The sequence below is a fragment of the Mesobacterium pallidum genome, from assembly GCF_019966535.1.
GTDB lineage: Bacteria > Pseudomonadota > Alphaproteobacteria > Rhodobacterales > Rhodobacteraceae > Mesobacterium > Mesobacterium pallidum.
Map to the genome: position 1 here is coordinate 56992 of NZ_JAIMID010000017.1, position 57513 is coordinate 114504.

The 57513-nt window shown below is 67.1% G+C and carries 49 protein-coding genes, 1 tRNA gene and 1 pseudogene (2 of these 51 cut by a window edge); 31 read left to right on the plus strand and 20 right to left on the minus strand.

What is annotated here, in order from left to right:
* The 5 genes and pseudogenes from MF270_RS20810 to MF270_RS20830 form a co-directional block, all read left to right on the plus strand.
* Positions 1-147 carry the 3' portion of an ABC transporter permease gene (locus tag MF270_RS20810; protein WP_238367716.1) on the plus strand. The gene continues 849 nt to the left of window position 1, outside the view, so only the last 147 of its 996 coding nucleotides appear in the window; its start codon lies off the left edge, out of view; the stop codon is at positions 145-147.
* Entirely contained in the window at positions 144-1136 is a 993-nt protein-coding gene (locus tag MF270_RS20815) for an ABC transporter permease (protein ID WP_238367717.1), read from the plus strand. The genes MF270_RS20810 and MF270_RS20815 overlap by 4 nt, the downstream gene beginning before the upstream one ends.
* Positions 1136-1450 carry an L-rhamnose mutarotase gene (gene rhaM / locus MF270_RS20820; protein WP_238367718.1) on the plus strand — a complete coding sequence of 105 codons (315 nt, stop codon included), beginning with the start codon at positions 1136-1138 and terminating at the stop codon, positions 1448-1450. The genes MF270_RS20815 and rhaM overlap by 1 nt, the downstream gene beginning before the upstream one ends.
* Positions 1447-2835: an FGGY-family carbohydrate kinase gene (locus MF270_RS20825; RefSeq protein WP_238367719.1), complete on the plus strand. Its 1389-nt coding sequence runs from the start codon at positions 1447-1449 to the stop codon at positions 2833-2835. The genes rhaM and MF270_RS20825 overlap by 4 nt, the downstream gene beginning before the upstream one ends.
* Positions 2836-3084: 249 nt before the next feature.
* Positions 3085-3700 (plus strand): annotated as a pseudogene (locus MF270_RS20830) (tyrosine-type recombinase/integrase); the annotation flags it as partial.
* A gap of 59 nt (positions 3701-3759) precedes the next feature.
* On the opposite strand, the gene MF270_RS20835 reads toward MF270_RS20830, so the two are convergent.
* Positions 3760-5052: a PQQ-dependent sugar dehydrogenase gene (locus MF270_RS20835; RefSeq protein WP_238367720.1), complete on the minus strand. Its 1293-nt coding sequence runs from the start codon at positions 5050-5052 to the stop codon at positions 3760-3762.
* Between the two features lie 456 nt (positions 5053-5508).
* Here MF270_RS20835 and MF270_RS20840 point away from each other — a divergent pair, with 456 nt between their 5' ends.
* On the plus strand, positions 5509-6516 hold the full coding sequence (locus MF270_RS20840; RefSeq protein WP_238367721.1) for a LysR substrate-binding domain-containing protein: 1008 nt from the start codon (positions 5509-5511) through the stop codon (positions 6514-6516).
* Here MF270_RS20840 and MF270_RS20845 read toward each other — a convergent pair.
* From MF270_RS20845 to MF270_RS20870, 5 genes are all read right to left on the minus strand, one after another.
* Positions 6462-7325, minus strand: coding sequence for an alpha/beta hydrolase (locus MF270_RS20845; protein WP_238367722.1), 864 nt, complete (start codon positions 7323-7325; stop codon positions 6462-6464). The two genes, MF270_RS20840 and MF270_RS20845, sit on opposite strands and share 55 nt — an antisense overlap.
* A gap of 49 nt (positions 7326-7374) precedes the next feature.
* Positions 7375-7785 (minus strand): type 2 periplasmic-binding domain-containing protein, encoded by a 411-nt coding sequence (locus MF270_RS20850; protein ID WP_238367723.1) that lies wholly within the window; start codon positions 7783-7785, stop codon positions 7375-7377.
* Positions 7785-8438: a hypothetical protein gene (locus MF270_RS20855; RefSeq protein ID WP_238367724.1), complete on the minus strand. Its 654-nt coding sequence runs from the start codon at positions 8436-8438 to the stop codon at positions 7785-7787. Before MF270_RS20855 ends, MF270_RS20850 begins: the two co-directional genes overlap by 1 nt.
* A 16-nt stretch (positions 8439-8454) precedes the next feature.
* Positions 8455-10401 carry a tripartite tricarboxylate transporter permease gene (locus MF270_RS20860; protein ID WP_238367725.1) on the minus strand — a complete coding sequence of 649 codons (1947 nt, stop codon included), beginning with the start codon at positions 10399-10401 and terminating at the stop codon, positions 8455-8457.
* A 975-nt stretch (positions 10402-11376) separates the two neighbouring features.
* Positions 11377-12045 (minus strand): GntR family transcriptional regulator, encoded by a 669-nt coding sequence (locus tag MF270_RS20870; RefSeq protein WP_238367726.1) that lies wholly within the window; start codon positions 12043-12045, stop codon positions 11377-11379.
* Positions 12046-12227: 182 nt separating this feature from the next.
* Here MF270_RS20870 and MF270_RS20875 point away from each other — a divergent pair, with 182 nt between their 5' ends.
* From MF270_RS20875 to MF270_RS20905, 7 genes are all read left to right on the plus strand, one after another.
* Positions 12228-13643, plus strand: coding sequence for an FAD-binding oxidoreductase (locus MF270_RS20875; RefSeq protein WP_238367727.1), 1416 nt, complete (start codon positions 12228-12230; stop codon positions 13641-13643).
* 3 nt (positions 13644-13646) lie between these two features.
* Positions 13647-14633 carry a TRAP transporter substrate-binding protein DctP gene (gene dctP, locus MF270_RS20880; protein WP_238367728.1) on the plus strand — a complete coding sequence of 329 codons (987 nt, stop codon included), beginning with the start codon at positions 13647-13649 and terminating at the stop codon, positions 14631-14633.
* A 68-nt stretch (positions 14634-14701) separates the two neighbouring features.
* Positions 14702-15220, plus strand: a complete 519-nt coding sequence (locus MF270_RS20885) for a TRAP transporter small permease (protein ID WP_238367729.1) — start codon at positions 14702-14704, stop codon at positions 15218-15220.
* Complete coding sequence (locus tag MF270_RS20890) at positions 15217-16506, plus strand: TRAP transporter large permease (protein ID WP_238367730.1); 1290 nt, start codon at positions 15217-15219, stop codon at positions 16504-16506. Before MF270_RS20885 ends, MF270_RS20890 begins: the two co-directional genes overlap by 4 nt.
* A 16-nt stretch (positions 16507-16522) precedes the next feature.
* The gene (locus MF270_RS20895) at positions 16523-17254 is read left to right on the plus strand and encodes an SDR family NAD(P)-dependent oxidoreductase (protein WP_238367731.1); all 732 of its coding nucleotides are present in this window, start codon (positions 16523-16525) and stop codon (positions 17252-17254) included.
* An 11-nt stretch (positions 17255-17265) separates the two neighbouring features.
* Positions 17266-18129, plus strand: coding sequence for an alpha/beta hydrolase (locus MF270_RS20900; protein ID WP_238367732.1), 864 nt, complete (start codon positions 17266-17268; stop codon positions 18127-18129).
* Positions 18126-18518 carry a RidA family protein gene (locus MF270_RS20905; protein ID WP_238367733.1) on the plus strand — a complete coding sequence of 131 codons (393 nt, stop codon included), beginning with the start codon at positions 18126-18128 and terminating at the stop codon, positions 18516-18518. The genes MF270_RS20900 and MF270_RS20905 overlap by 4 nt, the downstream gene beginning before the upstream one ends.
* Positions 18519-19030: 512 nt before the next feature.
* Here the strand turns inward: MF270_RS20905 and MF270_RS20910 are convergent.
* A tRNA-Thr gene (locus MF270_RS20910) sits at positions 19031-19105 on the minus strand.
* 100 nt (positions 19106-19205) lie between these two features.
* On the opposite strand from MF270_RS20910, the gene MF270_RS20915 reads away from it, so the two are divergent.
* The 4 genes from MF270_RS20915 to hisD all read left to right on the plus strand — a co-directional run bounded on the left by MF270_RS20915 (position 19206) and on the right by hisD (position 22479).
* Positions 19206-19367, plus strand: a complete 162-nt coding sequence (locus MF270_RS20915; protein WP_238367734.1) for a hypothetical protein — start codon at positions 19206-19208, stop codon at positions 19365-19367.
* Positions 19368-19373: 6 nt separating this feature from the next.
* Complete coding sequence (gene murA / locus MF270_RS20920) at positions 19374-20642, plus strand: UDP-N-acetylglucosamine 1-carboxyvinyltransferase (protein ID WP_238367735.1); 1269 nt, start codon at positions 19374-19376, stop codon at positions 20640-20642.
* Entirely contained in the window at positions 20639-21115 is a 477-nt protein-coding gene (locus MF270_RS20925) for a DUF2948 family protein (RefSeq protein WP_238367736.1), read from the plus strand. The genes murA and MF270_RS20925 overlap by 4 nt, the downstream gene beginning before the upstream one ends.
* A 62-nt stretch (positions 21116-21177) precedes the next feature.
* Positions 21178-22479: a histidinol dehydrogenase gene (gene hisD / locus MF270_RS20930; RefSeq protein WP_238367737.1), complete on the plus strand. Its 1302-nt coding sequence runs from the start codon at positions 21178-21180 to the stop codon at positions 22477-22479.
* 310 nt (positions 22480-22789) lie between these two features.
* On the opposite strand, the gene MF270_RS20935 is transcribed toward hisD, so the two are convergent.
* A complete protein-coding gene (locus MF270_RS20935) occupies positions 22790-23584 on the minus strand; it encodes an IclR family transcriptional regulator (RefSeq protein WP_238367738.1) in 795 nt (264 codons plus the stop codon).
* Between the two features lie 260 nt (positions 23585-23844).
* Here MF270_RS20935 and MF270_RS28255 point away from each other — a divergent pair, with 260 nt between their 5' ends.
* The 5 genes from MF270_RS28255 (at position 23845) to MF270_RS20965 (ending at position 29219) form a co-directional block, all read left to right on the plus strand.
* Entirely contained in the window at positions 23845-26592 is a 2748-nt protein-coding gene (locus tag MF270_RS28255) for a benzoate-CoA ligase family protein (RefSeq protein ID WP_272490837.1), read from the plus strand.
* A 107-nt stretch (positions 26593-26699) separates the two neighbouring features.
* Complete coding sequence (locus MF270_RS20950; protein WP_238367739.1) at positions 26700-27395, plus strand: fumarylacetoacetate hydrolase family protein; 696 nt, start codon at positions 26700-26702, stop codon at positions 27393-27395.
* Positions 27392-27637: a hypothetical protein gene (locus MF270_RS20955; protein WP_238367740.1), complete on the plus strand. Its 246-nt coding sequence runs from the start codon at positions 27392-27394 to the stop codon at positions 27635-27637. Before MF270_RS20950 ends, MF270_RS20955 begins: the two co-directional genes overlap by 4 nt.
* A 27-nt stretch (positions 27638-27664) precedes the next feature.
* Positions 27665-28744, plus strand: a complete 1080-nt coding sequence (locus MF270_RS20960) for a cupin domain-containing protein (RefSeq protein ID WP_238367741.1) — start codon at positions 27665-27667, stop codon at positions 28742-28744.
* A complete protein-coding gene (locus MF270_RS20965; protein ID WP_238367742.1) occupies positions 28734-29219 on the plus strand; it encodes a DinB family protein in 486 nt (161 codons plus the stop codon). Before MF270_RS20960 ends, MF270_RS20965 begins: the two co-directional genes overlap by 11 nt.
* 93 nt (positions 29220-29312) lie before the next feature.
* Here the strand turns inward: MF270_RS20965 and MF270_RS20970 are convergent, their stop codons facing one another.
* From MF270_RS20970 to MF270_RS21005, 8 genes are all read right to left on the minus strand, one after another.
* The gene (locus MF270_RS20970; protein ID WP_238367743.1) at positions 29313-29801 is read right to left on the minus strand and encodes a nucleoside deaminase; all 489 of its coding nucleotides are present in this window, start codon (positions 29799-29801) and stop codon (positions 29313-29315) included.
* Positions 29794-30768, minus strand: a complete 975-nt coding sequence (locus tag MF270_RS20975) for an ABC transporter ATP-binding protein (RefSeq protein WP_238367744.1) — start codon at positions 30766-30768, stop codon at positions 29794-29796. Before MF270_RS20975 ends, MF270_RS20970 begins: the two co-directional genes overlap by 8 nt.
* Complete coding sequence (locus MF270_RS20980; protein ID WP_238367745.1) at positions 30765-31760, minus strand: ABC transporter ATP-binding protein; 996 nt, start codon at positions 31758-31760, stop codon at positions 30765-30767. Before MF270_RS20980 ends, MF270_RS20975 begins: the two co-directional genes overlap by 4 nt.
* Positions 31760-33184 (minus strand): amidohydrolase family protein, encoded by a 1425-nt coding sequence (locus MF270_RS20985; protein ID WP_238367746.1) that lies wholly within the window; start codon positions 33182-33184, stop codon positions 31760-31762. Before MF270_RS20985 ends, MF270_RS20980 begins: the two co-directional genes overlap by 1 nt.
* 94 nt (positions 33185-33278) lie before the next feature.
* Positions 33279-34454 carry an amidohydrolase family protein gene (locus MF270_RS20990; RefSeq protein ID WP_238367747.1) on the minus strand — a complete coding sequence of 392 codons (1176 nt, stop codon included), beginning with the start codon at positions 34452-34454 and terminating at the stop codon, positions 33279-33281.
* A gap of 5 nt (positions 34455-34459) precedes the next feature.
* Positions 34460-35431: an ABC transporter permease gene (locus MF270_RS20995; RefSeq protein WP_238367748.1), complete on the minus strand. Its 972-nt coding sequence runs from the start codon at positions 35429-35431 to the stop codon at positions 34460-34462.
* Positions 35424-36416, minus strand: coding sequence for an ABC transporter permease (locus MF270_RS21000; RefSeq protein ID WP_238367749.1), 993 nt, complete (start codon positions 36414-36416; stop codon positions 35424-35426). Before MF270_RS21000 ends, MF270_RS20995 begins: the two co-directional genes overlap by 8 nt.
* Before the next feature lie 133 nt (positions 36417-36549).
* Positions 36550-38121: an ABC transporter substrate-binding protein gene (locus MF270_RS21005; protein ID WP_238367750.1), complete on the minus strand. Its 1572-nt coding sequence runs from the start codon at positions 38119-38121 to the stop codon at positions 36550-36552.
* Between the two features lie 162 nt (positions 38122-38283).
* Between MF270_RS21005 and MF270_RS21010 the strand changes: the two genes are divergently transcribed.
* Both MF270_RS21010 and MF270_RS21015 read left to right on the plus strand, forming a co-directional pair.
* Positions 38284-38970, plus strand: a complete 687-nt coding sequence (locus tag MF270_RS21010; RefSeq protein WP_238367751.1) for a GntR family transcriptional regulator — start codon at positions 38284-38286, stop codon at positions 38968-38970.
* A complete protein-coding gene (locus MF270_RS21015; RefSeq protein ID WP_238367752.1) occupies positions 38967-39614 on the plus strand; it encodes a flavin reductase family protein in 648 nt (215 codons plus the stop codon). Before MF270_RS21010 ends, MF270_RS21015 begins: the two co-directional genes overlap by 4 nt.
* A 52-nt stretch (positions 39615-39666) precedes the next feature.
* Here MF270_RS21015 and MF270_RS21020 read toward each other — a convergent pair whose 3' ends face one another.
* The 3 genes from MF270_RS21020 to MF270_RS21030 are packed head-to-tail and all read right to left on the minus strand — an operon-like array spanning position 39667 to position 42882.
* Positions 39667-41181 (minus strand): amidohydrolase family protein, encoded by a 1515-nt coding sequence (locus MF270_RS21020; protein WP_238367753.1) that lies wholly within the window; start codon positions 41179-41181, stop codon positions 39667-39669.
* Between the two features lie 28 nt (positions 41182-41209).
* On the minus strand, positions 41210-42013 hold the full coding sequence (locus MF270_RS21025) for an IclR family transcriptional regulator domain-containing protein (protein ID WP_238367754.1): 804 nt from the start codon (positions 42011-42013) through the stop codon (positions 41210-41212).
* Positions 42010-42882, minus strand: coding sequence for a dioxygenase family protein (locus tag MF270_RS21030; RefSeq protein ID WP_238367755.1), 873 nt, complete (start codon positions 42880-42882; stop codon positions 42010-42012). The genes MF270_RS21025 and MF270_RS21030 overlap by 4 nt, the downstream gene beginning before the upstream one ends.
* A 126-nt stretch (positions 42883-43008) precedes the next feature.
* Here MF270_RS21030 and MF270_RS21035 point away from each other — a divergent pair, with 126 nt between their 5' ends.
* The 7 genes from MF270_RS21035 to MF270_RS21065 are packed head-to-tail and all read left to right on the plus strand — an operon-like array spanning position 43009 to position 48895.
* Positions 43009-43818, plus strand: coding sequence for a citryl-CoA lyase (locus tag MF270_RS21035; protein WP_238367756.1), 810 nt, complete (start codon positions 43009-43011; stop codon positions 43816-43818).
* Positions 43815-44957, plus strand: a complete 1143-nt coding sequence (locus MF270_RS21040; protein ID WP_238367757.1) for a CaiB/BaiF CoA transferase family protein — start codon at positions 43815-43817, stop codon at positions 44955-44957. Before MF270_RS21035 ends, MF270_RS21040 begins: the two co-directional genes overlap by 4 nt.
* Before the next feature lie 24 nt (positions 44958-44981).
* On the plus strand, positions 44982-45386 hold the full coding sequence (locus MF270_RS21045; protein WP_238367758.1) for a YciI family protein: 405 nt from the start codon (positions 44982-44984) through the stop codon (positions 45384-45386).
* Between the two features lie 27 nt (positions 45387-45413).
* Complete coding sequence (locus MF270_RS21050; protein ID WP_238367759.1) at positions 45414-46493, plus strand: C4-dicarboxylate TRAP transporter substrate-binding protein; 1080 nt, start codon at positions 45414-45416, stop codon at positions 46491-46493.
* Between the two features lie 6 nt (positions 46494-46499).
* Positions 46500-47039: a TRAP transporter small permease subunit gene (locus tag MF270_RS21055; RefSeq protein WP_238367760.1), complete on the plus strand. Its 540-nt coding sequence runs from the start codon at positions 46500-46502 to the stop codon at positions 47037-47039.
* The gene (locus MF270_RS21060; RefSeq protein WP_238367761.1) at positions 47036-48349 is read left to right on the plus strand and encodes a TRAP transporter large permease; all 1314 of its coding nucleotides are present in this window, start codon (positions 47036-47038) and stop codon (positions 48347-48349) included. Before MF270_RS21055 ends, MF270_RS21060 begins: the two co-directional genes overlap by 4 nt.
* Before the next feature lie 18 nt (positions 48350-48367).
* Entirely contained in the window at positions 48368-48895 is a 528-nt protein-coding gene (locus tag MF270_RS21065) for an NADPH-dependent FMN reductase (protein WP_238367762.1), read from the plus strand.
* A gap of 18 nt (positions 48896-48913) precedes the next feature.
* Here the strand turns inward: MF270_RS21065 and MF270_RS21070 are convergent, their stop codons facing one another.
* Positions 48914-57513: the 3' portion of a choice-of-anchor Q domain-containing protein gene (locus MF270_RS21070; RefSeq protein WP_238367763.1), read on the minus strand. It continues 1054 nt past the right edge of the window; the window shows 8600 of its 9654 coding nt (coding positions 1055-9654); the start codon falls outside the window, past its right edge; the stop codon is at positions 48914-48916.

The window sequence follows — 57513 nt, forward strand, 5'->3', positions numbered from 1 at the left end:
ATCGACATCTCACCCTTCTGGCAGATGGCCATCTCGGGGACCGCGATCATCGTCGCCGTCACGCTGAACAATCGAAACGCCAAGGGCAAGGGCCGGATCATCCTGCGCCGCGCGCAGGAGCAGACCACCGAAGGAGCAACCGCATGAGTGACGCAAGCCTCACCCCGCGCAGCATCCCCGACCGCCTGCACAGCCCCTTCTCGCGGCTTCTGGCAAGCTGGGACTTGCTGCTTCTGCTGGTCGCGGTGGCGATCTTCATCGCCAATTCACTCGCCAGCCCGTATTTCCTGAACGCCTGGAACCTCAGCGACGCCACGTTCAACTTCACCGAAAAGGCGATGATCGCCTTTGCCATGGCGCTGCTCATCATCGCCGGAGAGATTGACCTGAGCGTTGCCGCGATCATCGCGCTGGTCTCCACCGCGATGGGTGCTGCGGCATCCGTCGGTGTCGGCACACCTGGCCTGGTGGCCATCGCGCTTGCGACGGGCATCGCCTGCGGGGCGTTCAACGGGTTGTTGGTGACGCGGATGGGCCTTCCGTCCATCGTCGTCACCATCGGGACCATGAGCCTGTTCCGAGGCATTTCCTACATCGTGCTGGGCGACGGGGCCTATCGTGACTACCCGTCGGACTTCTCCTATTTCGGGCAGGGGTACGTGTTCTGGGTGATCTCCTTCGAATTCGTCCTCTTCGCCTTGCTGGCCGTCGCCTATTACGTGCTTCTGCACCGCACCAACTTCGGGCGCACCGTCTTTGCCATCGGCAACAACCCGACGGCGGCGCAATTCTCGGGCATCCGGGTGGCGCGGGTGAAATTCATCCTTTTCCTGCTCACCGGGGTCATGTCCGCCGTGGCCGCGATCTGCCTGACCTCCCGGCTCGGCTCCACGCGGCCCTCGATCGGCATGGGATGGGAGCTCGAAGTGGTGACGATGGTCGTCCTGGGTGGTGTCTCCATCCTCGGCGGCGCAGGCTCGATCCCCGGCGTCGTCATCGCGGCCTTCGTCATGGGGTTGCTTACCTTCGGCCTTGGCCTGCTGAACGTGCCCGGCATCGTCATGTCGATCTTCATCGGCCTGATGCTGATCGGGGTGATCGCCCTGCCGCGCCTGTGGAAGATGTGGAGGAAGTGATGCAGAAGCACGCCTTTACCATGCAGCTCCACCCCGGTCAGGCGGCTGAATACAAGCGCCGCCACGACAAGATCTGGCCGGAACTGGTCGCCTTGCTGAAACAGGCGGGCGTGTCGGACTACTCGATCCACTTCGACCCGGACACGCATGTGCTGTTCGGCGTGCTCTGGCGCACCGACGATCACACCATGGACGCCCTGCCCGGCACCGAGATCATGCAGCGTTGGTGGGCGCATATGGCCGACATCATGGAAACGCACGCGGATAACGAGCCCGTCGCCAAGACCCTTCAGCCGATGTTCCATCTGCCATGAAGGTCGCCGTCCTCGACATCGGCAAGACCAACGCCAAGGTTGCGCTGGTCGACACCGACAGCATGACCGAAATCGCCGTGCTGACACGACCCAACCGGGTGCTGCCCGGCCCGCCCTATCCGCATTTCGACATTGACGGTATCTGGGCCTTCTGTCTCGACGGTCTGTGCAGGATGCAGGCCGACCACGGCGTTGACGAGGTCAGCGTCACCACCCACGGTGCCTGCTTTGTCCTGTTGGATGCCCAAGGGGCGTTGACCTGCCCGGTGCTCGACTACGAATACGACGGGCCGGACGCCATGGCTGGGGAGTATGACGCGCTCCGGCCTGCCTTTGCGGACACCGGGTCCCCGCGACTGCCAAAGGGGCTGAATGCCGGGGCGCAGCTACACTGGCTGGTGAAGACCCTGCCCGATCTCGGCGCGCGCACGGCGCAGGTGGTCAGCTACCCGCAATACTGGTCCGGGCGACTGACCGGGACTTTCGCGACGGAACCTACATCGCTGGGTTGTCACACGGACCTCTGGCTGCCGCAGGAAGGCCGTTTCTCGGATCTGCCCGATCACCTCGGGCTGACCATGGCCCCGCTGGCTGCCGCAAGCGACGAGGCCGGGACGATCCTCCGAGAGATCGCATCGGTCACGGGGCTGCGCTACGGTACCCCGGTCCGCTCCGGCATCCACGACAGCAACGCCTCCCTGTTGCCTTACCTGCATCGGACCGAGGGCGCGTTTTCCGTCGTATCCACGGGAACCTGGGTGATCTGCATGAGCATGGATGGCGACAGGGTCGCCCTGGATCCGACACGCGACACGCTGGTGAACGTGAACGCACTCGGCAATCCGGTGCCCTCCGCGCGCTTCATGGGCGGGCGCGAGTACGAACGCATCAAGCCTGAAACCTCCGACCCCACGCCGGAAGACATTCGCCTTGTCCTGGCCGAGGGCAAGGCTCTCCACCCCGCAGTGGAAACCGGCTCCGGGCCATTCCCCGGTCGCACCGGCGGCTGGAGTGACAGCGCGATGAGCCCAGGAGAAAAGGGCGCCGCCCTGTCGCTGTACCTCGCCTTGATGACTTCGACCTGCCTCGACCTGATCGGTGCGCGCGGGCCGATCATCGTCGAAGGTCCTTTCGCCCGCAACGAACTCTACCTCGATATGCTGAGGGTTCGCACGGGACGCGCGGTCTTGGTGTCGAACACAGCCACCGGAACCAGCCTTGGGGCCGCCCTGCTGTGCGTGCCTGGCGAAAGTGTCGGAGCCGCGCTTTCCGAGCGGCGTGACCGAACGAGTGATGTAGAAGGCCTTTCCGACTACGGCAGGCGTTGGCACCGGATTAGTACCGCGGCGCACAACCGGATGGCCGGAGACCCGGAACGTGCATGACGCTGGCGTGTCCACGTCCTTGCTGCGCCCGGCATGTGTCAGACGCTTTTCGTTCCGCTCCGGTAGGCGAAGATGCCCCCGACACCAAGGACTTCCAACTGCGCCTTCCTGACCTTCCTTTCCGGGCTGGGACCGAGGCCGCCGCCCCGAAGTCGCCGTTCAGACCTGACCGCAGCATGTTTGTGCCATGCTTGCGCGCCAGCAGGACGGTGGCGATGCGGTAGGGCGTGGCGGATCGGAGGAACTGCCATGCCTGCTGCAAACCTGCCCGCCATCCGTGCCTGCCGCCCAGCATGGAACAGGCGACGTATCCTTGGTCAGAAACGCCCCCTCCTGCCGAAACAGGTCTGGGCCATCAGGGTTCGGCTGGGATCGCGGAACGCCGCCGCGATCTTGCGCTGTTCAACCTGCCATCGACAGCAAGCTGGGAGGCTGTGACCTGGTCAAGCTGCGGGTCGTCGACGTCTTCGCGGCGACCCAGGTCAAGGAACGCGCTTCGATCATCCAGAACAAGACGGGGCGCCCCGTCCGCTTCGAGATCACCAAGGGCACGCGACGTTCATTGGCCCGCTGGAGGGCGGAGCCCCTCATGATCGGATCCGAGCGTCTTTGGCCGGGGCGTATCCGTGAACCTGTTCACATCTCGACACGACAGTCCGCCCGTCTCTGGCGCAGCCGGGTCTCGTCCATCGGGCTGGAACCGTCGTCGTATGGCACGCACTCCATGCGGAGGACCAAGGTGGCGCAGATCTACCGGAACACGGGGAACCTGCGGGCTGTCCAGCGCCTTCTCGGCCACACCAAGTTGGACAGCACGGTCCGGAATCTGGGTGTGGGCCTGGAAAATGAAAAGCACGTTGGCGAGATTGAATCTGCCTCTTCGGAATGTGACGCCCGCGCCCAGCTCGCGCAAACCGGCATACCTCAGGTCGCGCCCGAAACGCGCCAGATCACATCGCCAACGTCATCCGCCATCAGCAGCGATTTTCCATCAGGCCCCAGTGTCACGCCAACGGGCCGCCCGTAAGCCAGCTTCTCGTCCTCGGACAAGAAGCCGGTGAGAATGTCCCGCGCCGGGCCGCTCGGGGCTCCGTTGGCGAAGGGCACGAAGATCAATTTATAACCGCTGAGCTTCGAGCGATTCCAGGATCCATGCTGGCCGATCACCATGCCGGACCCGAAACCGGGCAGAGTCCCTTCCGGCATCCAGCACAGACCAAGCGAGGCCGTGTGGCCGCCGAGCGCAAAGTCAGGCGTGATCGCCTTGGCGACCATGTCCGGGTCCTGGGGGACGCGATCGTCCACCGTCTTTCCCCAGTAGCAATAGGGCCAACCGTAGAAGCCTCCGTCCTCGACAGACGTCAGATAGTCAGGCGGCGTTTCGTCGCCCAGACCGTCACGCTCGTTGACGACGGTCCAGAGCTTGCCCGTGACGGGTTCCCAGGCCATGCCGACGGCATTGCGCAGGCCGGACGCAAAGATGCGGGCCGTCCCGGACGCCAGATCCAACTCCCAGATCGCGGCACGGCCCTCCTCAACCTCCATGCCCTGATCACCGATGTTCGACAGGGATCCGACACCGGCATAAATCTTCGTGCCATCGGGCGACACGATCAGGCTACGCGTCCAATGGCCGTGCGGCTTGAACTCGACCAGAGTCTGTCCGCTGCCAGACAGTGACACGTCGCCCGGTCGGTAGTCGAAAACCTTGATCCCGTCGGTATTGCCGAGATAGAAGCGGGTCCCGACCAGTGCCATGCCGAAAGGCTGGTTCTGGTTCTCCACGAAAACTTCCCGGATTTCCGCCCTGCCGTCCCCGTCGGCATCCCGCCACAGGGTCACCCGGTTCGCGCTTTCTCCGATTGCCTTGACGCGCCGCATCGTCGCTTGCGCGGCGTGATCCATCAGGGTCCTTGGCGGCCCGGCCTGCTCCTTGGATTCAGCCACCAGAACGTCACCGTTCGGAAGGACCTCGATCCAGCGCGGGTGGTCGAGGCCCGTGGCAAAGGCGTTGACGGTCAGGCCGGGCGCACACGTGGGCACGCGGCCCTGTTTCCAGCCTTCCGCAGCGGGCATCTTCAGGGTCATGATCCCCTGTTTGCGCGCCTCGGGAATTTCAGGATCGCGACCGAAGGCTTGACGCGCGGGAGATCCCCTGCGCCGCACATAAGCGATTGTGCCGCCCACCAATGCGGTTGCCTTGGCGATAAGATCCATGTTCGCACCTCTCCATTTTTCAGGAACAGCCTATCGGACAACTTGATGCTGTGACAGGTGCTTCACCCGCTTGAGGGATCGCAAGCCGTTCGTGCCCGGGACGCGCTGGAAAGGGTCGGAAGAAATCGCGTTGCGGACGATAACGGCCCAAAACGGGCCTTCGTACAAGACGCAGCTGATGGCCGATCGCAGCCCATTCCGCGCCATCTACGATCCATGACAGTGGCCTCCTGGCATGAATCGTGGCCGTACACATCGGTTTTGGCAAGGCCGTGGTCGCGCCATCTACTCAAGTCTGCCGCCCGCTTTGCCCAGGAATGGCCTGCACCGGAGTGGCCGTGACGGGAATAACGCCGCTGTCCCGTCAGGACCGGTTGAGGGGGTCATTCCAGTTGGGTTGCGCTGATCGCCTCCTCGACGACCTGTACGAACATCGATCCCGACTGTATTGATAACATGATCCCAGTTGCGACCAAGAGCATGCCCGCCAGAGCCAGCATATTGTCCCGCCTGCATCTCCATGGGCTGCGCCATCTCGAAGCGGTGGTGCGGCTCGGGACGTTCGAGGCGGCCGCGCGCGAGTTGAACGTGACATCGGGCGCGGTCAGCCAGCAGATCCGTCGGCTCGAAGAAGGACTGGGCGTGTCGTTGTTCCAACGATTCGGCAACCGTTCCGAGCCCACGGACGCCGCGCGACAAATCGCGCAGACCCTGTCCGAAGCCTTTTGTCAGATCGAGCAGGCGCTCGAAATCGGCACTGGAAAATCCGGTTCGGCCTCCGTCAAGATCAAGCTTTATCAGACATGGGCGAACCGCTGGCTCATCCCGAGGCTCGAGGCCTTCTCGCATATGTATCCGGACATTTCCGTAGAATTCGAGACCGGGATCGAGAGTGTCAACGCGGGATGGGCGGACCTCGACATGGCGCTCAGCATGCGGGCCGAGGACTCGCCCGACTACACCCGCGTGCCTCTGTTCACGCCGCACCTTGTGGTGGTCTCGACGCCGGCCGTTGCCGAGCGGCTTGGCCCGGAGGTGAATCTGTCGCGGACGGCGCGGATTGCATCGCGCAATCGGATGGAGGACTGGCCCAACTGGATGGCAGCGGCCGGCCTGTCCGCGGATGACAAGAAGCCCCTGATGGTGTTCTCGAACTCGACGCTGCTCTACGAGGCTGCTCTGGCCGGCAACGGGGTGGCCATCGCGCAGCTGGAACTGGTTCTGCAGGACCTCGCCGACGGACGGCTGGTCCGGCCTGCGCCGACGATCATCGAGGCGGCATCGCCCATCGTCCTGCTGCGACCGGTGTCACGGGTCCGGCGCACGGCCGCCAGCGTGTTCCACGACTGGCTGGTCGCCGAAGCTGCCGTGCTGCGCGCGCGTACGCAAGCCTACCTTGCCGCGTCGTCTCAAGATGAGCCGGTGACCCGTTTGACGAAGGCGGTAATCTCGTCGGCGACGTGACCTGTGCGGAAGGCCTCGGCGCCGTGACCGACATTCGGGACGACTTGCAGCGTTGTGTTCACCCCGGCGTCGATCAGGCGGGTGGCGAAATCCGCGCTTTGTCGCCACGGCAGGACGTGGTCCTCGCGCCCATGCAGGATCAGAAAGGGCGGCGCATCGGACTGGATAAAGCTGGCCGGGCTGATCTCGCGCAGCAGGTCCGTGCGGTTCAACGGCGGTTCGCCGAACATCAGTCCGAGCGGGCTGTCGGCGCTCACATGGTCGACCTCGATCTCATCCGCGCCGTCCAGCAATTGGACCATGTCATACGCCCCGTAAACGGCGACGATCCCGCGCGGAGAAAGGTCCTCGACCGGGCGGAACGCCGCGTGATCCTTGGCGAGCACCGCCAGCGAGGCCAGATGCGCCCCCGCCGAGGTGCCTGCCAGGACCATGCGGTCGGGGTCGATGCCGTAGTCTGCAGCATGCGCGATCAGGTGGCGCAGCCCGTCACTGACGTCCTGCACCTGCGCCGGAAAGCGCGCGTGCTGGGCCAGCCGGTAGCCGATGCTGACAAGCGCAAAGCCGTGTTCGAGCACGAACATCGTGCGCACTGCGCGCCTGTCGCGGCGCTGCCAGGCGCCCGGGTGAAAGAACACCACGACCGGCAGGGGCCGCTTTGCGTCCCGTGGCAGATAGACGTCATAGGATTGCCGTTCGTGCGGGCCGAATGAGACGTCCCGGATCACCTCCACACCCGGAGGCACCTCGGGCAATGGGATGACGGTCCCGGTGTGCTTCGGTTTGGCTGTGGTCTGTTGCTCGGTCATTGATGGCCCTCTTGGAAGGCCCGGACCTTTCGGTCCGGGCGTGTCGTGATCATTCGGCAAGTTTGAAGCCGACCTTTTCGGAGTACCAATCCGCCAGCCATGTCCGCGCCTCGGGCGACAGGGTCGTCACCGTGCCCCAAAGCGCCCGAGCGTCCGCGCCGGTGTAGAGCTCGTACCCGCCAAGCGCCTTTTCGTTGGCGGCGCGGAACTCGGGGTTGGCGATGACCTTCTCGAAGGCGGCGCTGTAGGCATCGACCACCTCGGTCGGAGCCGACGACGGCAGGACGACCGCCTTGCCAACGGTGATGGCGGCGCTGGTCAGGGCGTAATATGCCTCGTAGGCCGGACCGGAGAGCGGCTCGCCATGAACCTGTTCGTAAAGCTCGATGAAGGTCGGAACGTCGGGGAAGTTCGGGTCACGCACGATCTCGCCCGACGGTGCGATGACGCCGCCCGACATCAGGGTGATCGCCTTACCAGCGGCTGGACGCTGCGCAGATAGGCGGCGGTTGTCTGGTGATCGACGTTGAATTCGCCGCGCTCGAAACCGATCCGGCCGCCGCCACGCTCAAGACCCCAGATGGATTTCACGTCGAAGCCCAGCAGGTCAAAGGACAAGACGGTCAGGATGTCGGCCGAATCCTGCCGCCCGCCGCCGAACACGAGGCTCGCGCCCTTCATGCCGGCGACGTCACCGGTGGCCGTGGCCCCGGTCGAGGGCGACACGCAATAGAGCGGCCCCATCGGCGCTATGAACACCGGCACGAACGCATCGAGCGTGAAGTCGATCTGCGGTGATCCCAGCGTGTTGGCGATGAAGATCGACGAGGACATGGCGAGGATGTCGGACCCGTCGGGATTGGCCCGCTTGGCAAAGCGGTTGGTCGACGGAATGCCGCCGCCGCCCGGCTCGTTGCGGACAAGGATCGTCGGCTCGTTTTCGAAGGCGCCGGACAGGTAGGGCGCGACGGCCCGCACCAGCGTATCGCTGCCGCCGCCTTCGCCGAATGGCACGGTGGCGTTGATCCGATCCAGGCCCAGATCCTGCGCGGCGGCAGGCAGGGACGTCGTCAGGGCCACGGCCCCGGCCAGCAAGATGGTCGAGAGTTTCATGGTTCATTTCTCCTCCTCAGAAGTAATCCCACGGGTTCAGCGAAAGGACCCAGCCGTCTGGCAGGAAGGTCCCCGATTGATAGGTCAGGAACAGGTAGACCCCGACGATGCCCACCACGCCTGCGACCACGGCGAGTGGCTTGGCGCGGGCCTCGACCGTCAGGAAGGCGGCGATGAACAGCGCGGCACCGGCGAAGAACCCGAAACAGGCCATGGACAGCACGGCGGCGACCAGCCAGGCGGCGGTATGCGCAAACGACACCGAGTAGCGGGGGCCGGTCACATGGCTGTCCTCAAGCGCCGAAGGGGCGCCGCGTCCCAGTTGCAGCAGGACCACCGCAGAGGCCGCGAGACCAAAGCCCCCCGCCACCATCGGGAACATGCGCCCGAGCGGCTGAAGGTCCTTCACCATCCAGAGGGCGGCGGCAAAGAACACCGCCAACAGCGCAGGCAGGACCAGCTGCGCGGGCCGGGTCTGGCGGATGCGGTCGATCTCCTCGGACGGTTCGGCCGATTTCGCCAACTGCTGCTTGATCGAGTTGCCGAGGATCGCCAGGACCACGACCAGCAGGACCAGAACGATGGGCCGGGACAGGAACTCGGTCAGGCTGTAAAGCTGGGCGGTCTGGTACAGTGACTTTTCAAGATTCTGCTGAAGCACGAAGCCGATCAGGAAGGCCGGGCGCGAGAACCCGAACCGCCGCATCGCCACGCCGATGACCCCGAACAGCAGGATCAGGAACAGATCGCGCGGGTCTCGATTGATTTGCAGCGTGGCAAAGCTGATGGCCACGATCAGGAAGGGCGCGATCCAGGCAAAAGGGATCAGCGTCAGCTTGGCCAGGTGGCGGGCGAACAGGAAACAGGCCCCTGCCCCGAGGATATTGGCCAGAGCCAGGCTCCAGATCATCAGGTAGGTCAGGTCGATATCCTGCGTCAGCATCCCCGGACCCGGCTGGATGCCAATGAGGATCAGCGCCGACAGAAGCAGTGCGGTCGACCCCGAGCCCGGCACGCCGAACAGCAGCGTCGGCACCAGCGCCCCGCCGAGAACCGCATTGTTCGAGCTTTCGACGCCGATCACGCCACGCACGTCGCCCTTGCCGAATTTGCTCTTGTCCTTGGCCGAGCGCACGGTCTGGCCGTAGACGATCCAGTCCACCACGGCGCCGCCGACCCCCGGCATCGCACCGATCAGGCAGCCCACCGTGGCCGAGCGCAGCACGATCCACTTGTTGCGCAGGACGTCGATCACGCCCTGCCGCGTGCCGTTGCCAAGGCTGGGCCGGTCCGAGATCGAGCGGTTCTGCTGGATCAGGTCGACGATCTCGGGGACGACGAAGACGCCGATCACGCAGGCGATCAGCGGCAGCCCATCGCCCAGATAGAACAGGCCCAGATCCAGCCGCTGCTCGCCGCTCGCCGGCGCGAAGCCGACCGAGGCGACGACCATCCCGAAGGCACAGATCGCAACGCCCTTGGCAAGGCTCTTGCCAGAGAGTGCGGCGACGCTGGCCACTCCGAAGAGGATCATCATCAGGATTTCCGGGATGCCGAACCACAGGATCACCTGCTTGGCCGATTGCAGGGTCAGTGTCAGGACGATCGCCCCGAACAGCCCGCCGATGACGGAGCTCAGAAACCCCGCTGAAAGCGCCCGCGCCGCCTGTCCCTGCTTGGCCATGGGAAAGCCGTCCAGCACCGTGGCCTGGGACGAGGCCGAGCCCGGCACCCCCAACAGGACAGAGGTGATCGTGTCGCCGGTGCTGACGGTCGCAAGCATGCCAATGACCATCGCCATCGCCGCGCTCGGATCCATACCGTAGATGAAAGGGATAAGCAGAGAAAGTCCCGCGGCCCCGCCAAGCGCCGGCAGGATCCCCACCACGAGGCCCAGCAAGGCGCCGAACACCAGGTCGAGTATCGCCGACGTACCTGTCAGCGTCTGGAATGCCTCGAACATGTATCCTCCCGTATCGGCTCTCCTGACCGATGAGGATCACTGTGGCATCTGGTCAGGGTTAGTTAAAATGATAGTTTCTATTCATGGCATTAGATTTTCTAACCCATGAAGCCGTGACCATGATCTGCGGTCGTATTTGGGTTCGGGTGAATCCACGATACGTCAGAGGCCGGCAGCCTTCTGCGCGTTGCTGCCGTTTGCGTCTGTCGCCGCGGACCTCCGCTGCCATCGCCGTCTCGAGTGTCGGCGCTCCGATCTGGAGTTTCTTGCCAGCTCCCCTGCCCCATTCCAACGCAAGCCCCATGGCCGTTTGGCGTGCAGCGTCAGAAGAAATGGTGCGAAACCGCCCGATCAGGACCCGATGTGTTTGCCCGCCAATGTCCTTCGGGAAGAACCAGGTCTTCGAGCGTTTGCCGACGTGGAGCACGAGGCCCTTCACCTCGCTGTCCCAATGCTTGTCGGTCCCGGAATTTGTCTGTGGAACCTTGCGGGCGAAGGTCTCCGCAAGCTTCGGTGTTTTGTCTGAATTCTGTCGTAAAGGGCACGATACTCGACGCTAGCCACGCAATACAAATTCGAACAAAATTAGATAGTTAGAAACCCAACGCCAGCGTACGAAACTCACAACGCCTCGTTGGAAGGTTGAGTCTTGCCGCTACACAACGCCCACTCGGTGCCGAAGGTGTTATGACATGCCGTTTTTGGGACCAAAGGCGAATTCATCGGACCATGCCGCCAGCGCTGTGAGGACTTGGGGACATCCCTCGCAATGCGCACTTGGGAAGGCAGATGGCGTTGGGCGCAGAGCACGCGTACCAGGGAGGGAACCGGGACAACACCGGTCGAATCTCCGCACTCTCCTCCAGAATGAGGTACCGGCGCCGTGCTCGACGCGTCCCGCCGAGCCCGGTACGACGCATGACCCAGCGTTTGAGCCGTTTCACCCGCGCGGGTCAGGCCGGACGCGCGAAGACATCACTCGGTGTGGGTGGACAGGAGTTCCTCGACCGCGGTCGCCGTGTTCTGCAGATGGGCCGACATGAGCGACAGCGCCGTTTCGACATCCCGCCGGATCACCGCCTGGGCGATGGTTTCATGCTCGTTGATCATCTTCTCGACACGGCTCCGCGACGTGCGGAAGGACAGCAGGCGCAGGTTGCGGTAACGCTCGGAATGGTCCGCCAGCATGTTCCAGATGTGCAGCGACCAGTCCGACCCGCAGGGCTGCACCAGCGCAAAATGGAAGGCGCGGTGCAGTCGTTCCCACTCGGCCTCGCGCTCACGATCCTCGGGGCCGGTCGGCAGGTCCGCGTGGTTGAGCAGGTAGAGATGGCGCAGCACGTCCGCCTCCCAGACCTTGGTTCCGTTCTCCATGGCCCGCTCAAGGCACCAGGCCTCGATCTTCTGGCGCGTGTCCGTCAGGTCCCGCAGCTCGGCCACAGAGGTTTCACGCACGCGCGCCCCACGATTGGCTTCGGTCACGACCAACCCTTCCGAGCTGAGCCGCATGAGCGCCTCGCGGATCGGGGTCAGTCCCAGCTGGAACTTTCCGTTCAGTTCGGCCACGCGCAAACGCTGCCCCGGCTGCAGACCGCCCCGCAGGATTTCGGTGCGCAATTTTTCATAGGCCGAAGCTGGTTCCATCTAAACATCCATATTTAATGTTGACTTTCATATTTTATAAAACTTGAGTGATGTCATGTCAAACGCCAAGAATCGTAAAACGGCCTGGAGGACACGATGACACTGCAAGCTGGGCCGGTCATACAGGCCACCAAGGCCAATCGTCGCGCCATGACGCGCCGTCGTCGCCGGTCGGTGGCGTCATGACGGCCGTCATGGAACGCAGCCTTGGGGCCCGGCGCGATGCCGCGCTGGCCGCGGCGGTAGAACAGGGTCCGCTGCGGGCCGGCTTCCTGCCGGCCGGTCCCGGGCTCGACCGCTATCACACCGATTGGTACGGCACGGCGGATGTCACGGCGCCGGTACTGCGCCCATCCGATACCGAGGCCGTGCGCGCCGCCCTGCTGCTGTGCCGCGAACACGGGATAAGGCTGGTGGTCCAGGGCGGCATGACCGGGCTCGTACGGGCCTGCCTGCCCCAGTCCGGAGAGGTCATCCTGTCCAGCGAACGCCTGCAGGGGGTCGAGATCGACGCCCGCCAATCGACCGCGCTGGTCGGGGCGGGGGTGACGCTGGCCGCGCTCGATGCGGCGGCGCGGAGCCACGGGCTGATGTTCCCGGTCGACATGGGCAGCCGCGGCTCGGCGACGCTGGGCGGCATGATCGCCACCAATGCCGGAGGCAACCGGGTGCTGCGCTACGGCATGACCCGCGCCTCGGTGCTGGGGCTCGAGGCGGTGCTGCCGGACGGGACGATCCTGTCCAACCTGTCGCCTCTCTTCAAGAACAACACCGGCTACGATCTCAAGCAGTTGCTCGTCGGCAGCGAAGGGACGCTCGGGATCGTCACCCGCGCCCTGGTGCAGCTGGTCCCGGTGCCGCAGGCGCGCCGCGTGGCGCTGGTCTCGGCCCGGACCCTGGCCGATGCGATGGCGTTCCTGGTGCACGCCCGCGCCACGCTCGGGCCGATGCTCAGCGGGTTCGAGATCATGTGGCGCGACTACACCGACGTGGCGCTGGCGCTGCCTGCGGCCTCCCCTGTCAAGGGCTTCGCCTTCGACGCGCTGACCGTTCTGCTCGAGGTCACCGGCGCCAGCGAGGATGCCGTGACCGAGGCCCTCGAGACATGTGTCGGGGATCACCTGGAACGGCACCCGGACACGGATGCCATCGTCGCGCAATCCGAGGCGCAGGCCGATACGCTCTGGACCCTGCGCGACCTCAGCGGAGAGGCGGCCACCGCCTTCGCCCCCTTCGCCGGCTTCGACGTGAGCCTGCCGCTGGACGAGATGGAGGGCTGGGTCGCCGAGGCGCGGGGCGGCCTTGCCGCGGCCGGCTTCGACCGGGTCCAGTTCTACGGCCACCTCGGCGACGGCAACCTGCACGTGGTCGTCGCCCTTGGTGACAAGGCCCGAAAGGATGCAGCCGAAGAGATCGTCTACGGCGCGCTTGCCGGTCGTCGCGGCTCGGTGTCGGCCGAGCATGGCATCGGCATGTCCAAGCGGCGCTGGCTGCCGCTGTCCCGGACACCCGAGGAGCTTTCGGTGATGCGCCGGCTCAAGTCGGCCTTCGACCCGGACGGAATTCTCAACAACAACAGACTGTTCAACAAGGAGTAACCCATGAAACACGCAAGATACATGACCTCGCTGGCCCTGGCCTGCGCCTTGGGCCTCGCTGGCGCGGCCAGCGCGGAAACCGAGATCCGGATCTCGACCGCAGCGCCGGGCAATGCGCCGCTGACCGATGCCTTCAACCATATCGCCGAGGTCATGAACACGACCTACCCGGACGACATTGAGGTGACCGTTCACCATTCGAGCACCCTGTTCAAGCAGGGCACCGAGCTCCCGGCGATGCAGCGCGGCAACCTCGAGATGGCCTCGCCCGTCACCTTCGAGATCGAGCAGCAGCTGCCCGAATACGGCGTTTTCGGCGCCGCCTACCTCTTCCGTGACAGCGCGCATATGCTCAAGGTCTTCGGCGGCGAGATGGGCCAGCAGTTCTACGACGACGTCGCGGAAAAGATGGGCATCGTGATCCTCAGCACCGCCTATCTTGGCACCCGCACGGTCAACCTGGCCGAGGCGCGCGAGGTGACCGGGCCCGATGACCTCAAGGGCGTCAAGATGCGGATGCCCCCGGGGCCGGCATTCCAGACCCTGGCCTCGGCCCTGGGCGTGACGCCCGTCGCCATGCCGATCACCGAGGTCTACCTGGGCCTCAAGACCGGCGCGATCGACGCGCAGGACAACCCGACCAACATGACCCGCGACTGGAAATTCGACGAGCAGACCGAGCAGGTGATCCTGACCAAGCACCTTGTTCAGCCGGTGTTCATCGCGATCAACAAGGACGTCTTCGACGGGCTGACGCCCGAGCAGCAGGCGACGCTGCGCGAGGCCGCCCAGGAAGGCGCCGCGCTGCAGATCGAGAAGACGCTCAAGGATGAAACCGACGCCATCCAGACCTTCCTCGACCGGGGCCTGACCATCACCGAGGTCGACACCGAGCCCTTCCGCGCCGCCGTCTGGGCCGCCTACGAAGAGCAGGGCCTGACCGACGCCTGGAAGCCGGGACTCGCCGACGCGATTGCCGCGACCGAGTGATCCGGACCGGGCCCGGCGGCCCCTGACTGCCGGGCCCACCCAAAAGACCTCAAAGACACGGAGCACCCATGTATCGCACCGCGACAGCGCGCCTGTCGGCCTTGGCCGAGGCGATCACCACACTCGGCATGGGGGCCCTCTTTGCGCTCTTCATCTACGGCATCGTGATGCGCCACGCCTTCGGCATCCCCCAGACCTGGGTCGACGAGGCGGTCACGCTGCTGGCCACCTGGCTGATCTTCTGGGCCGGCGCCTTCGTGCTGAACTGGAGCGATTACATCTCGTTCGACGTGGTCTTCCGCCTTGTCCCCGAGGGCGGCAAGCGCGCCATGCTGATCGCCGGTTGCCTCGGGTTCATCCTGGTGATCGGCCTCTCGATCTACGGGATCGTCGATTACATCGCCTTCATGAAGATCATGACCACCGACATGATGCGCCTGCGCCTCGACTGGGTCTATTCGATCTTTGCCGTGTTCCTGGTCGGCGTCACGCTGCGCCTTGCCATCCTTGCGGCCCGGCTGACCTTTGGCGACTGGCGCGCGGTCATCGCCTCGCTCGACGCCGCCCCGCAGGAGGATGTCCTGTGACCTATGGCCTCTGGGTTCTTTGCGCGACCTTCGTGACCGGCGCGATCCTGCGCCTGCCGCTGTCGCTGTCTATGTTCGGTGCGGGCGCGGTCTATTTCCTGGCCACCGACCAGGACGTCGGCCTGCTGGCCGACCAGGTGATGGCGCAGATGACCGGCACCTACGTGCTGGTCGCCATCCCGATGTTCATCCTGGCCGCCAACGTGATGAATGCCGCCGGCATCAGTGAACGGCTCTGGGCCGCGGCCGATGCGATCATGGGCCGGTTCCGCGGCGGCACCGGCCATGTCACCGTGCTGGTCAGCATCATCTTTTCCTCGATGAGCGGGTCGGCCGTGACCGATGCCGCCGGGCCGGGCATGGTGTCGATCCGCATGATGCGCCAGTTCGGCAAGTTCCCGGGCGAGCTGGCGGTGGCCGTTGCCGCGGCCGGGTCGGTGATCGCGCCGGTCATCCCGCCCTCGATCCCGCTGGTGATCTACGCCATGCTTTCGGGTGCCTCGGTCGGCGGGCTGTTCCTTGCCGGGATCGTGCCGGGACTGCTGATGGGTCTCACCATCATGCTGACCGTCGCGCTGGTGGCCAAGCGGCACGGGCTGCCCGCGGGCCGCGCCGCCAGCCTGTCCGAGGCGCTGCCGGCCTTTGGCCGCGCCACCATGCCGATGACGCTGCCGGTGGTGCTGCTGGGCGGGATCTGGACCGGATGGTTCAGCCCGACCGAGGCCGCCGCCGTCGCCGCGCTCTGGGCGATGATCCTCGGCCTGGTCGTGCTGCGCAGCTACCGCATCGGCCAGCTGGGCGCGACGTTCCGGGAATCCGTGCGGCAGATGGCCTCGACCATGCTGCTGATCGCCTCGGCCTTCGTGGTCAACTACGCGATCGCCAACGAAGGGCTCGCCGCCGCGCTGGGGCAGATGCTCGAGGCGGCCGACGTGTCGCAGCTGCAGTTCCTGCTGATCGTGAACGTCCTGCTGCTCCTGCTGGGCTGCTTCCTCGACGGGTCGGTGATCCTGCTGGTCTTCATCCCGCTGCTCTTGCCCTCGGCCGAGGCGCTTGGCCTCGACCTGATGTATTTCGGCGTCGTCGTCGTCATCAACTTCATGATCGGGCTGATCACCCCGCCCTATGGCCTCGTGCTTTTCGTGCTCGCCTCGCTCACCGGGGTGCCGATCCAGAAGATCTTCCGCGCCGTCGTGCCGTTCTTCCTGGCGCTGATCGGTTTCCTCGCGCTGCTCATCCTCTTCCCCGACATCGTGCTCTTCCTCCCGCACGCGTTCGGCTACTGACCAAGGACCTCTCCTCATGACTTCTTCCCGAACCGCATTCGTGACCGGCGCCGCGCAGGGCATCGGCTTTGCCATCGCCGAACGGCTGGCCACCGACGGGTTCCGCACGATCCTGATCGACCGCAACGCCGAGGCGGTCGCGGCCGCCGCCGCGCGCCTGGCCGAGGCCGGGCACGACTGCGTCGCCCGCCCCGCCGACGTGACCGACCGCGACGGGATCGTCGCGCTGCTCGATGCCGAGGCGCGCGTGGACGCGGTAGTCACCGCCGCCGGGCTTTACTGGGACCGCGCGCTGTTCGATCTGACCGAGGAGGACTTCCGCAAGATGATGGAGGTCAACCTGATCGGCACCTTCATCCTGGCGCAGGAGGCGGCCAGGCGGATGACCGAGGGCGGCCGCATCGTCACCATCTCGTCGCGCGGCGCCCTGGGCGGCACCCGGTTCGCCCATTACGTCGCCTCCAAGGCGGCCGTGGTCGGGCTGACCCGCGCCATGGCGATGGAACTGCGCGCCCGCCGGATCACCGTGAACTCGGTCGCGCCCGGCTTTACCGACACGCCGATGACCCGCTCGGCCCCCTCCGAGATGTTCGAGGCCTGGGAGGCGCTCGAGCCCAACGGCCGCGCGGCGAGCCCCACCGAGATCGCGTCCTCGGTCGCTTATCTCTGTTCGCCCGATGCCGGTTTCGTCACCGGGCAGACGCTGTTCGTGGACGGCGGCAAGTCGCTTGGCGGCCTGAACATCTGAGCGGGCCGGACATGTCATTGCTGAATTTCCACCTGGACCCGCAACCCGCCCTGCCGTTCCACGCCGCGGCCCTGTTCGCCGAACAGGCCCTGGCTGCCTCGGCCGGCGACTGGCCCGGCGTGCGCAGCATCCGCGACATCGCCTTCGGCCCCGAGCGGTGGCAAAGGTTCGACGTCTTCGCCCCCGAGGGCGAAGCCACAGGCCGCGACGTGGTCATCTTCCTGCATGGCGGCGGCTGGACCCATGGCTACAAGGAGTGGTGCGGGCTCATGGCGCCCGGCATCACCGCGCGCGGCGCGCTGCTGGTCGCGCCGACCTACCGGCTGGCGCCTGCGCATCGCTACCCCGTGCCCGTGCTCGACACGCTCGCGGCCATTGCCGCCATACGGTCACGCATCGTCGAATGGGGCGGAGACCCGGACCGGCTGTTCCTGGGCGGGCATTCCGCGGGCGGGCACATCGCCATGCAGGCCGCGCTGAACCCGGCACTCTGGACCGACGCGCCGTTCGAAGCGCTCAAGGGCTGCCTGCCGCTCAGCGGCATCCTTGATCTGCGCCACCCCGCGCCGCCAGCGGGCAGCCTGGAAGCGCGCGTCTACGAGTTGGTGCTGGCCGATCCATCGCAGGACGCCGAGGCGAGCCCGCTGCCCGCCCTCTGCCGCCTGTCGGTCCCGACGCATTTCTGCTGGGGCATGCGTGACAGCGCGCGCGTCCGCCAGTCGAACGAAGCCGCCCGCGCGATGCTGGGCGATCCGTCGGACCTGGCCAGCTTCCACCGTGCCGACGCCGACCACTTCGGCACACAACTCGCGCTGATCGACCCCGGTCACCGCTGGTACGACGACCTGCAAACCATGAGGGACCGACCCAGATGAAGGAAGAAATCACCGGCGGCCTGCCGCCGGCGCCGCAACCGTTTTCCTGGGGCATTCGTGCAAGCGGGATGCTCTACACCACCCATGGCCCGATCACGGCCGAAGGCGCGATCCTGCAGGGCGACATCACCCGGCAGGCCGAGCTGACCTTCGACAACATGCGCGCGGTGCTCGAAGAGGCCGGCGGCACCTTGGACGACATCGTGCAGGTGCAGATCTTCCTGGTGGACGTGGCGGACATGAAGGCGGTCGATGCCGTCTACGCCCGGTACTTCAAGCCGCCCTACCCCAATCGCGCGAGCCTTGTCGTTGCGGCGCTGGTCGCCGAAGGCATGCGGATCGAGGTGACCGCCATCGCGGATTTGAACGCCAACCTACTGTCTGACTGAGGTGCCCGTGGATTTGTAGACGCTTTGCGCCCTGACATTGAGGCGAGGAGGCCGACACCGGGACAAGCGACTACAGCGACGAGGTCAAGCGGGATGCGGTGCATCAGATCACGCTGCGGGTCTGTTCGGTGCAGGAGGCATCTGGGCGTTTGGGCGTCAGCACGCATTTTCAGTACAAGCGGTAGAAGCAGTTCGGGGAGCCGGGCGTAGACCACGAAGCTGAGAATCGAAGGTTGACGCATGAGTTGACCAGGGCGGCCAAGGAATGTGACATCCCGGAAAACCATTCCGGGCCGCAGCCGGCCTGTGCGCGGTAGCGACAACCCGTGGCATGCTTTTGGCTAAGGGCGGTACTCGACCACATCTCGGGGACATGGACCCGCAAGCAGCAAGTCGATCCGATCATGACAGGACTCGGCATCGCACATCGCATATGTCCCACCTCTGTGTACCATGTGAGGCGGCGCATGCCCTTGATTAACAAGGTTTTCTGCGAAATCAATGAGTTGAAGTGGTGCTGCTGGAGAGAATTGAACTCTCGACCTCTCCCTTACCAAGGGAGTGCTCTACCTCTGAGCTACAGCAGCGCCGGTCACCGCATCCGGTGTGGGCGGGTCTTTAGAAGCAATCCGCCGGGTGTGCAAGCACAAACTGGACCCTTTTTCGGACCTCCTCTATAGACGGGACATGACAGGCAAGACCGGACCCAAGGACAGCGGCGGCAAGGACGTTCGCGACGCGCGCCTCAAGGCGGCGCTCAAGGCCAACATGGCCCGGCGCAAGGCCCAGGCCCGCGCGCGCAGCGCCGAAGACGCGCCCGGGGAGACCGGCGAAAAGGACAAGGATTAAGGGCAGATGGATTCGATACTGGTCCGCGGTGGCGGCGAGCTGAACGGAGAGATCCCGATCGCCGGCGCCAAGAACGCCTGCCTCACGTTGATGCCGGCCACGCTGCTGTCGGACGAGCCGCTGACGCTGACCAACGCGCCGCGACTCAGCGACATCCGCACCATGACCACCCTGCTCGAATCGCTGGGGGCCGAGGTGTCCAAGCTGCAGGATGGCCAGGTCATCGCGCTCTCGAGCCACAACATTCACAACCACGTCGCCGATTACGACATCGTGCGCAAGATGCGCGCCTCGATCCTGGTGCTGGGGCCGATGCTGGCACGCGAAGGCCACGCGGTCGTGTCGCTGCCCGGTGGCTGCGCCATCGGCGCGCGGCCCGTGGACCTGCACCTCAAGGCGCTCGAGGCGATGGGGGCCGAGCTTGACCTGCGCGACGGCTATGTCCACGCCAAGGCGCCGGGCGGGCTGAAGGGCGGGATGGTCGATTTCCCGCTGGTCTCGGTGGGCGCGACCGAGAACGCGCTGATGGCCGCGACCCTTGCCAAGGGCACGACCGTCATCAAGAACGCCGCGCGCGAGCCCGAGATCGTCGACCTTGCCCGCTGCCTGCGCAAGATGGGCGCCCAGATCGAGGGCGAAGGCACCTCGACCCTCACCATCCAGGGCGTCGACAAGCTGCACGGCGCGACCCACCCCGTGGTCACCGACCGGATCGAGCTTGGGACCTACATGCTGGCCCCTGCCATCACCGGCGGTGAGGTCGAATGCCTTGGCGGCCGGATGGAACTGGTGGCGGCCTTTGCCGAAAAGCTCGACCAGGCCGGGATCGACGTGACCGAGACCGAGCGCGGCCTGAAGGTGCGCCGCCGCAACGGCCGGGTGACCGCGGTCAACGTGACGACCGAACCCTTCCCGGGTTTTCCGACCGACCTGCAAGCGCAGATGATGGCGCTCCTGTGCACGGCGCAGGGCTCGTCCGTGCTGGAAGAGAAGATCTTCGAGAACCGCTTCATGCATGCGCCCGAGCTGATGCGCATGGGCGCGCGGATCGACGTGCATGGCGGCCATGCCACGGTGCACGGGGTCGAACGGCTGCGCGGCGCGCCGGTGATGGCGACCGACCTGCGCGCCTCGGTCTCGCTGATCCTCGCCGGGCTCGCGGCCGAGGGCGAGACGCTGGTGAACCGCGTCTACCACCTTGACCGCGGCTACGAGCGGGTCGAGGAAAAGCTGGGCGCAGTGGGTGCCAGGATCGAACGGGTGTCGGGCCAATGACCGAGGACGCCCGCTTTGAAGACGGCCGCGAGGCGCCGCTGAACCTGGGCGCGATGGATGCCGAGGACCTCAAGGTCCTCGCCGCGCTGGTGCAGGACGCGGTGCTGCCGGCGACCGAAATGACCTGGCGCCCGCGCGAACGGCGCTTTGCGCTGCTCTTGAACCGCTTCCGCTGGGAAGACGCGGGCGCGGCCAAGGGGCGGCACGCGCCGGAACGGGTGCAATCGGTGCTCGCCTTCGAGAACGTGCTGTCGGTGGCCAGCCAGGGGCTGGACCGGTCGGACCCCGACCTCGTCCTGTCGCTGCTCTCGGTCGATTGGGAGCCGGGCGAAGACGGTGCGGGCCACGTGGTGCTGACGCTGGCCGGCGACGGGGCGATCCGCCTCTCGGCCGAGGCGCTCGAGGCGCGGCTCCGCGACGTCACCCGCCCCTACAGGGCGGTCTCCGGAAAGGCGCCGGATCACGGAGACTGAGCCGCCCGCCTCTTGAGACCCCTGCCCGCGCGCGCTAACCAGCGCCGATCAAGGAGAGCGCCATGCCCATCTATCTCGACACCACGGACCCGGATTTCGAAACCCGCTTTTCCGCGCTGCTTTCGGCCAAGCGCGAGGACAGCCCGGACGTGGACGCGGTGGTGGCGGGGATCATCGCCGATGTGCGGGCGCGCGGCGATGCGGCGGTGCTGGAGCTGACGGAAAAGTTCGACCGGCTGGCGCTGACGCCGGATCGGCTGCGCATTTCCGAGGCCGAGATCGAGGCGGAATGCGCCCGCGTCCCCGGTGCCGAACGCGCGGCGCTGGAACTCGCGGCCGAGCGCATCCGCGCCTACCACGTGCGCCAGGTGCCGACCGACGAGCGCTGGACCGACCCCGAGGGCGCGACGCTGGGCTGGCGCTGGACTCCGGTGTCGGCGGCGGGGCTCTACGTGCCGGGCGGGCTGGCCTCCTACCCGTCCTCGGTGCTGATGAACGCGGTGCCGGCCAAGGTGGCGGGGGTCGGGCGGCTGGCGGTGACGGTGCCGACGCCGGACGGGGTCATCAACCCCGCCGTTCTGCTGGCCTGCCGCATCGCCGGCGTGGACGAAATCTACCGCATCGGCGGCGCCCAGGCCATCGGGGCCCTGGCCTACGGCACCGAGAGCATCGCACCGGTCGACAAGATCACCGGGCCGGGAAATGCCTTCGTCGCGGCGGCCAAGCGGCGGGTCTTTGGCAAGGTGGGGATCGACATGATCGCCGGCCCGTCCGAGATCCTGGTGATCGCCGATGCCGACAATGACCCCGACTGGATCGCGCTGGACCTGATGAGCCAGGCCGAACACGACGAAAGCGCGCAATCGCTGCTGATCACCACCGACGCCGCTTTCGGCCGCAAGGTGGCCGAGGCGGTCGAGCGCCAGCTCGAAACCCTCGACCGCCGCGCCATTGCGGGCGCCAGCTGGCGGGACTACGGCGCGGTCATCACCGTGCGCGACCTCGGCGAAGCCGCCGCGCTGTCGGACCGCATCGCGCCAGAGCACCTCGAGCTTTGCGTTGCCGACCCCGAGGCGCTGGCGGAACAGATCACCCATGCCGGCGCGATCTTCCTCGGCCAATGGACGCCCGAGGCCATCGGCGATTACGTCGGCGGGCCGAACCACGTTCTACCCACGGCCCGCTCGGCCCGGTTCTCGTCCGGCCTGTCGGTGCTTGACTTCCTCAAGCGCACCACAATGGCGAAAATGACCCCCGAGGCCCTGCGCGCCATCGGCCCCGCCGCCGAGACCCTCGCGTCTTCGGAATCGCTGCAAGCACACGGGCTCTCTGTCACCGCGCGTCTGAAGAAGCTGAACGACTAGGACATGCCTCCGGCAGGCACGTCGCGGCCGGGCGATAGCCCATGTGACATGCACCCCGGAAAGTCACCGGGGTGCCCCCTGGTTTCCCGGGCACCTGCATGGGTCAATGCCATCTGCCCGGTCTCGATGCCGACGGGTGCTCTAGCCCACCCGGGCAGCGATTCCGGCCAGCGACGTCAGACCCGCCCGGCTCTCCGAGCCTCGCTCACCCTGGTCGCGCAGATCGCCCGCCGGCTTGCGAGCGCCTTGGCCGCCAAATGGCGAACCGGGTCTCGATGTCTGGTGGCCCTGCGGTGGCGCGGAGCGCGGCTCAGCGTGCGCCCAGCGGGGCGAAGGACTGCGCCCGGCAGAATTCCAGCAACTGCCCGACTGCCGCCGAACCGGGCCGGGCGATGTCGCGACCCGTGCCGATCAGGGTGATGACCGCCTGCGCCTCGCCCTGCCAGTCGAGTACCGGTGCAGCCACCGCCACGAGGCCGGGGATGTAGTCGCCCGAGACGGTGGCATAGCCCTCGGCGCGTACCCGGTCGCAAAGCGCGGCGACACCGGCCCGCGAGACGTCGAAATCCGCGAAGATCTCGGGGCTCTTGCGGGCGCGGGCCAGTTCGGAGGCCAGCAACTTCTCCATCGGCGGGCGCGGCCCGTAGGCCAGGAACACCCGGCCGGTCGAGGAATTCAGCAGCGGCAGCGTGGTGCCCAGCCCCATCGAGGTCACGACGGGCGCCGCCGCCCTCTCCCAGCGCACCACCGTCGGTCCCGCCGCGCCCCAGACCGACAGCAGCACCGTGAGGCCCGTCGCCTCGCGCAGCTCGGGCAGGTGGTTCGAGGGCCGGTTGACGAAATCGTGCCGGGCGATGGCGGACAGACCCAGCTCGACCGCGCCGCGGCCGAGGTCGTACTTGCCCGACCGGCCGCCCTGCTCGACCAGCCCGGCAGCCAGGAACGAAGCGAGGTAGCGGTGCACCTTGCTGGGCGGCATGTCGGCGCTGCGCGCGAGGTCGGTCAACGAGATCGGCCCGTCATGGGCGGCCATCACAGACAGCACCCGCAGCGCCGCATCAAGCGACTGGATGCCGGCGCTGGCGTCCTTTGGGTCCTTTGCCATGGTCTGCCCTCCTGTCGGTTCGAAAGGTCTTAGCATCGGGGCGCGAGCCCGGCAACGCGGCGCCTCTTGGCCGCTGTGGCAGCGGGGGCCAGCCCCCGCACCCCCGGAGTTTTGGGGCAAAATGAAGGGGGATCAGGTCGGAAATGAAGGTTGGGTCGGGAGGCCGCAGACGATCCATTATTTTTACATTGGGAAACTCATTGCATGAAGTGGAATTATTTCCTAGCGTCCACCCGGAGGACGGAACGGGAGGACACCGCATGTCAAAGCTGCGCAGCATGGCCATCATCGGAGGCGGGCCGGCGGGGCTATATGCCGCGATCCTGATGCGGCGGCGGATGCCGCAGGTCGCGGTCACGGTCTACGAGCAGAACCCCAGGGGGGCGACCTTTGGCTTTGGCGTGGTGTTTTCCGACCAGGCGCTGGGGTTCCTCAAGGCCACCGATCCCGAGATCCACGACCTGATCCTGCCGCACATGGAGCGGTGGCAGAACATGACCCTGAACCACCCCGAGGACAGGGTGGTGCTGGACGGGGTCGGCTTCACCGCGCTGGGGCGGCTCGAGTTGATCGAGATCCTGCGGGAGCATGCCGAGGGGCTGGGGATCGACATCCGGTTTGATACCCGGATCGAGGATCTCGCCGCGCTGGAGGCGGATATCGTGCTCGGCGCGGACGGGCTGAACTCGGTCGTGCGCGCGGCGTTCCGCGAGGACTTCGCGCCGCAGGTCGAGCATTTCAATTGCCACTTCGCCTGGTTCGGGGCCGACCGGCCCTTCGACACGCTGACGCAGTCGTTCATCCGCACCGACAAGGGGCCGATGAACGCGCATCACTACCGCTACACGCCGGACCGATCGACCTTCATCGTGGAATGCGAGTATGACACGTTTGAGCGCTACGGCTTCGGCGAGATGGGCGAGGAAGAGAGCGCGGCGCTGTGCCAGGCGTTGTTCGCGGACGTCTTGCAGGGCGCGCGGCTGATCACCAACAAGTCGGTTTGGCGGCAGTTTCCGCGCATGTGGTGCGAGCATTGGGTGCATGACCGTTACGTGATCGTCGGCGACGCGGCGCATACGGCGCATTTTTCCATCGGCTCGGGCACGCGGCTGGCACTGGAGGACGTGATCGCGCTGGTCGGGGCGCTGGAAGGCGCGGAGGATTGGCGGGACGGGCTGGCGGCGTTCGAGGCCGCACGGCTGCCGATCGCCCGCAAGATCGTCGACGCGGCCAATACCTCGGCCGCCTGGTACGACAGCTTCGGCAGCAAGATCGACAAGCCGCCGCTGGATTTCGCATTTGACTACATCACGCGGTCGGGGCGGGTGGACATGGACCGCTTGCGGTCCATGGCACCGGAATTCGCCGCACGCTACGCGGCCGAAAAGCGCGCGCATCCAGACGCCATCATCGACCCAGTGGGCGACGACATCCCGGCGGCGCAGGAGATCGGGTTCGACCGCATGGCGCATCCGAACTGCTCGGAAACCCTGTGGCAGAACCTGGCGCGCAACCCCGACAAGGCGGCCGTGATCGGACCGGCCGGGACGCTGACCTATGCCGAGCTGATCGCCGAGGCCGCGCGCTGGGGCCATGCCTTTGCCGGTGCGGGGCTTGAGCGCGGGGCGCGCATTCCGTTTTTCATGGACGACACGCCGGCCTACCCGGCGGCCTTCTTCGGCGCGGTGCGGGCGGGCTTCGTGCCGGTGCTGCTGAACACGCAGACGCCGGACGAAACGCTGACTTACTTCCTCAAGGACAGCGGCGCGACCATGGCGGTCTGCGAGGCGGCGCTGGCGGCGCATTTCGGGCCCGCCGTGCTGGAGGGCACCGACGTGCGCACCGTCATTACCGTGAACGGCACGGCCAAGGGGTTCACCCCCGCATCCGCTTTCCTGGACGGCCGGCCGACCACGCTGGAGGCGGCCGACACCGGGCCGGACGACATGGCGTTCTGGATGTATTCCTCGGGCTCCACCGGCCGGCCCAAGGGGATCGTCCACCTGCACCACGACATGGCCTATACGCAGCAATCCTTCGGCCAACAGGTGCTGAAACTGCGCCCCGACGACATCTGCTTCTCGGTGCCCAAGATCTTCTTTGCCTATGGCTTCGGGAATTCCATCACCTTCCCCTATTCCATCGGCGCGACCACGCTGTTGATGCCCGGCCAGCCGCGCGCCGTGGCGGTGATCGACATGATCGAAACCTACCGGCCCACCGTGTTTTTCGGCCTGCCGACACTGTTTACCTCCATCGCGCGCAGCCCGCGGGCGGCGGGGGCGGATTTCAGCAGCCTGCGGCAAAGCATGTCGGCGGCCGAGATCCTGTCGGAGGACGTCTACCAAGCCTGGACCGCCCTCACCGGCCATGGCCCGACCGAGGGGCTGGGCTCGACCGAGCTGTTGCACGTCTACCTGTCGAACCGGCTCGACGATCATCGGCCGGGGGCCGCCGGCGCGCGGGTACCGGGCTACGAGGTCAAGCTGGTGACGCCCGAGGGCGCGCTGGCGGGGCCGGGCGAGGAAGGCGTGATGTACGTGCGCGGGCACAGCTCCGCTCCGCAATACTGGAACCGGCCGGACAAGACGCGCGACACCATGCGCGGCGACTGGATCTATACCGGCGACCGGTTTCTCGAGAAGGACGGCTACTATTACTTCCAGGGCCGCGCGGACGAGCTGATCAAGGTCTCGGGCCAATGGGTCTGGCCCGGAGAGGTCGAAAAGTGCCTGGCCGAACACCCGGACATCCACGAATGCGCCGTGCTGGCGCATGCGCTTGCCGACAAGCGCATGACCCTGCGCGCGGTTGTCCACCTGCGCGAAGGCGTGACGGCGGGCGCGGCCACGGATGCCTCGATCAAGGACTGGGTCAAGGACCGGCTGCAGCCGTTCAAGTACCCGCGCCTGATCGAGTATCGCGACGCGCTGCCAAAGACCGGCACCGGCAAGATCGACCGCCGCGCGCTGGCCGCACCGGCGCCACAGGCCGAACCGGCTGGCTGAGACCAGCAACCGGACCATGAGGCCGGGCGCGACCGACGCCGCCCCGGGCGGGCCGACTGGCCCACCCTTCAAGACCGCGGGCCGACAGGCCCGCAAAGGAGACGCAAATGACCTTCGTGTTCGACCCCATGCCCACCCCCAGCCTGCCCGTCGCGGGCGAGGACGCCCGGTTCCCCGTGCGCCGCATCTTCTGCGTGGGCCGCAACTATGCCGCACATGCGCGCGAGATGGGCAAGGACCCGGACCGCGATCCGCCGTTCTTTTTCACCAAGCCCGCCGACGCCATTGTCGAGGACAAGGCGACCGTCCCCTACCCGCCCGAGACGGCGAATTTCCACTACGAGGCCGAGCTGGTCGTCGCCATCGGCACCGGCGGCGACAACATCGCCCAAGGCGACGCGCTGGCCCATGTCTACGGCTACGCGGTCGGCAACGACCTCACGCGCCGCGACCTGCAGCTTGAGGCGCGCGAAAAGGGCCGGCCGTGGGACTGGGGCAAGGCCTTCGACCGCTCGGCCCCCATCGCGGCGATCCGCAAGGCGTCGGACGTGGGACACCTGTCGAAGGGCTCGATCAAGCTGAGCGTCAACGGTGAAGTCAAGCAGGACGCGGACCTGTCGGAGCTGATCTGGGACGTGCCCGAGGTGATCTCGATCATCTCGGCATCCATCGAGCTGAAGCCGGGCGACCTGATCATGACCGGCACCCCGGCGGGTGTCGGCGCGCTGGCCCCCGGCGATATCTGCATCGTGACCATCGAGGGCCTCGGCGATCTGACCACCACCATCGGCCCCAAGGCATGACCCTGATCCTGCGGGACATCTTCGGCGTTGCGACCACGACCCGCCTGCGGGCAGCGTCGCCCCTCACGGGGATGGCGCATGATCGTGCGCCATGCGGGCCGGTTTGCGGGCAGGCCGGGAACACGCGGCGGGTCCGGATCGACCTTGCGCAATGCCCCGCCTTCGCCTCTATCGTCGTCGTGTGCGATGCCCCGCCCGCCTTTGCCCGCTCCGCGCCGACGGCGCAGCCGGGCGCCGCCTGACACCGCCATTCGGAAGGGAGACCGATAATGGACAACGCCATGCAACCCGAGGACACGCCCGAGCTGCGCGCGCTTTACAAGGGCTTCGAAAAGGCGCATCTGAACCCGCTCTGGACCCAGACCGGCAACCTGATGCCGCTGCATCCGACCTCGGACGCGGTGCCGCATGTCTGGCGCTGGAAGGACCTGCTGCCGCTCGCTGAACGCTCTGGCGAACTGGTGCCCGTGGGCCGTGGTGGGGAGCGCCGCGCCATCGGCCTTGCCAACCCCGGCCTTGGTGGGAAGGCCTACGTGAGCCCTACGCTCTGGTGCGCGGTGCAATACCTCTGCCCCGGCGAGAATGCGCCGGAACACCGCCATTCGCAGAACGCCTTCCGCTTCGTGGTCGAGGGAGAAGGCGTCTGGACCGTGGTCAACGGCGATCCGGTGCGCATGTCGCGCGGCGACCTTTTGCTGACGCCCGGCTGGAACTTCCACGGCCACCACAATGTCGCGACCGAGCCGATGGCCTGGATCGACGGGCTCGACATCCCCTTCAGCCGGCAGAACGACGTCGGCTTCTTCGAATTCGGGGCCGAGCGGGTGACCGACAACGCGACACCCCGCTTCAGCCAGGGCGAACGGCTCTGGGCGCATCCCGGCCTGCGGCCGCTGTCGCGGCTTGAGGACACGGTCTCGAGCCCCCTCGCCGCCTTCCGTTGGGAGCACACCGACCACGCGCTGACCGAGCAGTTGCTGCTCGAGGACGAGGGCCAGCCAGCCACGTACAGCATGGGCCACGCAGGGCTGCGCTTTGTCAACCCGACCACGGGCGGCGACGTCATGCCGACGATCCGCTGCCAGTTCCACCGCCTGCGCGCCGGGGCGCAAAGCCGCAAGCGGCGCGACGTGGGCTCTTCGGTGTTCCAGGTCTTCTCGGGGCGCGGGGCGGTGCTGCTGGACGGGGTGGAGCACAAGCTGGACACCGGCGACATCTTCGTCGTGCCCTCCTGGGTGTCCTGGCAATTGCAGGCCGAAACGGGCTTTGACCTCTTCCACTTCTCGGACGCGCCGATCATGGAGCGGCTGCATTTCGACCGCACCACCTTTGTCGAAGATGATGCATGACGACGCGGCCCGGCGCGCGCTGATCGAACGGCAGGGGCCGGGCGCGCGCTACGACGCGCCGAACGCCCCGGCCGATGACCTGCTGGCCGCACGCCGCGCCACCGCAGAGGCCGCGCGGCTGCTCAACGACCTGACGGATGCCGCGCTGGTCGCTGGGCGCGAGACCCCTGGCGCCCAGGCGCAGGTCATCGCGCAGGTGGCGCTGCAGGCCCGGCGGATGGGCGAGTTCATCGCCGCCCGCGCGGGCGCGCTGGAGCCGACCTCCGCAGATATCACCGAAGCCGCCCACCTGCCCGCCCATGCCCTGCGCCACCTCTTCGACCATACGCGGGCGCATCTGAACGTCGAATGGCGCGAGCTGACCGATGCCGACTGGGACCGCACCGACCTGCGCGCCCTGCCCGCGCTGCGCCACGCGCAGCTGACCCGCGCCATCGACGCGTTGATACGACACGGGACACACAGGCGGCGCTGACGGGTCGAGATCCTGCGCCCGGTTGATCAGGTGCCGGGCGTCGAAGCACATCGTCGCCGGCGGGCGGCACTTCTCCTACCGGATCGCGACGCGCTAGCGGACCTGCGCCGCCCAGCGCGCGAGGATCTCGGCCGCAGGAGCGGCCTCAAACTGGGCGCTATGCAGCGAGCGGTCAGGCGCCGGCTTGCCGCATTCGGCCAGCATGGCATCGACGTCGATGGGAAAGCGCGCGGTCTCGGGCAGATCGCCCAGCACCGCCCCCGCCTGCCCCATGTCGGCGGCGTAATAGAGCTCGGACACCCTGGCGATCATCATCGCGGCGACACACAGCGGGCAGGGCTCGCAGCTGGTGTAAAGCGCCGTGCCGCGCAGATCGACCGTGCCGAGGTTGCGCGCGGCATCGCGGATCGCCTCGGTCTCGCCATGGCTGGTGGGGTCGTGGTTCATCACCGACCGGTTGATCCCCTCGCCCACGATCCGGCCGTCCTTGACCACCACTGCGCCGAAGGGCTCGGTGCCCGGCGTGGTCAGCGCCTCGGCCGAGATCTCGATGGCGCGAGCCATGAAAGCCGGGTCATACATGAGTTGTCTCCTTTGCGGCACTCTCCTCGGCGGCGAAACAGGCGACGCGGGAGTCGTGAACCCTGGGCGTCCGCTCGGGCCGTTCGCGCTTGCAGCGGTCGAACGCCAGAGGGCAGCGCGGATGGAACGAACAGCCAGACGGAGGCGACACCGGTGACGGCACCTCGCCCCCCATCGGCGCGCGGTCGCGCTTGGGCGAGTCCAGGTCGGGGATCGTGTCGAGCAGCATGCGCGTGTAGGGGTGCAGCGGGTTGGCAAACAGATCGCGCGACGGCTGGATCTCGACGATGCGGCCCAGGTACATGACCGCGATCACGTCGGCCATGTGGCGCACGACGCTCAGGTCATGGCTGATGAAGAGATAGGTCAGCCCCATCTCGCGCTGCAGCTTCTTCATCAGGTTCAGCACCTGCGCCTGGACGGAGACATCGAGGGCCGAGGTCGGCTCGTCGCAGACCAGGAACTCCGGCTCTCCGGCCAGGGCGCGGGCGATGGAGATGCGCTGCCGCTGCCCGCCCGAAAACTCATGCGGGTATTTCGCGGCATCGGCGGCCGAGAGGCCCACGGTGCGCAGCAGCTCCTCGACCCGCGCCGTGACCTGCGCCTCGGGCGTCTCGGGCCGCAGGGTGCGCAGCGGCTCGGCCACGATCCGCCCGACGCGCCAGCGCGGGTTGAGCGAGGCGAAGGGGTCCTGGAAGATCATCTGCATCTTGTCCGGATCGCCATTGAACCGGATCGTGCCCGAAGAGGGCGCGTGCAGCCCGGTCACCAGCTTGGCGATGGTCGACTTGCCGCAGCCCGACTCCCCCACCAGCGCCAATGTCTGGCCGGGCATGATGTCGAAATCCACCCCGTCGACGGCGCGCAGGGTGCGGCGCGGCTTGCGCTCGATCACGCGGTTGAGCCAGGGGGCGGAGACGTCGAAGCGGCGTTCCAGCGCGTCGACCTCGAGGATGGGACGGGTCATGCCTTGGCTCCTTCAGCTGCGGGCAACTCGGTACTGCCGGTCTGCGCCAGCCAGCAGGCCGCGCCGTTTCCGTGAGTGCGGGGCACCTCGGCCCGGCAGCGCGGCCCGGCATGGGCGCAGCGCGGGTTGAAGGCGCAGCCCGCCGGAATGCTGCCCAGCCGTGGCATCGATCCGGGGATCATCTGCAGTTCGACGTCGTCGCGGCGCAGCGACGGAATCGAGCCCATCAGCCCCACCGTGTAGGGATGCTGCGGCCGACGCACGACATCTTCGACCGCGCCCAGCTCGGCCAGCCGGCCGGCATACATGACGGCGACGCGGTCGGCGGTCTCGGCGATCACGCCCATGTCGTGGGTCACCAGCATGACGGCCGTGCCCCGCTCGCGGCAGAGCCGCTTGAGCAGCGCGGTGATCTGCGCCTGGATCGACACGTCAAGCGCGGTTGTCGGCTCGTCCGCGATGATCAGCTCGGGCTCGGCGCAGAGCGCCAGCGCAATGACGATCCGCTGCCGCATCCCGCCCGAGAACTGGTGTGGGTAATTGTCGATCCGCTCCTCGACCGCCGGGATGCCGACCTCGCGCATCAGGTCCAGCGCCCGGGCGCGGGCCTGGGTCTTGGTCAGGCCGGTGTGCAGGCGGATCGTCTCGACCAGCTGGTCGCCGACCTTGAAAAGCGGGTTGAGCGAAGTCAGCGGGTCCTGGAAGATCGCCCCGATGCGCCGCCCACGAATGGCCTGCATCTGCGGCTCGGTCAGATCGTCGATCCGGTCGCCGGAAAGGTATATCTGCCCGCCCGCAATGCGCCCCGGCGGCTCGAGCAGGCCCAGGATCGCCATGCCGGTCATCGACTTGCCCGCGCCGGATTCGCCGACCACGCCCAGGATCTCTCCCCTGGCGATGGTCAGGGACATGTCGTCAACAGCGGTCAGCGTGCCGTGGCGGGTGGGGAATTCGACGCGCAGGTTTCGCACGTCCAGAACATTCTCGGTCATCAGGCCCTCCGGTAGCTGGCGGAGAAGATCTCGGACACCGGCGGGTGCCCTGTCGTGCGGTCGGGGTACTGCGCGATCACATGGTCGAACTGCGCCTGCGCGCGGGTCATCTCGACCGTCTCGTCAAAGCCGGGGATCGCGCCGTCTGTCATGACGCGCCGTCCGTCGATCCAGACGTCGCGCACGTCGCGGGCGGAGGCCGAGGTCATCAGCGTCTGCACCGGGTCGGGCACCTGCAGCGTGCGGCTCAGATCCACCACCGTGATATCGGCACGAGCCCCGGGCGCCAGCCGTCCGAGGTCGTCCCGCCCCAGCGCCCGCGCCCCGCCCAGCGTGGCGGCGTCGAACATCTCCTCGGAGCGGATCGCGTCGATCCCCTCCACCATCCGCGCCATCATCATCCCCAGTTGCATGTTCAGCAGCATGTCGGGCGGCCAGGTATCGGTACCCAGCCCGATGTTGATCCCCTGCGCGCGCACCTTCGGGAAAGACCGCAGCATCCCGCCGTGGCGGGCGGAAACCAACGGGCAATGCACCAGCGTGGCACCATGTTCGGCCATCAGCGCCAAATCCCGGTCGCTGGCATGGGTGCCATGCGGCAGCAGCCAGTTCGACCCCAGCGCGCCGATCCGCGCCAGCCAGTCGATGGGGGTCGTGCCGTGCTGCTCGGCCACCAGCCGCAGCTCGACCGGCGACTGACAGCAATGCTGGCGCACCGGCGCGCCCATCTCGGCGGCGATGGCATGCGTGCGCTGCAAGAGCGTTTCGGTGCAGGTCTCGATCCGGTCGGGCGCGAACATCGCCCGGATGCGGCCACCGGCCATGCCATCGATACGGTCGGCAAAGGCCACCGCCTCGTCAAGGCCCTTCAGCCCCCGCTCTTCATCATACACCGCGCGGATATTGCCGCTATCGTCCGTCACCTGCCCGCCGGTCCGGTAGGCCGGCCCCAGGTAGACCCGCAGCCCCAGCTCTTCGGCCGCCGTAGCGGCCGCGTCGAACTCGGCAATGGTCTCGCCCCATTCACGGTAGAACAGGGAGGCAATCGGCAGCGCGGTCGTGATCCCGTTCCGGATCAGCTGCGCAAAGGCGAACCGCTTCTGGAACGCCAATTCCTCGACCGAATACATCTCGCGCGGCCCGACGGCAACGTAGCTCTCCGGCCAGACCCGCCCCTTCTTCCAGGCCGGCCCATTGTCATAGCCCAGGATCGTTGTATCGAGGTCCGACAACGCGTCGAGGTCGACAAAGCCCGGACAGATCACCGCCTCGCCATACGCGACTACCTCCGCCACCTCCCCCTCGAACCCGCGCCCGACATGCAGCACGCGGCCGCCCTCGATCACCACGCAGCCCTGCTCGAAGACGACGTGACTACCCCCTTCGAACCCGACCACCCAGCGCGCCGTCAGCTTCACCCGCATGACACCCCGATCCCTTTCATCTTGCCGGATAAACTCCGGGGGGAGTTGCCCATGGCGACGGGGGGCAGCGCCCCCCTTCCCCGCGCACCACGGCTCACGGCGCCGCCCTCACGCAAACCCCGTCCTTCGCCACCACGGCGCCGTCCTTCAATACCAGCACCCGGAGCGCGCGCAGGGCGACCGCTTCGGCCAGGGTTTCGCCCTCGACCAGCACGGCATCCGCGCGGCAGCCGACCCCGAGGCCGTAGCCTTCGACCTCCATGATCGCCGCGCCGCCGAAGGTGCAAATGTCCAACGCCAGCTCGACCTCGTCGTCGCGGCGCAGGTTGTTGCGCATGCCGACGAACATCGCGCGTTCCAGCATGTCGGCATTGCCGTAGGGCCCCCAGGTGTCCCGGATCCCGTCCGAGCCCGAGCCGGTCAGGATCCCCGCCGCCTTCAGCTCCTTGACCGCCGGCACGGGGGCCGAGGCGGGGGCGGTGGTGATGATGTGGATGCGCTCTTCGGCCAGCTGCGCATGCAGGTCGGCGACATAGGCTCGGTCGGCCATGCCGAGGCAGAAGGCATGGCTGATCGTCACCTTGCCCTGCATCCCGTGCGCCTTCGTGCGGGCAATGATCTCCTCCATCGAGAAGCCGCCCAGCGCGCCCTGCTCATGCAGGTGGATGTCGATCGGCTTGCCGTGCTTCTCGGCCAGCATGAAGACCGCATCGAGATGCCCCTTGGGGTCGCGCTCGATCCCGCAGGGGTCGATCCCGCCGACGATATCGGCACCGAGCTTCAGCGCTTCGTCCATCATCTCGACCGTGCCGGGGCGCGGCATCATGGACGACTGCGGGAAGGCCACGATCTCGATATCGACGATGCCTTTCAGCTTCTCGCGCGTCTCCATCACGCCCTCGACCCCGCGCAGCCCGTGGTGGGTGTCGACGTCCACGTGGCTGCGGATCTGCGTGGTGCCATGGCTCACCGACAGGATCGCCTGCCGCTCGCTCTGCACCTGCGGATCGAGGCCCAGCGACACCTTCACCTCGCGCTCGTTGGTAATCTTGTCGATGAGCCGCGGCCCCACCTCGTTGCGATACCAGGCCATCCCCAGCAAGGACTTGTCGAGATGGGTATGCGCCTCGACCAGCCCGGGGATCAGGATGCGCCCGCCGCAATCGATCACCTCCGCCCCCTCGGGCGCTACGGTGACGAAATGCCCATCGGCGATATGCAGGTCGGTGGCGGCGGCGCCCATGGGGCGGACATTCTTGAGGGTCTTCATGGATCTCATCTCAGCTTGGGATTGAGGGCATCGCGCAGCCAGTCGCCGATCATGTTGACCGACAGCACGATCAGGCACAGCTGCACGGCGGGGAACACGACGATCCACCACAGCCCGGAAAAGAGGTACTGGTTGCCGATGCGGATCAGCGTGCCCAGGCTCGGCTGGTCCGGCGGCATCCCGACACCGAGGAAGGACAGCGTCGCCTCGGACAGGATCGCAAGGCCGAAGTTCAGCGTCGCCGCCACGAGGATCGGCGTCAGGCAGTTCGGCAGGATGTGGTGCAGCATGATGCGCCAGGACCTGACGCGGATCAGCCGCGCCGCCTGCACGTATTCCTTCTTGCGCTCGACCATGGCGCTGGCCCGCACGGTCCGGGCGTATTGCACCCAGGACGGCACGGCGATGGCAAAGATCAGAATCGGCGCCGCCAACACGTCCTTGAGGCCGGTGGGCAGCGACGCGGTGGCGACAGCGGTGATCAGGATCGCGATCAGGATGAAGGGCATCGACAAGAGCACATCGCCCAGCCGCATGATCACGTTGTCGATCCAGCCGCCGAAATAGCCGGCGACGAGGCCGAGGCTCAGCCCCACGGCCAGCGCGACCATGACCGAGGCAAAGCCGATGATCAGCGAAATGCGCGAGCCGTAGAGGATCGCCGACAGGATATCGCGCCCCTGCGTGTCGGTGCCCAGAAGGTAGGGCCACTGCCCGTCGACGTTCCAGATCGGCGGGATCTCGGCATTCCAGAGCTCCAATGCTGCCAGGTCATAGGGATCCTGTGGCGTGATCCAGGGCGCGAACAGCGCGGTCAGCGCGACCAGGGCCAAGAGGCAGGCGGCGAAGATCGCGCTGGGGTGCGAGCGAAACGAAAACGCCAGGTCGCTCTCGCGCATCGCGGCCAGGCGCGATTTCCGGACGGGCAGCAGGGGCGCGGGGGTGGAGTCTTCGGTGGTCATGGTCAGGTCAGCCATTGGCCCCTCCGGCTTTGGCGGCATCGTCCCGCAGGCGCGGATCGACCCAGGCATAGGTCACGTCGACAACTGTGTTCAGCGCGACGAAGATGAAGGACACGAGCATCAGGTAGGCGGCCATGACGGGGATATCGACGAAGGTCACCGCCTGGATGAACAAGAGGCCCATGCCCGGCCATTGGAACACCGTCTCGGTCACCAGCGCAAAGGCGATCAGATTGCCGATCTGCATGCCGGTGAGCGTGATCACCGGCATCAGGCAGTTGCGCAGCGCATGGACCCAGGTCACCCGCCCCACGGGCACACCCCGCGCCCTTGCGAATTTCACGTAATCGGTGCGCAGGACCTCGAGCATCTCGGCCCGCACCAGCCGCATCACCAGCGTGATCTGGAAGGTCGACAGAGAAATCGCCGGCAAAACCAGCGCCGCCCGCCCCGAAGGCGTCAGCAGCCCCGTGGACCACCAGCCGATATCCACCGTCTCCCCCCGCCCGAAGGCCGGCAGCCACCCAAGCGAGACCGAGAAGGCAAGGATCAGCATGATCCCCACCACGAAGGACGGCAGCGACACGCCCACGATCGACCCCAACTGCAAGGCATTGGCAAGGCGCGAGTTTCGATGCACCGCCGTGATCACCCCCAACGGAATGCCGACGACCAGCGAAATCACCGTCGCCACCAGCACCAGCTCGAACGTCGCCGGGAAGCGTTCGCCGATCAGCACCATCACGTCCTGCTGGTTGCGGTAGGAGATCCCGAAGTCCCCCTGCACCGCGTTCGTCACGAACCGCGTGTATTGTGTCACGAAGCCATCGTTCAGCCCCAGCCGCTCGCGCAGCTCGGCGCGGTCCTCCTGCGTGGCCTGCTCGTTGACCATCATCTCGACCGGGTCGCCGAAGAACCGGAAGATGGTGAAGGCCAGCAGCGCCACCGCCAGCATGACGAAGACCGCATTGGCACCGCGCTTGATCAGAAACGCCAGCATGGCTCACTCCCGCTATACTGGGATCAAGGAGCGCCCCGATCCCTTTTCATCTTGCCAAGTAAACTCCGGGGGGTCCGGGGGGCAGCGCCCCCCGGCGGGTCGCCGCGCACATAGCGCGGCGAAACCCGATGTCTTACTCGGCCACCTGCGCGAACCAGAGACGCGGCTTGTTGTCCGGGAACAGCGGCATCTCGGCCACCTCGTCGGTCACGGCCCAGGCCATCGGCTGCTGGTGCAGCGGGATCATGATCATCTCGTCCTTGACGATCCCCAGCGCTTGCGTTTCCAGCGCCAGGCGCTTGTCGACATCCAGTTCCATCCCGGCCTGCTGGATCAGACCGTCCAGCTCGGGATAGGACCAGCCGCCCCAGTTGAAGACGCCCGAATTGCCTTCCTTCGAGTGGAAGATCTGCAGCAGCGGCGAATAGGCGTCGAGCATCGGCAGCGTGGCCCAGCCCAGCGTGTAGATGTCGGTCTTGCCTTGCGTCCGCTTGGGCGTCTGCACCGCGCGCGGCGCCACGTCGAGCTTTGGCGCCAGCCCGATCCGCGACCACATGGAGGCGATGGCCTGGCAGAACTGCTCTTCGTTGACGAGGCCATCGGAAAGGCAGTTGAACTCGAATTCCAGCCCCTCGGGCACGCCGGCCTCGGCCAGTAGCGCCTTGGATGCCTCCGGATCGTATCCGGGCAGCGTATCCAGTGCCTCGACGTAACCGGGGATCGGCGGGGCGACAGTGGCGCCGGCCACCCGCGACTTGCCGCGCATGACCTTCTCGTGGATCAGCTCGAGGTCGATCGCCTTGTACAGCGCCTCGCGCACGGCCTTTTCCTTGAACGGGTTCGGCTCGCCTGACACCAGCGTGTCGCGGAAGGGAAAGCCGATCATGACCGTGCGCAGGTCGACCCCTTCCAGCACCTTGACGTTCGGCGCGGCGGCGAGGCGCGGCAGGTCCTGCACCGGCGCGTCGTTGGTAAAGTTGATCTCGCCCGACAGCAGCGCCGCCACGCGGGTCGCGGCCGAGGTGACCGGCGTCAGGTCGATCCGGTCGAGGTTGTGCTTCGGTTCATCCCACCAGTCGGGGTTCACGACGAAGACCGTCTTGGCGTCGGGCTGGCGGCTTTCCACGATGAAGGGCCCGGTGCCGTTGGCATTGTAGGTGGCAAAGCCTTCGGTGCCCGAGCCGATGTCGGTCGGCAGCAGGGAGTCATTCGCCTCCATCCATTCCTTGTCAAAAATATGGATGTTCGTCAGGTCGTTAAGCAGCAGCGGGTAGGTGCCGTTCAGCGTGATGTCGACGGTCAGGTCATCGACCACGGCCGAGGAGACGTAAGCCGGCAGGTTGCCTTTCAGCGGCGAGGTCTCGTGGCTCACCCGCTCGAGCGAGGCGACGACGTCAGCGGCCGTGAACGGCGCGCCGTCGTGGAAGGTGACCCCTTCGCGCAGCTTGAAACGCCAGGTCACCTGGTCCTCGAGGATCTCCCAGCTTTCCGCCAGCGCCGGCTCGATCTTGAGGTCGGCATCGTAGCGCACCAGCCCCTCGTAGACGTGGTTCAGCACGTTGATCGTGAAGCTGTCGCCGTAGGAATAGGGGTCGAGCGAGCCGATGTCGCGATTGGCACCCCACTTGAGCACATTCTCGGCCGAGGCCGTCCCGGCCAGCGTCGCGACGGCGGCGGAGGCCATAAGAAGATGTCTGATCGTCATGTCCTGGTTCCCTGTCGTTGATTGTACCCGGGAATCACCCGGATTGGATACGATACATTCTTGATGGTGAATCGTTCCTCACTTGGCAAGCAAATTGTATCCAATTGACGCGAGCAGATGGATACGCTATCCGGGAAGCACGAATTTCAAGCAAGCAGAGCCATGAGCGACCAGACCACCCTGACCGACGCCGTCCACACGCTGCTCAAGCGTGCGATCATCGAACAGGCGCTCAAGCCCGGGATGCGCCTGCCCGAGGACACGGTGGGCGAGCAGTTCGGCGTCTCGCGCACCATCGTGCGCCACGCGCTCGTGCGGTTGCAGAACGAGGGGCTGGTGGACACGCGCCGCAACCGCGGGGCCTTTGTCGCCGAGCCCTCGCTGGAAGAGGCCAAGCAGATCTTCGAGGTGCGCCGCGCGCTCGAGGCCGAGGTGATCCGCCTCCTGGTCGAGCGCATGCCGTCCAGCGGCTTTGACCAGTTGGAAAGCCATGTGCGCTCCGAGCAGGGCGTCAAGGGCAAGGATGGGCCGGTGTCGATTCGCCTGGCCGGGGAATTCCACACGCTGCTGGCCGAACTCACCGGAAACGCGGTGCTGTCGCGCTACGTCTCCGAGGTGGTGCTGCGCTGTTCGCTGATCATGGCGATGTATGCCAAGACCCATTCGTCGGAATGCGCCGTGGACGAGCATTCGCAGGTGATCGAGGCGATTCGCGCCCGTGACGTGGCCCGCGCCACGGCGATCATGAACCACCACCTTGGCGCGGTCGCAGGCCGGGCCGAGCTGGAAAACAAGCCGGACAGCGTCTCGTCGATCCTGTCCCGATACGGAAAGGAACTCGCGTCGTGACCCACCATGCGCTGAACTTCGACGAGCTGACCCCGCGCGAGGCCTACAAGGTGATGATCGGCACGATCGTGCCGCGCCCCATCGCCTGGGTCACCACGGTGTCGCCCGACGGGGTGGTCAACGCGGCGCCTTATTCGTTCTTCAACTGCCTCTCGGCCGATCCGCCGATCCTGGCGCTGGGGGTCGAAAACAAGCCCGACCGCAGTTTCAAGGACACGGCCTACAACATCCGCATGACCGAATGCTTCACGGTCAACATCGTGGACCGCGCCAACGTGGAAACGATGTCGGTCACCGCCGCCGGGTTCGAGCCCGAGGTGGACGAGCTGGAAATGGCGGGCCTGACGGCCGCGCCGGGCGAAAAGGTCATCTGCCCGCGCATCGCCGAGGCGCCGGTCGCCTTCGAATGCAAGCGCTACCTCGGGATCGAGGTGAGTTCCGCCCGCGAGATCATCCTGGGCCGGATCGTCATGGCCCATGTGCGCGAGGACGTGATCGACCTTGGCACCTATTACTCGGACCACGCCAAGCTGGACGCCATCGGGCGGATGGGCGGGAACGGCTATGCCGGTACGCTGGATTATTTCGACCTGCCGACGCCCTCGGCGGCCGAGGTGCTGGCCCAGCGCAAGGCCCGCGCGTAATTCAGGGGGCCGGCGCGAAACCGGCCCCCTGCCCTGCCCGACGGATCACCCGTCAGGCAAAGAGATCGCGTTCGATCCCCGCCGCGCCGAAGAGGTAATCGCGGCTCCCCTCCAGCTCGCTGCGCAGCCGCGCCATGTCGAAGCCAAGAAGCTGCCCGCGCCATTTCTTGACTTGCCCCGCGACCAGAACGGTGTCCACGTTCGTCCGCTCCATCAGCGTGACCACGGCCCCGGCGGCGTTGTTCAGGGGCGCCACGTTGATCGCTTCGGCGTCCAGCAGGATGATGTCGGCCTGCTTCCCCGGTGTCAGGGACCCGACCTTGCCGGAAAGCCCCAGCCCTTCGGCGCCGCCCATTGTGGCGTGGCGGATGGCGTCCGAGCACTGCATCAGCTCGGGGTAATCCGTGGCGCCCGACAGCGCCGCCTCGTTCACCCACATCCGTTGCAGGGTGATGAAGTGGCGCATCTGGGTAAAGAAATCTGCCGTCATCGTGCATTCCACGTCCGTGGACAGCGAGGTGGACAGCCCGAGGTCCAGCGCCTTCTGGATCGGCGGTTGGCCGTGGCGCATGTGCATCTCGATCGGCACGGCCAGCGACACATGCGCGCCCGCATCCGCCGCCGCCTGCCAGGCCATGTCGGACATGCCGGTCATGTGGATAAAGATGTTGTCCGCCCCGAACTGCCCCGAGGCCGCCAGCTGGTCGAAGGTGTCGCGCATCCCGAAGGTGCCGACCACGTGCAGCGCAATCGGCAGGCCCAGCTCTCGCCCGATGGCCCACGCGGCCTCGTAGCCTGGCAGGTAGATCTCTCCGCCCATGACCATAGTCGTCAGCTGGTCGTCGCTGGCGAAATACTGCTCCTTGATGCGGCGGGCATCGTTCGGATACTGGGCGCGGTCGCCCCAGCCTTCGAAATAGCCGAAAACGCCGCGGCGGCCCGCATCGCGCAGCCCCTCGATGGCGGCGTCGGAATGTTCAGGGCTGTGGTGGATCTGGCTGACGTCCATCACGGTCGTCACGCCCGCGTCAAGCTGGGCGATGCCGCCGTAAAGCTCGTTGATGTAGACATCCTCGGGCCGGTAAACCATCGAGAATTTCTGCAGGATCGTCTCGTAGTAATTGGTCTGGTTCACCTCGCGCCGGTCGTTGATCAGGATGCCGTGGGCCAGTTGGCTGCGCAGCGCGGTCTCGAACTGGTGGTGGTGGGTGTCGATGAAGCCGGGCATGACGATCTTGCCCGCCGCGTCGATCACGGCCGCATCGGGCGCGTCGATGGACGCCGCGACCTCCACGATCCGGTTCCCCTCGATCAGCACGTCGCCGGTGGCGAAGTTGCCGACGGCCGGATCGACCGACAGCACCACGCCGCCCTTGATCAGCACCCGGCGGCCGGGCACGCCGGCGCCCTCGGGCGGGCCGGCCATGGCATGGGCTTCGGCCTGCGCGCTGCCGGCCGCCCCCAGCCCGGTCATGGTAACGGCCGCGCCGATGGCGCCTGCCTTCAGCACGTCGCGCCGCGTGGGGCACGGGGCCTGCGGGGTCTTGGGGTCACAAAGTCTGCACATGGGGTTCCTCCCTCCCGGATGGCGACGCTCAGGTCGCGAGTATGGACTTCAGCACGGGGTAGCGCGTCAGGTCGTGGCCGATCTGCGACGCGGCGGCCGTCAACTGGGGCAACCGCTCCTCGATCAGCGCCTCCGGTGTGACGATCCCCGTGTAACCGCTGGTGTTCAGCGCCGCGACCGTGCGGCCGGTCGCGTCGCGGATGGGTACGGCCAGCGCCGTGATGCCGTAGTCAAGCTGGTCGACGGTGGTGGCATAGCCATCGCCCCGCGCGGCAAGGATCGCCGCGCGCAGGTGGTCCCGGTCGGTACAGGTCTTGGACGTCAGCTTGTCGAGCGTCATGGCATCCAGACAGGCGTCCAGCGCCGCGTCGTCCAGCCCCGCCAGCAGGACGCGCCCCATCGAGGTCGCATAGGCCGGGTAGCTGGCGCCAATGACGGCCGCCGCGCGGCGCGCCCGCTGGACCGAGTAATGCGCGACATAGACCACATCCGTGCCCGACAGCGTGCCCACGGAAGAGGCATCGCCAAAGGCGCCGACGATCTCGCGCACCACGGGGCGCAGGATCTCGTCTATCCCCGACCCGAAGTAGAAGCCCGACCCGAGCGTCATCACCTTGGGCGTCAGGTGAAACCGCTTTTCCGTCTGCGCCACGTAGCCCAGATGCGACAGCGTGATCAGCGAGCGCCGCGCGGCGGCAGGCGACAACCCGACCTTGCGCGCCACTTCGGACAGCGTCATCTCGGGCGTGGCGGCATCGAAAGCCTCGATGATCGCGATGCCCTTGGCAAGCGCTTCGACGAATTCCGGGGGCCGGTCTTCTGGGTCTGTCATCTCTTCTTGCTCTCCGGGGCCAGGACGAAATCAAAGGTGAACATGGCGTCGGGCTTCACATCCGTCGGCAGGTTCAGGTCCTCGATCTTCTTGGCCGGTTCGACCTTGGCAATCAACGACTTGCGCACACCGAACACCGCGTCGTTGTCGATGTACTCGGTGTTCTCAAAGAACACCTCGGTGGTGATCGCCGCCAGCCCTTCGGCCCGGATGATGTAATGCAGATGCGCCGCCCGCCAGGCATGGCGGTTGCCGGCGCGCAGCAGGTCCCCGACCGGGCCGTCATAGGGCACGGTGTAGGGTTTCGGCAGCACGGTGGTGTACCAGTAGCGCCCGTTTTCGTCGGTGGTGAACTTGCCGCGCAGGTCCATCTTGTCCTGGCCCTGCGCCTGTTCCTGGATCGGGTAGGTACCGGTCGAATCGGCCTGCCAGGTGTCGACGGTGGCACCCGGCACGGGCTTGTGCAGCGAATCGGTCACCTTGCCGTGGACCAGCACGGTCACCCCGTCGCGCCCGTCGGCCAGATGCGCCCCGAGGTGCTTTTCCGGCGCGTCGTCCAGATAGAACGGGCCCAGGTTCGACCCCTCGGTCGCGCCGCCCCGCGTGTTGATCATGTCGACCAGCGCGGAAAAGCCCAGCACATCGGACAGCAGGATGAATTCGTGCCGCTCGGGGGTCGAGATCTGCCCGCAGTCGTAGAGGAAGTTCAGCACCCCCATCCACTCCTCATGGGTCACGTTCAGCTCGCGCGTGCAGTCGTGAATGTGGTCGATCACGGTGTGGAGAATCGTTTCGAACCGGCTGCCCGGCTCGGTTTCGAAGCTGTCCTTCACCGCCTGGGTGAGGGTGAACTGATTGATATCGCGCATGGTTTTCCTCCCTTATCGGCCGCCCCGCCGGGCCGCGCCAAAATTCGTCTTGACCGGATCGTTAAACAGATCATTATTTTCGGCAAGAGGAAAAGTTTTCGCCTAGCGAAATATTGGGAGGAAGAGATGCGGATCGGCAAGCAGGACAACGCGTTCACGGCGATTGCGACATCGGACGCGGACAGCATCACGGTGCGGGGCCTCGACCTCTGCGACGAGCTGATCGGCCAGATCGAGTTCACGGATTATTTCTGGATGCTGGTGCTGGGGGAAAAGCCGGACCGCGCCCAGCGCCGGATGATGGACGCCTGCCTCGTGGCGATTGCCGAGCACGGGCTGGTGCCCTCGGTCCAGGCCGCGCGGATGACGCTGGCGGCGGGGCCCGAGGCGTACCAGGGCGCGATGGCGGCCGGGATCCTGGGGATGGGATCCGTGGTCGCCGGGTCGTCCGAACAGGGCGGGCGGTACTTGCAGGAGGTGATCGACAAGGCCGAGGCCGATGGCACCGACCTGGAAACGGCGGTCATCGCCTCGCTCGAGGACCACAAGGCGACGCGCCGCAAGGTCGCGGGGCTGGGCCATGGCCAGCATTCCGAGGGCGACCCGCGCGCCAATCGCCTGTTGGCCGTCGCCGGCGAAGAGGGTCTGAAGGGCCGCTATTGCGAGACGCTCGAGCTGCTCGGCAAACATGCCACGCGGATCATCGAGCGCCCGCTGCCGATCAACGTCTCGGGCGCGATCCCGGCCACGATCCTCGACGCCGGCTGGCCATTGCAGGCGCTGAAGGCGGTGCCGATCCTGGCCCGCACCGCCGGCCTTGCCGCGCATCTCTACGAGGAAGCGTCGCGCTCCATCGGCTTCATCATGTCGAACCATGCCGACCTCGCCATCAGCTATGACGGCAAGCCATCGGCCAAGACGGAGGCCGCCGAATGAAGATCCTCAAGGATATCCGGGTGATCGAGCTTGGGACCTACATCACCGGCCCCGCCGCCGGGATGCACCTGGCCGACCTTGGCGCCGATGTCATCAAGGTCGAACGGCCGGGCACGGGCGATCCGTTCCGCGCCTTCAAGGGCGGGCTCTATTCGCCGCATTACCAGACATACAACCGCAACAAGCGCTCCATCGCGCTCGACACCAAGGGGGCCGAGGATCGCGCGGTGCTGCATGACCTCGTGCGCGGGGCGGACGTGTTCATCCAGAACTTCCGCCCCGGCGTGGCCGAGAAAATGGGCGCGGGCGAAGAGGAATTGCGCGCGCTGAACCCGCGTCTGGTCTATTGCGCCATCTCCGGCTTTGGCACCTCCGGCCCGTCGCGTGACCGGCCCGCCTATGACACGGTTGCGCAGGCCGCCAGCGGCTACCTGCGCCTGCTGACCCCGCCCGAAAGCCCGCGCGTCATCGGCCCGGCCATCGCAGACGCGGTCACCGGGCAATATGCCGCCATGGCGATTCTCGCGGCGCTGCTGGAACGGGGCCAGACCGGCACCGGCCGCCGCATCGACATCTCGATGCTCGAGGCGATGTGCCATTTCAACCTCGACAGCTTCACGCATTATTACTCGGTCGGCGAGGTGATGGGCCCGCTCTCGCGCCCGGTCGTGTCGCAAAGCTACACTTTCGAATGTTCCGACGGGCGCTGGGTCGCGATCCACATGTCCTCGCCCACCAAGTTCTGGGAGGGGCTGCTGGAAGCCACCGGGCAGCAGCAGCTGAACGAGGACTCGCGCTTCAACGACCGTCTGGAACGGATCCAGCACCAGGACGAACTGATCGCGCATTTCACGCCGGTCTTCGCCACCAGGACCCGCGACGACTGGTGCGCCCTGCTGCTGGAACACGAGGTGCCGCATTCGCCCGCCTATGACAGCGACGAGGCGCTGGAAGACCCGCAGGCGCAGCACCTTGGCATCAAGGTCAGCGCGCCCAGCAGCGAGCTGGGCACCTTCACCACCGTGCGCGCGCCCTACAATTTCGACGGCGAGGCCGAGACGGAGGTGCGGCCTCCGCCGACGCTGGACGAGCACGGCGCCGAAATCCGCGACGAGCTCGCCCGCCGCAAGGCCGGCTGATCGGACATGGGGGGAGGAGACACCATGAGCGAGACGGACAACCCCAGGTCGGTTCCGGCCGCGGATGTGAAACAGGCCAGCGGCGCCATGCTGCAAAAGCAGCTCTACGCCATCTTCACCGAACCGGTGGACGGCATGGGACCGATCTTTGCCAACCTCGAGGCGCACCTGGCGTTCCAGGTCCAGCTCGAGGCGGACGGGGTGCTCTATTCCGCCGGGCCGATGTGGACCGACGACGAGGAGGCGTGGGAGGGCGACGGCCTTGTCGTCATCCGCGCCGAGACCCGGGAGGCGGCGATCGCCATCGCCGAACGCGACCCGATGCACAAGGCAGGCGCCCGGCGCTTCCGCGTGCGCCCCTGGATGATCAACGAGGGGAGCATCCAGCTGCGGCTCGATTTCTCGAGCCAGAAATTCACGATCGCCTGAGCAACAGGCAAAATGGGAGGAATGACAATGAACTACGTACTGGGAGCCGTCCTTGCGGGCACGCTTGTCCTGCCGGTGGCAAGCCGCGCGCAAGAGACCATCAACCTGACCGTGGCCTCGAGCCACCCGCTGGTGATCCCCTGGGTCGGCATGATCAAGAGCCATTTCATGGCCCGCACCGACGAGATCCTGGCCGAGACCGGGACTTACAAGATCGAATGGAACGAGGCCTTCGGCGGCACGCTGTACAAGGCCAATGCCACGCTCAGCTCGGTCGAGGAAGGGATCACCGACATCGGCTGGGTGTTCTCGTTCCTCGAACCCGCCGCCCTGCCGCTGAGCCAGGCGTCGAGCTACGCGCCCTTTGCCACGGCCAACCCGGCGGTGCAGCTTGATGTGATGTGGGACCTCTTCCAGACCAACGACGCCTTCCGCAACGAATGGGAAAAGCACAACCTCAAGGTGCTGGGCTTTACCGGGACCGACAGCTACGACGTTTACACCAAAGAGCCGCTGGAAAGCTTCGCCGCCCTTGACGGGATGAAGCTGTCGGCGCCGGGCGTGCTGGGCAACTGGCTGCGCGGCACCGGGGCCAACGCGGTCGACGGCGCGCTGACCACCTTCTACACCGACATCCAGACCGGCGTCAGCGATGGCGTGCTCAGCCTCGCGCTCGGGGTCTTCCCCGCCAAGCTTTACGAGGTGGCGCCCTATATCACCCGCGTCGACATGGGCGTGGCCTATTCCGGCGCCGTCGCGATCAACCAGGACAGCTGGGACGGGCTTCCCGAAGAGGTGCAGAACGCCATGATCGCGGCCGGCGAATACTACACCGTCAGCCATGGCCAGGACCTGCTGACCCGGCACGAGAAGATGTTCGACCTGATGCTCGACGCGGGCAAGGAGCAATCCCCGCCCGTGCAGATCAGCGAGATGAGCGAGGCCGACCGCGAGGCCTGGGTGGCCGCCATGCCCAACATCGCCAAGGAATGGGCCGAGGGGCTCGAGGCGCAGGGCGTGCCCGCGACCGAGTTCATGAAGGCCTACATGCAGGGTCTGCGCGACGCGGGCGAGACCCCGGTGCGCAACTGGGACGACGAGCTGTAAGGGCCGATGTCCGATCTTGCCAATAACGAGGGCGCCCCGCAGCCGGGGCGCCTCACCGCCCTGTGGCGGGTGGTGGTCGACGGCATCGCCGCGCTTGGCACGCTGCTGATCGGCATCCTGATGCTGATCATCTGCGCCGACATCGTGGCCCGCAACGTGCTGGGCGGCTCGCTGCCGCTGGTGTCGGAACTGGGCGCGATGATGGTGGTGCTGATCGTGGCGCTGCAACTGGCCGCCACCGTGCGGGCCGAACGGCTGGCCCGCGCAATGGTCTTCATGGGGCCGCTGCAGGCCCGATCGCCCCGCGCGGCGCGGATGGTCGACGGGCTTTACGGCCTGATCGGCGCGGCCGTGGTCGGCGGCATGGCCTGGGCCACCGTGCGGGTGCTGGAAAAGGACTGGGAGGCGGGTGAGTTCATCGGCACCCCCGGCCTGGGCACCCTGCCCACCTGGCCTTTCCGCGCCCTCATCCTGCTGGGCCTCACCGTCGCGGCCCTCGAATTCCTGCGCCGCGCCCTGCGCGCGATCATCGGAGCCCGCACATGAGCCCCGTCGAAATCGGAAGTTACGGCATCGCCGCGCTGGTGCTGCTGATCTACCTTGGCCTGCCCATCGGCATCGGCATGCTCAGCGTGTCCTTCATCGGTGTCGCGCTGATCCGCAACGAGACCGTGTCGATGCGCATGCTGGGGGCGGTCGCGAACGATTCCTTGCAGGAATACCTCTTTGCGGTCGTGCCGTTGTTTGTCCTGATGGGGTTGCTGGTCACCGTCTCGGGCGTCGGCAAGGACACGTTCGACGTGTTCGAGCGATTGCTGCACAAGGTCTCGGCGGGCCTTGGCATCGCGACGGTCTTTGCCAACGCGGTCTTTGCCTCGATCACCGGCATCTCCATCGCCTCGGCGACCGTGTTCTCGCGCGTCGCGGTGCCCGAGATGACGCGCCACGGCTACACCACCAAGTTCTCGACCGGCGTCGTCGCGGGGTCTTCGGTGCTGGGCATGATGATCCCGCCGTCGCTCCTGATGATCGTCTACGCCGTGCTGGCCGAGGAATCCGTGGGCCGGATGTTCCTTGCCGGTATCGGGCCGGGGCTGCTGCTGTCGGCGGTCTTCTGCATAACCATCCTGATGCTGGCGAAATGGCGCCCCGGGCTGGTGTTCGAGACCACCCAGGATACGGCCGCCTATGACCCGCTGGGACTTGGCGACGTGGTGCGCAAGGCGGTGCCGATCCTGTGCCTGATGCTGCTGGTGCTGGGCGGGCTCTACGGCGGTTTCTTCAACCCGACCGAGGCCGGGGCCGCCGGCGCTTTCGGCGCGCTGGTGATCGCGCTCATGCGCCGCTCGCTGGGGCGGGGCAAGTTCTGGGCGCTGCTGGTCGAGACCGGGCAGATCACCGTCTCGGTGCTGTTCCTGATCCTCGCCGCCACGCTCTTCTCGCGCATGCTGGCGCTGTCGGGCGTCCCGCGCGAGCTGGCGCAGTTCTTTCTCGAGGGGCCGATCGGGCCCTATGGCTTCCTTGTCCTTTACCTTCTCCTCATCATCGCGCTGGGGTGCCTGATCGATTCCATCTCGATCATGCTGATCCTGCTGCCCATCGCCCTACCGGTGGCCGAACAGGCCGGGTTCGACCTGATCTGGTTCGGTGTGCTCACCGTCGTCGCGGTCGAGATCGGGCTGCTCACGCCGCCCTTCGGCCTGTCGGTCTACACGATCAAGTCCGCCATGGACGATCCGGACCTCAAGGTGGGTGACATCTTCCAGGGCACCCTGCCCTTTGTCGGCGCGATGCTGGTCGCGCTGGCGCTCATCGTCCTCTTCCCGCCGATCGCGACCTGGCTCGCGCGGCTCTGACCTGTCCCCGGAGGCATCATGACCAAGCTTCTCTTCCTTCCCGGCTCGCTGCGCGCCGCCTCGTCCTCGCGCGCGCTGACGCGCAAACTCGTGGATCTTGTCGGGGACCGCGCCAGTTGCGAGACCGCCGACATCGGCGCGCTGCCGCATTACAACGCGGACGTGACGGACGATGCGACCGTCGACGCCTTCATCGCGTCGGTCGGCGCGGCCGATGGCGTGGTGTTCGTCACGCCCGAGTACAATTACTCGGTCCCCGGCGTGCTCAAGAACGCCATCGACTGGGCGTCACGCCCGGCCTTCGAGTCGGTCTTCAAGGGCAAGCCGTGCTTCATCGTCACCGTCTCGGGCGGCGCGACGGGCGGCATTCGCGCGCAGGGGCACCTCAAGTACATCCTGAACGGCATGCTGGCCGTGCCCCATGCGGATCGCGAGATCGTCGTGCCCTTCGCCAACAAGAAGGTGACGGACGGCGTCTTCGAGGATGCCGATGTCCTGGCCTTCGCCGGCGCGCAGCTGGACGACTTCCTGGCCGGGCTGGGCTGAACCCGGCCGGGCCGGCGGTCAGAGCGGGATGTCCCAGCCCGCGATCTCGTAGATGCCCCCGGACAGGCTGGTGGCGTAAAGCGCCCCCAGCCCGTTCGCGACGATCGCGGTGACGTCTGGCAGCGCATCGACCCCGGTCTGGGCGAACTCGGTCGCGTGGACCGGATCGTCCCGGACCGCCCAGAGCCGCCCACTTTCGAAATCGCCCACAACCACGGCCCCCGACAGCCCGCTGCCGTCGTCCAGCACGGCGCCGCCCACGGGGATGCTGCCTTCGTCGTGCCCGTAGACGAAGGACGGAAAGCGGAACGTGTCCCGCTCCGGCTCTGGCCCCGCGCCGACGAAGGCATCGCCCTCGAAGAGGTTCCAGCCGAGGTTCGCCCCGGCCTCCGAAGGATCGAGGATGTTCAGCTCGCTCTGCGCGGTCTCGCCCCACTCGGGCACCAGCAGCCGCCCGGCAGCGTCGAACCCCAGCGACAGCGGGTTGCGCAGCCCGTAGACATGGACCTCGGGCGCGCCGGCCACGCTGTCGGCAAAGGGATTGCCCGCCGGGATGCCATAGGCCCGCCCCCCCGATGGGTTGTCCACGTCGAGGCGCAGCACCGTGCCCAGCAGCGTGCCGGCGTCCTGGCCATTGTCCAGCGGATCGTCCGCCCCCCCGCCATCGCCCAGCGACAGGTAGAGATAGCCGTCCGGCCCGAAGGCCAGCCCGCCGCCGTTGTGGTTGTCGTAGGGATTGTCGATGCGCAGGATCTCTTCGGCCGACAAGACATCCAAAGTGCCGTCGGTGGCGGATACCTCGTAGGAGCGCAGAACGATATCCGGCGGCCCGATCCCGTCCGGCTCGGTCAGGACGGCATAGAGACGGCCGTTGGTCGCATGGTCGGGATGGAAGGCGAGGCCGAGCAGGCCAAGCTCGATCCCGAAGGACGCCACACTGCCGCTCAGATCACCAAAGACCTGCGACGTGCCGGTGGCGAGGTCAAAGGCACGGATGACCCCCGTGTTGTCGAAGACGTAGAAGGTCCCATCGTCGCCCGGCGCGAAGGCGCCGCCGCGCAGCGCGTCCTCGGAATCGCTCAGCTCGGTCACCACCAGCGTCGTGACCGTGCCCGAGGGGCCGATGTTCACCGTCACCTCGGCGGTGTCGAAACCACCCCGGTCATCGCCGATCTCGTAGGTAAAGCTGTCGGTCCGCGGCAGGCTTCCGTTCACCGGCGCGAAATACGAGATCGTGCCGTCCGGCGCGATCTCGACCCCGCCAAGCTGCGGCGCCGTGACAATGCGAGTGACGGTCAACGGATCACCGTCCGGGTCGCTGTCATTGGCCAGCACGTCGATCAAGACCACTTCGGCCGAGACGGCCGTGGCGACATCGGCATTGGCCACCGGCGGCCGGTTCGGGGCCGGGCCGCCTGTCAGCTGCGCATGATCGAAGGCCGAGACCACGCCGGTGCCGCCAAAGGCGATCCAGTCCACCGTCTCGCCCACATGGTTGGTCTCGGAATCGGCGCTGGTGTCTTCCTCGACCGAGACGATGAAGCCGTCCAGCACGGTGCCTGCGCCCCGCGCCCAGGCCGGGTCCGCCCCGCCGAAAGTCGAGACCTGCGCCAGGGTGCTGCCGCCGAACGCCCCGCCGGGCACGGCAATCTCGGCCCCCAGGTGGGTGACGCCTGCCGTGCGGCCCGCGACCCAGGGCAGGCCGTCCGACGCGCCGCTGCCGGGCTCGAAGGCCACCCAGCCCAGGGTTTCCGCCTTGTGGCCGCCGCCGTTCAGCGCCTCTTCCTCCTGCATCGACAGCTCGAACCCGTCGGCGGTCGTGGCCCGCTGGCGCGACACCACGAAATCGGCGCCATTGGCGCTTTGCACCTGGCTCAGCACCACTGGCGCGGCGCCGAAGGGCGTGGCAAAGGCGACCGGGTCGAACCCGGCCGAGGTCAGCTTGTTGCCGGTCAGGACGCCCGCCTCGAACCGGGTGCCGTCGCCCAGCACCCAGGACCCCGCCTCGACCACCATGTAATGCACGGTTTCGGCCGCATGGCTGCCGTCGAGATTGCCGGGCTCCTGCAGGCGCAGCGTCAGGCTGTTGCCCGCGATCGCGTCGACCCGCACCGTCACCGGCGCGCCGCCGGATTCGGTGGCGACATGGGCAATCACCACCGGATTCTCGTAGCTGTTTTCCAGCGTGACCGTCTTGGCCAGGTGGCGCAGCGACAGCGTGCCGGTCTCGAGCACCGGCCGCGCCGCCTGCGCCGCCAGCGTCCCCGGTTCGGAAAAGACGAACCAGTCCACCGTCTCGCGCCCATGGAAGGTTTCCGCGTCCGCGCTCGTGTCCTCTTCGGCGAACAGCGAAAAGCTGCCCGCGCCCGCCCCTGTGCCCCGCGCCCAGGCCGGATCGGAGCCGCCGAATGTCGAGAGTTGCGCGATGGGGTTGACCACCGTGTCAAAGCCCGGCGACAGCGCCACCGTGGCGCCGCCGCTGTTGACCCCGCCGGTGGATCCCGCCTGCCAGTCCAGCGGCCCCTGCGACCAGGCCCCGGGCGTCAGGGCGATCCAGCCCACCGTCTCGACCTTGTGGCCGCCGCCGTTGGTCGCCTCTTCCTCCTGCAGGGCCAGCGAAAAGCCCGTGGTCGTGGCATCCTGCTGGCGGGTGACAACGAAATCGGGGCCGTTCGCGGACTGCACCTGGCTCAGGATCGCGGGCGTGGTCTCAAAGCCGCGTTCGAAGGTGATCGGCTCGAACCCGGCTGAGGTCAGCCGGCCGGTCTCGTGCAGCCCCGCCTCGAACAAGGTGCCGTCGGGCAGCATCCACGACCCGGCCTCGGCCACCAGGTAGGTGACCGTCTCGGCGACGTGGTTGCCGTCGAGATTGCCGGGCTCCTGCAGCCGCAGGGTCAGGCTGTCCCCGGCGATTTGGTCGATGCGCACGGCGACCGGCTGGCCGCCGTTCTGGCTGGCGACATGGGCCACCACCACCGGGGTGTCGTAGCTGCGCCGCAGGGTGATCGTCTGCGCCGCGGCCTGCAAATCGACCGTGCCGGTCTCGGCAAAGGTGCCGGGCGCAAGGGGCTGGTACTCCACCGCGCCGATGTCGATCCCCTCGCCACGCTGGCGCAGGTAGCCCAGGCCACGCGCGTCGAGCGGGTAACGCTCTGCATAGTCGAGGTCGTTATCGAGGTCGTAGGGATCGGTCGGCCCCTGCCCTTCGTTGCCCTGGTCTATCGCCGCGCCGCCGGCTTTGAGCGCGATGGTCGGCACCGCGCCGCCGGTGTCGGTGAGCCGGGCGCGCCCACCCGAGACCTCGCGGAAGATGTCGTCCAGCGCGATGGCGGGGCCGATATTGTCAAGATAGGCACCGATGATGTTGTCGTTCAGCTGCAGATATTCACCGAAGAACGCGCCGCCGCGCTGGTCATCCACGTCGCTTTGGCCGTTCCCGGCCACGATGCTGCTGACGATGTCGATAAATGCCTCGTCACCCGAGCCATCGCCCGCATGGTTCAGGAAGACCCCGTCGCCCCAATGCAGGGTGTCCCCGCTTGCACTGGCCGTGATCGCCGTGTTCCCGGTGACGGTCGCGTTCGAGAGGATGGAATATTCGTCCTCGAAAACCCCGCCCCCGGCCGCAAGCCCGTCCGGGTCCGAGGCCGTCGAGAGGCGGGTGACTTGGTTATCGGCAATGGTGACCTGGGCCAGCTCGGACAGAGGGCCGCCATTGTAATATCCGCCGCCCCCGATCCGGGTGTCAAAGGTCATGACCGCGCCGGTCGAGGTGACGCTGTTGTCCGAGATCGTGCTGTTCCAGATGCGGATGCCGCCGTAATTGGCGATGCCGCCGCCCACCGCGTCGCCGCCGTCGATGGCGACGTGGTTGTCATGGACCCAGACATGGTCCAGCCAAAGATTGCCGCCGATGTTGCGGATGCCCGCCCCGCCGTCCCGACCGAAATCCTCGGGCGCGTCGACAAAGCCGCCGGTGATCTCGAGACTGTTCAGGAAGACGCCCGCGTAACGTACGTCGATGGCCCGGCTCAGGCCGCCTGCGTCGAGGGTGATGTCGGCCTTGTCGTCGCCGGTCACATCGCCGTCGATCGTCACGTAGCGGCGCAGGATCACCTGGCCCAGCGCCAGGTCGATGGTTCCGCCCGCCAGCCCCGACGCAAAGGTGACCGTGCCGCCGGTGTCGACCAGCATCAGCGCCTCGCGCAGCGACAGGTCCCCGGCCGAGTAGTCTCCGTCGACCTCGTCGACCAGCGTGTCGACCACCACGGTCTTGGGCGGCGTGGCCTGCGCCTCTGCCGCGCCGATATCCAGCGCGGAGCCGACGATGCGTGGCCCACCGGTCGCATCGACGGGCAGCAGTTCGTCGGTGTCATCGTCCCCGTCGAGATCGAACCGGTCGGTCACCAGTGTCGAGGGTCGCAGTTCGGCGTAGAAGTTGAACGCGTCGCCGGTGTTGATCAGCGGGCTGCCCAGCAGCGGCAGCATGGTGGGCACCGGCCCGCCATTGTCGCCCAGCGCGCCCAGCACCGGGTCGAGCCCGTTGAGGGCCATGCCGACCGAGTTGACGAACCCAAGGCCGACGGACTCGACGTTGCCGATCAGGCTGTCGTCGGTCCGGAGACTGCCGAATTCGCGCAGCTCGACATCCCGGGCTTGGCCCGCGCCCGCCGTGTTGGTGGCGATGACGGAATTGGTGACGATACGCCCCTCGCTGGAATAGTCGAACCGGTCGGTGATCAGGCTGATCCCGCCGCCGCCGCCATCCGCGTGGTTGCCGGCGATGGTCGCGCTGTGGATCTCGAAGCCGCGCAGCTCGGTCCAGATGCCGCCGCCCTGCCCTGTCGCCGTGTTCTCGGCCAGGGTCGTGTTGACCAGCACGAAGCGTTCGCTGACCTCGTCGTCGATCACGCCGCCATTGTCGAACCCGGCATAAAGGCCCGCACCGTCCTGCGCGGTATTGTCGTGCAGGGTCGTGTTGACCAGGGCCAGATTGGCCTCGAAGGCGGCGATGGCCCCGCCCTGGACGGCCTGGTTGCCCCGCAGCGTGCTGTCGATGATCGTCCAGTCGATGCCCGCGACCGAGATCTGGTCGCGGCTGCCCAGCAGGATCGCGCCGCCGATCCCGGCATTGCCGTCCTCGAGCGTCAGGCTGCGCAGGGTGACCCGGCCCGCCTGCCCGCCGAAGATGCCGAAGCCGCCCCCGCCCGAGATCACCACGTCGGCCTTGTCGTCGCCGTCGATGTCGCCGTCGATCTCGACCCCGTCGGCCAGGTCGATCCGCCCGGTCAGCTGGATCGTCGCCCCGGCCAGCCCGGGCGCGAAGGTGATGCGCCCGCCGCCATGGGTCTCGGCCAGCATCGCGGCCTCGCGCAGGCTCAGCCGGCCGACCGCATAGTTGCCGTCGTCCACGTCGTCGGTGGTGCTGACCACCAGCGCCATGCTGTCAAGCTCGGCCGCGCCCAGGTCGACCTCGGCCCCGATGACGCGCGCAAAGCCCGCGCCGCGGGCGTCCACCGGCAGCGCCTCGGCCGTGTCGGCATCGCCGTCGAGATCGAAGCGATCGGTCGGCAGCTCGGACGCCGCGCCGGCGTCGACGGCCAGCCCGCCCAGCGCCAGCGCCACGGTCGGCACCCCGCCGCCGTTGTCGGCCAGCTGGCCGCCGCCATGCGCCGAGAGCCCGGCAAAAACCACCCCCGGCCCGACCGGCTGCACCAGCGTCGTCCCGATGTAGAGCCCGCCGTCCTTGATATTGCCGCCCAGAAAGCTGGTGTTTGTCAGCTCGGGCCCGAGGTAGACGCTGTCGCTGGCGTTGCCCGACACGATGCTGTTGGCCATCTCGAGCGTCGCCGGCCCGAACCCGCCCGAGCTGATCCCCGAGAAGGCCACCGACACCTCGAGCCCGTTCGCGCCGCCGTTGACCGCGTGGTTGCCGGTGATTGTCGCGTTGCGCAGTTCGGCGCTGCCGTAGGTAATGATCGCGCTGCCCGCGCCCGGCATGACGGAAAAGCTGTTCGTCGTCTCGATCCGGTTGTCGGCCAGCGTGGTGTTGATCAGCGTCACGCGGTCGTCCAGCGTGGTGCCGACCCCCAGGATCCCACCGCCGCGCATGCTGGCCGAGCTGCCCGCGGTCGGCGACAGGTCGGTGATCACGGCGTTGTCGCTGACAGTGGAATTGACCAGCGTCAGCGGTCCGAAGGTCGAAATGCCGCCGCCGCCGCTGTCCCAGGTCGTGCCCGTCCGCGTGTCGTGCACCCGGTTGCCGGTGACATGGCTGTCGCGGATCACCAGCTCGCGCGTGAAGGAGGTGTGCTGGATGCCGCCGCCCCAGAGCTCTCCGTCGTTGCCGCCATCGGTCAGGGTGCCCCCGGTGATGACAAGGCTGTCCAGCGTGCCGCCGCCGCTGGTCATCACCCGGCTCAGCCCGCCCGCGTCAAGCGTGATGTCGACGCCGCCCGCCCCGCCGGCATCGCCGTCGATGGTGATGCCCCGGCCGTGGCTCAGCTCGGTCCCGTTCAGCATGATGGTGCCGCCCGCCAGCGCGGCGTCGAAGGTGATCAGCCCGCCGTCGGCCACCAGCGCGAGCGCCTCGCGCAGCGACAGGTTCTCGGCCGAGACGTCGCCGTCGAATTCGTCCACCAGCGTGTCGACGACCAGATGGGCCGGCGACACGCGTTCGACCGCACCGATGTCCACCGCCGGACCGGCCACGCGGTCAGAGCCGGTGGCGTCGCGAGGCAGCCGTTCGCCGGAGGTCACGCCATCGCCGTCGAGGTCGTAGAGGTCGAGCGGCAGCAGCAGGTCCGAGCCGCCGTTGACCAGCAGGGAGCCGAAGAGCGGCATCATGGTCGGCGCAGGTCCGCCGTTGTCCTGCAACGCGCCCAGCGATGGGTCTCCGGCCGACAGGATCGAGGTCAGGGTCGTGGCCGGCGTGTCGGTCAGGTCGAGATCGCCCGCGAAGACGCTGTAATGCGCCTCGATAACCGCGTTTTCGGCCACGATCTCGGGCGCGGCGCTGTCGAATTCGTTGGCGAAGACCGAATTCTCGATCACCATCCGCACGTTCGTGGTGCTTCCGTCGCCCAAGGCGTCGCGGAACCAGACCGCGCCCGTCCCGACGGTGGCGACATTGCCGGCCACGGTGCTGTTCTGAATCGCGACATGGGTGCTCGAGCCGGGCGTGCTGTTGCTGTCCTCGATCGACATTGCCCCGTAATGTTCCGCCGAATTACCGGCGATCGTGGCCTGGGTCAGCGTGACGCGAATGTCACGGTCGGCCAACAGGCCGAAATTGTGGACGCTGATGGCGCCGCCCTGCTGCGCGCTGTTGCCCGAGAGGGTGGAGTTGACAACGGTCAGGTTGCCCTCTGCATGGATGGCCCCGCCCTGCCCGGTGGCCGCGTTGCCATGCAGATGGGCGCTCAGCACGGTAAGGTCGGTGTCGCCGGCGCTGCGGATCGCACCGCCTTCGCCGGCCGTTCCACCGGTCAGCTCGAGATGAGCAAGCGTCACGGCTTGCTGCGCGAAGACCTCGAAGATCCGCCGCCCGGCCGCCGCAACCACGGTCACGTCGCCCGAACGGTCGCCATCCACGTCGCCGTCGATCGTCACCCCGCGCAGGATCGACAGCTGGTCGCCGGCCAGCTGGATGCTCTGCCCGGCCAGCGCCGCGTCGAAAGTGATCGTGCCGCCGGTCGCCACCAGGTCCACCGCCTCGCGCAGGCTGAGATTGCCGGCGGAATAATCGCCGTCGACCGCGTCCGACAGGCTGTCGACGACAAGGCTGACCGGACGCGGGTCCAGCGTGATGGTCAGGTCCGCTTGGATTGCGGGGTTGCCTGAGCCGGTCGTGTCGCTGACCCGTACGGTCACCGTGAAGCCCGAGCCGAGCGCGGTTTCCAGGTCACCCGGATCGACCACGGTGACGATCCCGGTCGCCGCGTCGATGGCAAAGGGAAGCAGCGCATCGCCGTCGCGATCCGTGTTCCCCGCGACCAGCGCGAAGGCAAGGCCCGCATCGGTGGCCCCGCCTTCGCCGTCATTGGCATCGACATCGAACACGACCGTTCCGGCCGCACTGGCTTCCAGCAGCGTCACGGTTTCGGCCCCGTCGGCCAGCGCGCCTTCGAAGACAAGGACCGGCCCGCTGTAATTGACTTCGAAGGCGCCGATATCCAGCCCGCCGGTGTCGACCCGGGCGAACCCGGGTCCGCGCGCATCGACCGGCAGCGCTTCTGCCGTGTCCAGATCGCCGTCCAGATCCCAGGTATCGACCGGCAGGGCCGAATCCAGCCCCATGTCGACCGCTACGCCGGTCGAGGACAGCGCGACGGTCTGCACCCGCCCGCCGTTCTGCGCCAACGCCCCGGTCGAAAAGCTGCCGCCGCCCGAGGTGTTGGTCGGAACAAGGGCCAGTGTCTCGAAGACGTCGCCAGGGCTGTATCCGGTCAGGTCGCTGCCCCCGGACGGGCCGTCGCCGACCAGGTTGACCCCGCCGAAGGACAGGATCGGATCGCCGCCGCCCTGCGATTGCGTGAAAATGTCGTGGCCCGAGCCGGAATCGCGGGCGACGTTGCCCAGGACAATGCTGTTGGACAGCAGCAGGCCTGCCTGCCCCT

Bases quoted from the DNA above. Each gene is read 5' to 3' on its own strand.
- MF270_RS20815 (WP_238367717.1), top strand. From the start codon at position 144: ATGAGTGACGCAAGCCTCACCCCGCGCAGCATCCCCGACCGCCTGCAC.
- rhaM (WP_238367718.1), top strand. From the start codon at position 1,136: ATGCAGAAGCACGCCTTTACCATGCAGCTCCACCCCGGTCAGGCGGCT.
- MF270_RS20825 (WP_238367719.1), top strand. From the start codon at position 1,447: ATGAAGGTCGCCGTCCTCGACATCGGCAAGACCAACGCCAAGGTTGCG.
- MF270_RS20835 (WP_238367720.1), bottom strand. From the start codon at position 5,052: ATGGATCTTATCGCCAAGGCAACCGCATTGGTGGGCGGCACAATCGCT.
- MF270_RS20840 (WP_238367721.1), top strand. From the start codon at position 5,509: ATGATCCCAGTTGCGACCAAGAGCATGCCCGCCAGAGCCAGCATATTG.
- MF270_RS20845 (WP_238367722.1), bottom strand. From the start codon at position 7,325: ATGACCGAGCAACAGACCACAGCCAAACCGAAGCACACCGGGACCGTC.
- MF270_RS20850 (WP_238367723.1), bottom strand. From the start codon at position 7,785: ATGTCGGGCGGCGTCATCGCACCGTCGGGCGAGATCGTGCGTGACCCG.
- MF270_RS20855 (WP_238367724.1), bottom strand. From the start codon at position 8,438: ATGAAACTCTCGACCATCTTGCTGGCCGGGGCCGTGGCCCTGACGACG.
- MF270_RS20860 (WP_238367725.1), bottom strand. From the start codon at position 10,401: ATGTTCGAGGCATTCCAGACGCTGACAGGTACGTCGGCGATACTCGAC.
- MF270_RS20870 (WP_238367726.1), bottom strand. From the start codon at position 12,045: ATGGAACCAGCTTCGGCCTATGAAAAATTGCGCACCGAAATCCTGCGG.
- MF270_RS20875 (WP_238367727.1), top strand. From the start codon at position 12,228: ATGACGGCCGTCATGGAACGCAGCCTTGGGGCCCGGCGCGATGCCGCG.
- dctP (WP_238367728.1), top strand. From the start codon at position 13,647: ATGAAACACGCAAGATACATGACCTCGCTGGCCCTGGCCTGCGCCTTG.
- MF270_RS20885 (WP_238367729.1), top strand. From the start codon at position 14,702: ATGTATCGCACCGCGACAGCGCGCCTGTCGGCCTTGGCCGAGGCGATC.
- MF270_RS20895 (WP_238367731.1), top strand. From the start codon at position 16,523: ATGACTTCTTCCCGAACCGCATTCGTGACCGGCGCCGCGCAGGGCATC.
- MF270_RS20900 (WP_238367732.1), top strand. From the start codon at position 17,266: ATGTCATTGCTGAATTTCCACCTGGACCCGCAACCCGCCCTGCCGTTC.
- MF270_RS20905 (WP_238367733.1), top strand. From the start codon at position 18,126: ATGAAGGAAGAAATCACCGGCGGCCTGCCGCCGGCGCCGCAACCGTTT.
- MF270_RS20915 (WP_238367734.1), top strand. From the start codon at position 19,206: ATGACAGGCAAGACCGGACCCAAGGACAGCGGCGGCAAGGACGTTCGC.
- murA (WP_238367735.1), top strand. From the start codon at position 19,374: ATGGATTCGATACTGGTCCGCGGTGGCGGCGAGCTGAACGGAGAGATC.
- MF270_RS20925 (WP_238367736.1), top strand. From the start codon at position 20,639: ATGACCGAGGACGCCCGCTTTGAAGACGGCCGCGAGGCGCCGCTGAAC.
- hisD (WP_238367737.1), top strand. From the start codon at position 21,178: ATGCCCATCTATCTCGACACCACGGACCCGGATTTCGAAACCCGCTTT.
- MF270_RS20935 (WP_238367738.1), bottom strand. From the start codon at position 23,584: ATGGCAAAGGACCCAAAGGACGCCAGCGCCGGCATCCAGTCGCTTGAT.
- MF270_RS28255 (WP_272490837.1), top strand. From the start codon at position 23,845: ATGTCAAAGCTGCGCAGCATGGCCATCATCGGAGGCGGGCCGGCGGGG.
- MF270_RS20950 (WP_238367739.1), top strand. From the start codon at position 26,700: ATGACCTTCGTGTTCGACCCCATGCCCACCCCCAGCCTGCCCGTCGCG.
- MF270_RS20955 (WP_238367740.1), top strand. From the start codon at position 27,392: ATGACCCTGATCCTGCGGGACATCTTCGGCGTTGCGACCACGACCCGC.
- MF270_RS20960 (WP_238367741.1), top strand. From the start codon at position 27,665: ATGGACAACGCCATGCAACCCGAGGACACGCCCGAGCTGCGCGCGCTT.
- MF270_RS20965 (WP_238367742.1), top strand. From the start codon at position 28,734: ATGATGCATGACGACGCGGCCCGGCGCGCGCTGATCGAACGGCAGGGG.
- MF270_RS20970 (WP_238367743.1), bottom strand. From the start codon at position 29,801: ATGTATGACCCGGCTTTCATGGCTCGCGCCATCGAGATCTCGGCCGAG.
- MF270_RS20975 (WP_238367744.1), bottom strand. From the start codon at position 30,768: ATGACCCGTCCCATCCTCGAGGTCGACGCGCTGGAACGCCGCTTCGAC.
- MF270_RS20980 (WP_238367745.1), bottom strand. From the start codon at position 31,760: ATGACCGAGAATGTTCTGGACGTGCGAAACCTGCGCGTCGAATTCCCC.
- MF270_RS20985 (WP_238367746.1), bottom strand. From the start codon at position 33,184: ATGCGGGTGAAGCTGACGGCGCGCTGGGTGGTCGGGTTCGAAGGGGGT.
- MF270_RS20990 (WP_238367747.1), bottom strand. From the start codon at position 34,454: ATGAAGACCCTCAAGAATGTCCGCCCCATGGGCGCCGCCGCCACCGAC.
- MF270_RS20995 (WP_238367748.1), bottom strand. From the start codon at position 35,431: ATGGCTGACCTGACCATGACCACCGAAGACTCCACCCCCGCGCCCCTG.
- MF270_RS21000 (WP_238367749.1), bottom strand. From the start codon at position 36,416: ATGCTGGCGTTTCTGATCAAGCGCGGTGCCAATGCGGTCTTCGTCATG.
- MF270_RS21005 (WP_238367750.1), bottom strand. From the start codon at position 38,121: ATGACGATCAGACATCTTCTTATGGCCTCCGCCGCCGTCGCGACGCTG.
- MF270_RS21010 (WP_238367751.1), top strand. From the start codon at position 38,284: ATGAGCGACCAGACCACCCTGACCGACGCCGTCCACACGCTGCTCAAG.
- MF270_RS21020 (WP_238367753.1), bottom strand. From the start codon at position 41,181: ATGTGCAGACTTTGTGACCCCAAGACCCCGCAGGCCCCGTGCCCCACG.
- MF270_RS21025 (WP_238367754.1), bottom strand. From the start codon at position 42,013: ATGACAGACCCAGAAGACCGGCCCCCGGAATTCGTCGAAGCGCTTGCC.
- MF270_RS21030 (WP_238367755.1), bottom strand. From the start codon at position 42,882: ATGCGCGATATCAATCAGTTCACCCTCACCCAGGCGGTGAAGGACAGC.
- MF270_RS21035 (WP_238367756.1), top strand. From the start codon at position 43,009: ATGCGGATCGGCAAGCAGGACAACGCGTTCACGGCGATTGCGACATCG.
- MF270_RS21040 (WP_238367757.1), top strand. From the start codon at position 43,815: ATGAAGATCCTCAAGGATATCCGGGTGATCGAGCTTGGGACCTACATC.
- MF270_RS21045 (WP_238367758.1), top strand. From the start codon at position 44,982: ATGAGCGAGACGGACAACCCCAGGTCGGTTCCGGCCGCGGATGTGAAA.
- MF270_RS21050 (WP_238367759.1), top strand. From the start codon at position 45,414: ATGAACTACGTACTGGGAGCCGTCCTTGCGGGCACGCTTGTCCTGCCG.
- MF270_RS21055 (WP_238367760.1), top strand. From the start codon at position 46,500: ATGTCCGATCTTGCCAATAACGAGGGCGCCCCGCAGCCGGGGCGCCTC.
- MF270_RS21060 (WP_238367761.1), top strand. From the start codon at position 47,036: ATGAGCCCCGTCGAAATCGGAAGTTACGGCATCGCCGCGCTGGTGCTG.
- MF270_RS21065 (WP_238367762.1), top strand. From the start codon at position 48,368: ATGACCAAGCTTCTCTTCCTTCCCGGCTCGCTGCGCGCCGCCTCGTCC.